The organism is Actinomadura napierensis (assembly GCF_039529375.1).
In the GTDB taxonomy this organism is placed as follows: domain Bacteria; phylum Actinomycetota; class Actinomycetes; order Streptosporangiales; family Streptosporangiaceae; genus Spirillospora; species Spirillospora napierensis.
Genome location: NZ_BAAAMR010000004.1, coordinates 1 through 57,671, shown reverse-complemented (window position 1 = coordinate 57,671; position 57,671 = coordinate 1). Strand labels below are relative to the sequence as shown.

The window sequence follows — 57,671 nt, the reverse complement described above, 5'->3', positions numbered from 1 at the left end:
AAACCCCGTCACACTGGCCGCCTCGTCATGTGAGCTACGCCCGATCCCCACGAACACGAGCACGCAGCAAACATCGAGCACACCCGCCACCACGTTCCACATAACCCCAGGTTATGTCCGCCTACCCGAAGCCCCGCGACGCCCCCGGCACATCGTTCTACGATAATTCCGCCGCCGACGAAAGGACCGGCTCATGACGATCGTCCTGGTGCACGGAGCCTGGCACAGCCCCTGGTACTGGCGGGAGGTGACGCCCCACCTGAACGCCCCGGCCGTCGCCGTCGACCTGCCCAGCTGCGGCCCCGCCCACGGCGACATGCACGACGACGCCCAGGCGGTCCGCGACGTCCTGGACGCCCACTCCGACCTCACCCTCGTGGCCCACTCCTACGGCGGCATGCCCGCGACCGAAGCCGCCTCCGACCACCCCGCCGTGCGCCACCTCGTCTACGTCGCCGCCTACAACGCCGACGAGAACGAGACGCTCATGACCTTCGCCGCCATGGCCGGCACCGAACCCAACATCAACCCCGAGATCGACTGCGACTTCGAGAACGGCCTCCTCGTCTTCAAACCCGACCGCGCCGAGCACGTCCTCTTCCACGACTGCCCCGACCCCCACGAAGCCGCGAGCCACCTACGCCCCATGGCCCCGCCCTTCGCCCAGCAGTCCCCCAACAACATCGCCTGGAAGACGATCCCCTCCACCTACGTCATCTGCACCCAAGACCGCGCGACCGCCGTAGGCGTCCAGAGAACCCTCAGCACCCGCGCCGCCCACGTCCACGAACTCCCCTCAAGCCACTCCGCCTACCTGTCCCACCCCACCCACCTGGCCGAAATCATCAACGCCGCCCTTTGATCATGGGAGGATGAAACGGTCGCGGCGGATCCCTCTAGGAAGAACCCCTCATGACCGACGCTCCTCCTCCCGTGGACCTGCGCACGGACGTGCCGCATCCCGCCCGGGTGTACGACTTCTACCTCGGCGGCAAGGACCATTTCGGTGCCGACCGCGAGTTCGGCCGGAAGATCCTGAGCCTCTGCCCGCAGTTGCGGCCGCTGGCCCTGGCCAACCGCAGGTTCCTGGCCCGCTCCGTCGGCGTGCTCGCGCGCGACTACGGGGTCCGCCAGTTCCTCGACCTCGGCACCGGCCTGCCGACCTCGCCCAACCTGCACGAGGTCGCCCAGGGCGCCGCTCCCGAGTCCCGGGTGGTGTACGTCGACAACGACCCGATCGTCCTCGTCCACGCCCGTGCGCTGCTGACCAGCCGCCCCGAGGGCTCCACCGACTACGTCGACTCCGACGTCGTCGACATCGACCGCATCATGCACCAGGCGGCCCGGACGCTGGACTTCAGCCAACCCGTCGCCGTCAGCGCGCTGGCCCTGTTCCACTTCCTGCCCGATCCGGCCCCCGCCGACCTGCTGGCGCGCCTCCGCGACCGCCTGGCGCCCGGCAGCTTCCTGACGATCAGCCACGTCCTCCCCGCGCTGCGCGAGGTCGCCGACGCGTACCAGGGCGCGATGGGCCTGGGCACCCTGCGCGGCAAAGACGAGATCACCGCCCTGTTCGGCGATTTCGAACTCCTGGACCCCGGCCTGGTGGACCCGTACCTCTGGAGGCCCGACCTGGCCCCCCAGGAAGTGGCCCCCACCGAAGAACTGGCCGGCCTGGGCGCAAGCGCCGTAGCCCGCAAACCAACCAACTGACCCACCAATAGGCCACCGCACGTCCGCAAATCAATGTCGCCGGGTGTACAGGGCGAGCCGGACGCCGCCGAACGCCCAGGAGCCGGTGGAGGCGAAGCGCCCGTCCTGCCGAAGCGCCGTGAGGTTGCGCAGGGGCACGGGGCTTCGGTACCGGTGGCCGGGCGGAGGGATCTCTACGGTCCAGACCCGGGAGCGGGACCCCAGCGCGCTCTTGAAGCGGTCGGTCGGCAGGTCCTTGCCGTGGTCGTGCAGCGCCGCCGCGTCCAGGCGGGCGAAGGCGTCGGCGTAGACGGTGGCGAAAACCCGCCGGTCCGCGGGGACGTACAGGACGGCATCGCCCGGCCGGGACCGTTGCCGCAACTCGGCCGCGAGCGAACGCAGGTCGTCCGGACGGTTCCCGGGCTCCCGCAGTTCGAGCTGGGCCGGTAGGACCGCCACCGCCAGGCACGTCAAGGCGAGAGCGGCCACCGGCAGGCTCTCGGTCACGGCCTCCAGTCCCATCCCGGCCAGGAGCGCCAGCGCGCAGACGCAGTACAGAACGTAGCGAGGGTGGTACACCGGGTGCGCCTGCGAGAGTCCCCACGCCGCCGCGAACGGCACGATCAACCACGGGACGGCCAGCGCAACACCGTTGCGGTGGTCGCGACCGGACAGCCGCACCACACCCGCCACGATGGCCGCCGCAAGGACCAACAGGACGATGCGGCCACCACCGGTGACCAGTAGCCCGTAGTCGTAAGGCGCTGCGAGACCGGGACGGCGCAACCAGGACACCTGCGCGCCCTCCTGCCCTCGCGCCACGACGACGAGCGGGGAAACCGCCGCCACCGCCGCGAGGGCCGCGACGCCCCACGCGGCCAAATGGTGGAGTCGCTGCCGGTCACGGCTCCACAGCAGCGCGGTGACGGCATGGGCCGGGAGGAGGAACAACGCGTACAGGTGAAGCCATCCCAGCAGTCCCATCGACACCGCGTAGGCGATGTACCACCCGGCCCGGAAACGCTGCTGGTCCAGGGAGCGCAGCAACAGGTACGAGGCCAGCACCGCACCGGCGCTGACCAGCGCGTACTGGCGGACCTCCTCCGCATACCGGCTGGTGATCGGCAGCACGCCGTAGACCAGGCCGCCGTACAGCCCCGCCCGCGCCGAGTACAGGCGCCTGCCCAGCACGGCTATCCCCGCCGCCGCCAGCGCCGCCGCGACCGCGGACGGCGCGCGCGTGACCACCTCGCTGGTGCCCACCTCCGTCACCAGGTGGACCAGCAGGTAATACAGCGCGTGGACGGCGTCGACGCGGCCCGTGAACTCACGGATGCCGCTGACGCCGGACCGCCCGACCACCACGCTCACCGACTCGTCGCGCCAGTAGGTGGGCGCGCCGATCCGCCACATGCAGATCCCCAGAGTGACAACGCCGGCGACCACCGGGTACACCCGCCCGAGGCCCTCTCGCCTGGCGACGTTCTCGGCGGTCGCGGGCCGACCGGCGGTCGACGTCATGCACCCCCCTTTCGACGCGGCCGAGCATGGGGCAAGAGGCGAAGCCCCAAACAGGGCGCAGAGCAACAACCCGCACCACAAAGGGGGCAAGAGGCGGAAGCCCCAAACAGGGCGCAGAGCAACAACCCGCACCACAAAGGGGGCAAGAGGCGGAAGCCCCAAACAGGGCGCAGAGCAACAACCCGCACCACAAAGGGGGCAAGGGGCGAAGCCCCAAAGGGGGCGTGGGGGCGGAGCCCCCACACCGGGGGGCTCGGGGGGTCGCCCCCCCCCCGAAAACGGCGAAGGGCCCTCCGGGGAGCAGGCGAAGCCTGCGACCAGGAGGACCCTAGGACCCGTAGCGGGGGCAGGATTTGAACCTGCGACCTCTGGGTTATGAGCCCAGCGAGCTACCGAACTGCTCCACCCCGCGGTGATGTCTTAACTCTATGGGGCGGGGGGTGCTTGCGCAAACCGGTTACGGCGGGGGCGTGGCGGTGGCGTGAACGGGGGCTTGGAGGGCGGCGGTGAGCATGGCGGTGAGGTCGGCGGTGAAGGTGTCGTGGTCGAGGAGGGTGGGGTCGGGGTGGCCGGGTTCGACGCGGCCGGTGCGGTCGGCGAGGGCGGCGGTGAGGAAGGCGATGGCGACGGCGATGCGTTCGAGGGCGAGGGGTTCGGGGAGGCGGGCGCGGCAGGCGGTCTGGAGGAGGTCGAGCTGGCGGGTGAGTGCGGTGCCGGCGAGGAGGGGCGGGACGCGGTGGCCGCGGATGCCGGCGCGGCCGGCGAGCTGGGCGGTGATGCGCAGGAAGTCGCGGCCTTCGGGGGTGCGGAGTTCGGCGGCGGTGGGTTCGACGATGGCGGCGACGACGGCGTGCAGGTCGGCGGGGTCGAGGGCGGGGAGGGACGCGGCGCGGGCGGGTTCCATGCGGTCGACGCCGGCGCGGAGGATGGCTTGGAGGAGGCCGGCGCGGGAGCCGAAGTGGTAGGTGATGGCGGAGTCGTTGCCCTGTCCGGCGAGGGCGACGATGTCGCGGGTGCGGGCGGCGTCGATGCCTTCGGCGGCGAAGAGGCGGGCGCCGGCGCGGATGAGGCGGTCTCGGGTGGCGCTTGCGTCTTTCGGCACGCGGTGATACTAACAGAGGGCGTTAATAACGGTTCTCGTTATAACCCCACCGAAGGGCCGCGCCATGGACGACGTCTACGACCCGTTCGATCCCGGTTTCCAGGCCGACCCGTACCCCGCGTACCGGCGGCTGCGCGAGGACGATCCCGTCCACCGGCACGACGATCCGCCGTTCTGGGCGCTGTCGCGGTTCGAGGACATCTGGGCGGCGACGCGCGACGCGGAGACGTTCTCGTCCGCGCAGGGCCTGACGTTCTATCCGGACGAGATCGGCACGCTGGGCCTGGCGCCGACGATCGTGATGCTGGATCCACCGCGCCACACCGTCCTGCGCCGGCTGGTGAGCCACGGCTTCACACCGCGCCGGATCGCGGCGCTGGAGGAGATGCTGCGCGTGTTCGTCCGGGAGAACATCGCGCGGATGGAGCGGAAGGCGGCCGACGGTGGGGTTCCTGACCTGCATGGCGACTTCTCCGCGCCGCTGCCGACGTTCGCCCTGGCGCACCTGCTCGGCGTCCCGGAGGCGGACCGTGCGCGGTTCACCCCGTGGGTCCGGGCGCTGACGACGCTCCAGGACGACGGGTTCGACCTGAAGGCGCTGAAGGACGACGCCGTCGCCGCCGTCGGCGAGATGTTCGAGTACTTCACCGGCGTGATCAAGGCGCGCCGCGCCGATCCGTCCGACGACCTGGTCAGCGCGTTGACGGTGGCCGAGGCGGACGGCGAGCGCCTCACCGACTGGGACATCCTCGGCTTCTGCTTCGTCATGGTCGCGGGCGGCAACGACACGACCGCCAACCTGATCTCGCACGGGGTCGCGCTGCTGGACACCGACCACGCGCAGCGCGAGCGGCTCGCGGCCGACTTCTCGCTGATCCCGAACGCGCTGCTGGAGTTCCTGCGGCTGGAGGCGTCCGTGCAGGCCCTCGGGCGGACGACGACGCGGCCGGTCACGGTCCGCGGCACCGAGATCCCCGAGGGGCAGAAGGTGATGATGCTGTTCGGGGCCGCGAACCGGGACGAGCGGGAGTTCGGCCCGACCGCCGGCGCGATGGACGTCACCCGGGAGATCCCGCGCCACCTGGGCTTCTCCAGCGGCGTCCATTTCTGCATCGGCTCGCACCTGGCGAAACTCCAGGCGCGCGTCGCCCTAGAGGAGCTGCTGAAGGCCCATCCCGACGTGGGCGTGGACCGGGAGAACGCCCGGCGCATCGCGTCCCCGTTCACGCGGGGTTGGATCTCCCTCCCGGCGACCGGGATCGGGTGAGCGAGGCGGGCGGCATGAGGCTCACCCTATGGACGCCGCGGGCTCACCCCATGGACGGGGCCGCCCCGTACCCGTTGCCGTAGAAGGATCCCTGGTGCATGCAGTTGACGCTGGCGAACTGCCCCTTGGCGGACCGCTCCTGGAGGACCTTGCCGTCCAGGGTGATGCTGCAGTGGATGGTTCCGGACTTGATCCCGGTGTTCCCGCCCACGCTCAGGAACGTGAACTGCGACGCCTTGAACGTCGCGGTCCACGGCGGCTTGACCGTCTGGTTGGTCATGCCGCCGTCCGGAGGCATGACCATGACCGAGAGCGGCGACACGCTGCCGGTCACCTTGTAGACGATCTTGTGGACGACCGCTTCGGTCGGTGACGCCGATACCGAGGACGCGGTCGCGGACGGGACGGCCGGGTCGGCGGGCTCGCGCTCGGCGCCCGTCCCGCCGCCCGACGGCAGGACGAGGACGGCGAGGGCGCCGGCGGCCACGAGGGCGGCGATCCCCGCGCCCGCCGCGATCAGCAGCCGCGGGGACTGCGGGCCTGCGGGGTGCGGTCCGGTCACGACGGCCGTGCCGGGGTTCGTCGACGCACCGTGCGGCGGGAGCCCCGGCGCCGGGAAGCCCGCCGGAGGCGGGCCGGGAGGCGGCGCGACCGGCTGCGGGGCCGACGTGCTCTGCCCCTCCATCCGGAGGAAGGACGCGACCGCGGCGGCGCTCGCCGGACGCTGGTCCACCGACTTCGCGAGCAGGTCGAGGACGAGCCGCTCCAGCTGCGGCGGCACGTCCGGGCGGACGGCGCCCACGCGCGGCGGGGGCTCGTTCAGGTGCGCGTACAGCAGGCCGGGAAGCCCGGAGCCCGAGCGGAAGGGCGGCGCACCGGTCAGGAGCTCGTACAGGACGCACCCGAAGGCGTAGAGGTCGGACCGGAAGTCGGCGGCCTCCCCGCGGAACTGCTCGGGCGCCATGTAGAGGGGGGTGCCGACGGACCCGCCGTCCTGGGTGAGCCGCGTCGCGGCGTCGGCGAGGCCGGCGATGCCGAAGTCGCACAGCTTGAGGCGCCCGTCGGTGAGGACGAACAGGTTCGCGGGCTTGATGTCGCGGTGCACGATCCCGCGCGAGTGGGCGGCGGCGAGGGCGTCGGCGAGCTGGACGGCGAGGGCGACGGCCTCGCCCACCGGCAGCCCGCCGGGGTGCCGGCGCATGATCGTCCGGAGGTCCTCGCCTTCGAGGAGCTCCATCACCAGGTAGGCGAGGCCGTCGCCGGTGCGCCCGACGTCGAACACGACCGTGATGCCGGGGTGCTGGAGCGCGGCGGCGGCCTCCGCCTCCCGCTCGAAGCGGTCCATCGCGCCCGGCACGTCCGCCAGTTCGGCGGGCAGCGCCTTGACGGCGACCGGACGGCGCAGCCGGGCGTCGACGGCGCGCCAGACCTCGCCCATGCCGCCGCGGCCGATCAGGCTCTCCAGGCGGTACCGGCCGTCGAGTTCCGTTCCGGCGGCGAGCCGGGGCCCGTCCGTCATGCCCGCCTCCCGGCGGCCTTCGCGCTCACGAGCCCGATTATGCGTTCAGGCGAACGTCGTTGTCCATTTGACTCGCGCGCCGTCCAGGCGGGACGCCGGACGCCGGCGGCCGGGAGCGGGATTCCGGCCGCGGGCGCCGCGCCACAGGCACAGGACGGCGTCAGCCCATGTGCGGGTACCGGTGGTCGGTCGGCGGCACGAACGTCTCCTTGATCGAGCGCGGGGACGTCCAGCGCAGCAGGTTGAACACCGAGCCGGCCTTGTCGTTGGTGCCGGACGCGCGGGCTCCGCCGAACGGCTGCTGCCCGACGACGGCGCCGGTCGGCTTGTCGTTGACGTAGAAGTTGCCGGCGGCGTACCGGAGCACCTCGGCGGCGTGCGCGATCGCAGCCCGGTCCGTCGCGACGACGGCGCCGGTCAGCGCGTAGTCGGCGACCGACTCCATCTGCGCGAGCATCTCCTCGTACCGGTCGTCGTCGTAGACGTGGACGCCGAGGATCGGCCCGAAGTACTCGGTCCGGAAGATCTCGTTCTCCGGGTCGTCGGACACCAGCATGGTCGGCCGCACGAAGTACCCGACCGAGTCGTCATAGGTGCCGCCCGCGACGACCTCGACCGACGGATCATCCTTGGCCCGGTCGATCGCGGCCTTGTTCTTGGCGAACGCCCGCTCGTCGATCACCGCGCCGATGAAGTTGGACAGGTCGGACACGTCACCCATGGTGAGGCCCTCGACCTCGTCCACGAGCCGCTCCCTGAACCCGTTCTCCCAGATGGAGCGCGGGACGTAGGCGCGGGACGCGGCGGAGCACTTCTGCCCCTGGTACTCGAACGCGCCGCGCACCAGCACGGTCTTCAGCACGTCCGGGTCGGCGGACGGGTGGGCGACGACGAAGTCCTTGCCGCCGGTCTCGCCGACGAGCCGCGGGTAGCTCCGGAACTTCTCGATGTTGTTCCCGACCGTCTTCCACAGGTGCTGGAACGTCGCGGTCGAACCGGTGAAGTGGATGCCGGCGAGCTCCGGGTGGGCCAGCGCCACCTCGGACACGGCCAGCCCGTCCCCGGTCACGAGGTTGATGACGCCCGGCGGGAGCCCGGCCTCCTCCAGCAGCCGCATGGTCAGCACGGCCGCGTAGGTCTGCGTCGGCGACGGCTTCCACACCACGACGTTGCCCATCAGCGCGGGCGCGGTCGGCAGGTTCGCGGCGATCGCGGTGAAGTTGAACGGAGTGATCGCGTAGACGAACCCCTCCAGCGGCCGCAGGTCCGACCGGTTCCATACGCCGGGGCTGCTGACCGGCTGCTCGGCGAGCAGCCGCCGCGCGTAGCTCACGTTGAAGCGCCAGAAGTCGACCAGCTCGCACGGGCTGTCGATCTCCGCCTGCTGGACGGTCTTGGACTGCCCGAGCATCGTCGCGGCGAGGATCGTCTCCCGCCACGGCCCGGCGAGCAGGTCGGCGGCGCGCAGGAAGACCGCGGCGCGCTCGTCGAACGGCAGCGCCCGCCACCCCGGCGCCGCCTTGAGCGCGGCACCGATCGCGTCGCGGGCGTCGTCCGCGGTGGCGGTCCCGAACGTCCCGAGCACCGACGCGTGCTCGTGCGGCTGCACCACGGCGACCTTCGCGCCCGCGCCCAGCCGCCGCTCGCCGCCGATCGTCATGGGCAGGTCGACGGGGGCCGCGGCGGTCAGCTCCGCCAGCTTCGCCTCCAGCCGGGCCCGCTCGGCGCTGCCGGGCGCGTACCCGCGCACCGGCTCGTTCGCGGGCGTCGGAACGGTGGTCACGGCGTCCATGAAAGGGGCCTCCTAGTCAGTGTTTTCGCGAGGGGGGACGGCCCCCGCGCCCCCCGGATCAATGGGAGACGAACGAACGAAGAAAGAAGACGAGGTTGGCGGGCCGTTCGGCCAGGCGGCGCATGAAGTAGCCGTACCAGTCGCTCCCGTACGGCACGTAGACGCGCATCCGGTGGTCCTGCGCGAGCCGCCGCTGCTCACCGGCACGGATGCCGTACAGCATCTGGAACTCGTACGAATCGGCCGACCGCTCGTTGACAACGGCGAGCGTCCGCGCGATGTCGATGATTCGCGGGTCATGGCTGCCGACCATCGGGTACCCGTCCCCCGCCATGAGCACCCGGAGGCCCCGCACATAAGCGCGGTCGATCTCGGCCTTGCTCTCGAACGCCACCGAAGCGGGCTCCGCGTAGGCGCCCTTGACGAGCCGGACCCGCGACCCCTCGTGCGCCAGGTCGCGCAGGTCGCCCTCCGTCCGGCGCAGCATCGCCTGGATCGCGACCCCGGCCCACGGGAAGTCGGCCCGCAGCTTGCCGAGGACCTCCAGCGTGGAATCGACGGTGGTGTGGTCCTCCATGTCCAGAGTGACCGTCATGCCCGCCCGGTCGGCCGCCGCGCAGATCTCCCGCGCGTGGTCCAGGGCGAGATCGCCGGGCAGCGCCTGCCCGAGCGCCGACAGCTTCACCGACGCGTCCGCGCCCTCGGCCAGGCCCCGCTCGGCGAACGCGTCGAACATCGCCAGGTAGGCGTCCCGCGTGGCCTCGGCCTGCGCCCGCTCACGCGTGTACTCGCCCAGGTGGTCCAGCGTGACCCGGAGCCCGCCGCCGGTCAGCTCCCGCACCGCCCGGACGGCGGCGTCCAGGTCCTCCCCGGCGACGAACCGGTCGACGACCCGCCGCGTCAGCGGCACGGAGGTCACCAGGCCGCGCGTCCGGTCGCTGCGCGCGGCGGCAAGCAGAAGGGGGCTGAGCATGAGGGCCTCCTACGAAGTCGGTCACTTCGCACGTTAGGAGCCGGAGCCCGTCATCCCGTATAGTCAAATGCCACTTTCAACCCACTACCTCTTCATACAGATGTCACATGGCCCCTGACCTGCAAGAGATCGTGGAACTCGCCGCCGACCTCCTCGGCGCCCCGGCGACCCTGGAGGACCGCGACTTCCACCTCGTCGCCTACGCCGCGCACGGCGACACGATCGACCCCGTCCGGATGGACTCGATCCTGCACCGCCGCGCGACCGGGGCCGTCCGCACCCGCTTCGAGTCCTACGGCATCGCCCGCGCCGCCGGGCCCGTCCGCATCCCCGCCGACCACGCGCTCGGCCAGCTCGGCCGGCTCTGCCTGCCCGTCCGCTGGAACAACGTCACCTACGGCTACCTCTGGCTGCTGGACGACCAGGAGCGCATCACCGACGCCGCCCGCGCCATGCCCCTCTGCGAGCGCGCCGGCCTCCTCATGGCCCGCCAGGCCCGCGAACGCGACGACCTCGGCTGGAAGGTCGCCGACCTCCTCTCCGCCCAGCCGGACGTCCGCGCCCAGGCCGCCAACGAGCTCGCCGAGGCCGGCGTCCCGGACCCGCCGCTGGCCGTCGCCGTCCTGCGCACCCCGAGCACCGACCCGCTCAACCCGTGGCTGCTCCCCCACTCCGTCCTCGCCACGGTCTGGCAGCGCGACCACGTCCTGGTGATCCCGGCGTCGGCGGCCCCGCGCACGATCGTCGACCGGGCCCGCCGCCTCCTGGAGGAGCGCACCGGCCCCGTCCACGCGGGCTTCTTCTCCCCCTGCCCCACCCTGGAGACCGTCCACGAGGGCTGGCTGCGCGCCCGCGTCGCCGCCCGAACCGCCGCCGCCGGCGAGACCCGCGACTGGACGTCCCTAGGCGTCCTGCGCCTCCTCAGAGCCGCCGGCGACGAAGCGCTCACCCAAACAACGCAAACCCCAGGAACCGAGCGCCTCCTCGCCCACCCCGACCTGGCCCTCACCGCCCGCACCTACCTGGACCAAGCGGGCAACGTCCAGAGAACAGCCCAGGCCCTCAACATCCACCGCCAGACCCTCTACCACCGCCTCCGCCGCATCGAGGAACTGACGGCCCTGACCCTGACCAACGGCCAGGACCGCCTGACCCTCCACCTGGCCCTCACCCTCGCCCCCTACATCGACCAGGAGCGCAACGCCGAGCCCTGATCAGGACTCGGCGAGAGGAGCGTGGAGGCTCCTCAGCTCCCGTTTGAGGATCTTGCCGCTCGGGTTCTTCGGCAGCGACTCCGCCAGGACCACGTACTTCGGCCGCTTGTACCCCGCGAGCCGGTCCCGCACGTGCGCATGCACGTCGTCGACGCTCAGGGCGACGCCGGGCTTGGGCACGACGACCGCCGTGACGGCCTCGATCCAGCGCGGGTGGCCGATGCCGAAAACGGCGACCTCCGCGACGCCGTCCAGCTCGTAGATCGCCTCCTCGACCTCCCGGCTGGCGACGTTCTCCCCGCCCGTCTTGATCATGTCCTTCTTGCGGTCGACCACGGACAGGTAGCCGTCCTCGGCCATGACCCCGAGGTCGCCCGAGTGGAACCACCCGCCCCGGAACGCCTCCTCGGTCTTGTCCTCGTCGTTGTAGTAGCCCAGGGCCGCGTGCGGGCTGCGATGCACGATCTCGCCGATCTCACCCGCCGGCACCGGATTCCCGTCGTCGTCAACGAGCATCGTCTCGACGTTGATGGCCGCCCGCCCCGCACTGCCGGCCCGCTCCAGTTGCTCGTCCGGACGCAGGATCGTCGCGAGCGGCGCCATCTCGGTCTGCCCGTAGAAGTTCCACAGCCGCACGTCCGGCAGGCGCCGCAGCAGCTCCCGCAGCACCTCCACCGGCATCGCGGACGCCCCGTAGTACCCCTTCCGCAGGCTGGACAGGTCCCGCCGCTCGAAGTCCGGATGCCGCAGCAGCGAGATCCACACCGTCGGCGGGCAGAACAGCTTCGTGACCTTCTCCCGCTCGATCGTCTCCAGCAGCACAGCCGGATCGGGCCCCGGCAAAATGACACTGGTCGCGCCCAGATAGACGTCCACCGAGAAGAAGCAGTCGAGCTGCGCGCAGTGGTACATCGGCAACGCGTGCACCTCGACGTCGTCGGCGGCCATCTCCCCGTCGACGATGCAGCTCACGTACTGGCTGATCAGCGACCGGCTGGTCAGCATCACGCCCTTGGGTCGCGACTCGGTCCCGGATGTGTACATCAGCCGCAGCGGGTCGTCGTCCCCCACCAGCACCTCCGGCGCCGCGGCAGAGCCCTCCCGGCACCACGCGTCGACGTCCTCCCACCCCTCAGGACCGTCCCCGATCCGCCCTCGAACGCCCCCGGCGACACCCGCCGTGGCCAGCGCCTTCTCCGCCACGGGCACCAGAGCGCCCTCGGCCACGATCCCGGACGCGCCCGAATGCCCGAGGATGTAGGCGATCTCATCGGCGCCCAGCATGAAGTTGACCGGCACCAGCACCGCGCCGAGCTTCGCCGTCGCGAACGCCAGCACCGCGTACTGCCAGCAGTTGTGCGACAGCAGGGCCAGCCGATCGCCCTTCCCCAGCCCCCGCCCCGCCAACGCGTTCGCCGTCCGGTTCACCGCCGCGTCGAACTCCGCGTACGTGAACCGCCGCTCCCCGTCGACCACCGCGAGCTTCCCCGGATACCGCCGAGCCGTCCGATGCAGCAGATCTCCATAGGAGTGCTGCCGGGCACGCGCGACCGACGAGGCCATGAGATACCACCATTTCCGGACGAATCACCTGCTCAGGTGATCTGGATCATAGTCGCCGGGTACGGGCCAGCAGCAGGGTCACGTCGTCCTCGGCCGCCTCGGTCACCATGGTGTCGATCACGCTCGTGCAGAGGCCGTCCAGCGGGGCGGTGCCGTCGTCCAGCGCGGCGCTCAGGCGCCGCATGCCCTCCTCGAGATCGGACTCGCGGCGCTCGATCAGCCCGTCGGTGTAGAGGGCCAGCAGGGTCCCCCCGTCGAGTTCGAACTCGACGGACCGGTGCGAGCCCAGCCCGAGCCCGATCGGCGTGCCGGTCGGAAGGTCGGGGAAGGCGGCCTCGCCGCCGGGCCGGACGATCGCGGGCGGCAGATGCCCGGCCGAGGCCATGACGCAGCGCCGCGTGGCCGGGTCGTAGACGACGTACAGGCAGGTGGCGGCGATCGGGGACAGTGCGCTGCGGTCTTCCTCCTCGTCCTGCCGGGCGTACAGCTCGTCAAGGCGGCTGAGCAGCTCGTCCGGCGGGAGGCCGAGGTAGGCGAGCGTGCGCATGGCGGTGCGCAGGCGCCCCATGCTCGCGGCGGCGTTGATGCCGTGCCCGGTCACATCGCCCACGACCAGCGCGATGCGGGAGTCCTGCAGCGGGATGGTGTCGTACCAGTCCCCGCCCACGCCCTGGTGGACGTCCGAGGGCAGGTAACGCGAGGCCAGGTCGATGGCGTCGCCGCCGCACAGCTTGCGCGGCAGCAGCTGCCGCTGCAGGGCGAGGGCCGCGTCGTGCTCGACGGTGTACTGGCGTGCGTTGTCCAGGCTCAGCGCGGCCCGGGCGGCGAGCTCCTCGGCGAGCATCAGGTCGTCCCGGGTGAAGGGCGTCTCGTCGACGGTGCGGATGAGGGTCGCGACCCCGAGGAGCCTGCCGCGCGCCTTGAGCGGAACCATCATCAGCGTGTGCATGCCCATCGTGCGCACGACGTGGGCGCGGTGCGGGTCGTCGTCGAGCCAGGTCCCGGGCGAGATGTGCACCACGGGCTCGAAGTACGAGGTGCCGGACTCCAGGACCGCGCTGAGCGGGGACGAGGGCGGCACGTACACCGGCTGGCCCTGCGGCCACAGCGCGTCGGGGACCCCGCCCTGGACCGAGGTGAGGGCGGCCCGGCGGAACACCGGGACGCCGGCCGCCATCGGTCCCAGACGCTCCAGGGGCTTGGGCCCCGGCATGACCGCTTCGGTGAGGTCGACGCTGACGTAGTCGGCCAGGCGAGGCACGGCCAGGTCGGCGAGCTCCTGGGCGGTCTGCTGGACGTCCAGGGTGGTGCCGATCTCGACGCTGGCCCGCCGCAGCAGCGCCAGGCGTTCGCGGGCCCTGCTGTAGGTGATGTCGATGGCCATCAGGCAGACGCCGAGATGGCGTGCGTCGAGGCCGTCCACCCGGAACAGGAAGGTGGAGAACGTGCGTTCCTCACCGTCCTGCGACCACCGCACCTCGCGGTCCAGCACGGGCTCGCCGCCGGCGAGCACCGTGCGGACCAGCTCCGGTGGGGCCACGGAGCCGTCCTCGGGCAGGGGCCGGCCGACCTGGAAGTAGGGGAACACGCCCTCCAGCCCCTGCGCTCGCTCGTTGCGCCAGGCCGACCGCAGGTCGGTGTCCCAGGCGACCATCACGACCGGGGCGGCGGCGAGCAGCGGCTCCAGCACCGAGGTGCCGATGGTGAAGGCGGACGCGGGGATCGCCGCGATCACCCAGGCGGGCGCGCCGCCCGGGGTGTCGATGCGGATCCGCTCGGAGCGCGTGACGATCTGCGTGCCGTCCCGGTGCCGGAGGTCCAGCATGCCGACCCGGTGGTCCTCGTCGCCCTGCCCGCCCCGCCACGTCCAGATCCGCTCCGCGCGGTCCCGCTCCATCCGCAGGTCGGTGCCCGGCCGGCCGAGGATCTCCTCGGACCGGTAGCCGAGGAGATCCTCGGCCATCTTCGACCAGCCGACCATGACGCCCTCGCCGCTGAGCACCCCGATCGCCGGAACAGGAGCGTCCGCCCCCCGCCCCCACATACTGCTCCGAACCATAATCGCCATACAACCACGCCCCCACAGAAGCCCTCCCCTCTGACCTGCATCAACACCACAAAGGCGAAGGGCGGAGCCCGAGCGGGGGCAAGGGGCGAAGCCCCAAAAAGCGCGCGCAGCGCGCGCGGGGGCGTGGGGGCGAAGCCCCCACACCGGGGGGCTCGGGGGGTCGCCCCCCGAAAACGGCGAAGGGCCCTCCGGGAAGCAGGCGAAACCTGCGACCAGGAGGACCCTAGGACCCGTAGCGGGGGCAGGATTTGAACCTGCGACCTCTGGGTTATGAGCCCAGCGAGCTACCGAACTGCTCCACCCCGCGGTGATGACTTAAGCTTATGGGGCGGGGGTTGCTTGCGCAAACCGGGCCCGGAGGGGTCACTTGGTGCAGGCGGGGACGGTGCCCTTGCCGGTGGTGATGGCGTTGATGGCCTGGACGGCGGAGTGCAGGGTGTCGGCGCGGACGAGGCGGAGGCCGTCGGGGCGGGCGCCGAGGGCTTCGGAGCAGTTCTTGCGGGGGGTGAGGAAGACGGTGGCGCCGGCGCGGCGGGCGGCGACCATCTTCTGCTGGATGCCGCCGATGGGGCTGACCTGGCCGTTCGGGTCGATCTCGCCGGTGCCGGCGATGAACTTGCCGGCGCTGAGGGGGCCGGGGGTGAGCTTGTCGTAGATGGCGAGGGCGAACATGAGGCCGGCGCTGGGGCCGCCGATGTCGCCGACGCTGATGTCGATCTTGAAGGGGAACTTGTACTGGTCGCCGAGGACGACGCCGACGACGGCGCGCTTGCCGGTGGGGTCGGCGACGGTGGTGAGGCTCTGGGTGCTCTCCTTGCCGCCGCGCTGGACGGTGAGGGCGACCTTGTCGCCGATCTTGCGCTTGGCCATGGCGCCGGTGACCTGGGCGGTGCTGGTGACCTTGGCGCCGTCGAGGGCGGTGACCTGGTCGCCGGGCTGGAGCCTGCCGTCGGCGGGCCGGCCCTTCTGGACGCCCTGGACGATCACCTGGGTCTGCAGCTGGACCCCGAGCTCGTGCAGGGCGGCGGCCTTGGCGCTCTGCTGGGAGTCCTGCATCTGCCGGGTGTTCTCCTGGTCGACCTGCTTCTGGCTCTCGTCCTTGGGGAAGTAGAGCTCCTCGGGGACGATCGCGGTGTCGTGGTCGAGCCAGCCGCGCAGGGCGGTGAACAGGTCGATGCGCCCGCCGGGGCCGCCGCGGTAGGTGACGGTGGTGAAGTTGAGGTGTCCCTCGTCGGGGTAGGTCTTGCGGCCGTCGATGACGATGACCGGCTGGCCCTTCTCGTTGGTGCCGAGGGTGTTGCTCGTCGGGCCGGGCATCAGCGCGATGTACGGCACCGGCATGAGGGAGCCGACGAGGGCCAGCGCGAGGACGAGGACGCTCGCGACGGTGAGCGTGGCGGCACGACGAGACATGGTCGGAACTCTATGCGCCCGCGGGGCTTCAGCAGGCCCCGACCCACTCGTCTCCGCCGTCGGCGAAGGTCTGGTGCTTCCAGATGGGGACCTGCGCCTTGAGGTCGTCGATGAGCCGGCGGCACGCCTCGAACGCCTCGGCGCGGTGGGGGCAGGACGCGGCGACGACGACGGCGAGGTCGCCGATCTCCAGGTCGCCGACGCGGTGGACGGCGGCGAGGGCGCGGACGGGCAGGTCGGCGGCGACCTTCTCCATGACGGCGAGGAGTTCGCGCCGCACGGTGGGGTGGGCGCTGTAGGACAGGGCGCTGACGTCGCGGGCGTGGTCGTGGTCGCGGACGGTCCCGACGAACAGCGCGACGCCGCCGGCGGAGGGGTCGCCGACGGCGCCGAACACCTCGTCGACCGACAGCGGGGTGTCGCGGATCTCGGCGAGCCGGATGACGTTCCCGGCGGCGGCGCTGTCTTGGCTCACGTCCCGCAGGCTACCTTCCCGGCGCGCCGCGGCCAGTGCGCAGGGGCCGGTGCGCAGGGGCGGGCTCGTCGCTAATGGGCAGGGACGGGCTCGTCCGGCTCGAAGGTGGCGGCGAGGGCCTCGGCGAGGGCGGGGACGAGGTCGGGCCCGGCGAGGACCTCGTCGTCGGCGTCGTGCCGGCGCAGCCGGAGCGCGGAGTGCCGGGCGCCGTCCCGCAGCACGCCGACGATCATGCGGACGTCCTCGCGCCCGGGATGGTTCGCGGCGTACTCGGCGGCCTGCGCCTCGTCGTCCTCGGGGATCTCCTCCTCGGCGTCGGGCGGCAGCACGACCCGTTCGATCACGAGGGCGCAGCCCTCGACGGCGTCGGGCCAGGCGATGGCGGCGAGGGCGTCCTCGACGCCCGCCTTCTCCGGCAGGGCGGGCTGCTCGAGGGCGGCGAGGGTCTCGGTGTCGGGGGGCAGGCCGAGCTGGTCGGCGAGTTCGGGCTCGGCGCGGCGCAGCTCGGTGCTGCGGACGAGGGCGTAGAGGCGGGGCGCGGTGTCCCAGCCCTCCTGCGCCGAGTGGCGTTCGAGGTCCAGCACGACTTCTTCCAGAAGACTCACGGGCCCCATCTTTCCCCGTCCGGGGGCCGGGAAATGCGGGAACCCCGGCGGTAGTCGGTAAGTTGCCTTACACAGCACCGGCCGGCGGCCGGTGGGGGGCGATCTCGATCGGAGGGGCAATTGGCCTTCCGTACTGCCGGTACCGGGCGCCGGTTCGGCGCCGGGCGTACCCGGCTGATGCTGCCGGCCCTGGTGGGGCTGGCGTTCCTGCTGGTCGCTTTCCTGGTCTTCACCGCGGTCTACACGAATCTGCTGTGGTACCGCTCGGTGGGCTTCTCGGAGGTCTACACGACGCAGTTGCGCGCCGAGGCCGTGCTGTTCTTCGGCTCGGGACTGCTGATGTCGCTGGTCGTGGGCGCGAACGTGGTGGTGGCGTACCGGCTGCGCCCGGCGTACCGGCCGCTGTCGGTGGAGCAGCAGGGGCTGGAGCGGTACCGGTCGGTGATCGATCCGCGCCGCCGGCTGGTCTCGGCCGGGCTGCTGACGCTGCTGGGCGTGCTGACCGGGTCGTCGGTGGCGGGCCGGTGGCAGGTGTGGCTGGCGTTCCTGAACCGGACGCCGTTCCATGTGAAGGACCCGCAGTTCCATAAGGACGTGTCGTTCTACGTCTTCACCTATCCGTTCCTGCGGCTGGTGCTGGGCGTGGTGTTCGCCACGGTGATCCTGTCGTTCCTCGCCGCCGTGATGGTGCATTACCTGTACGGCGGTCTGCGGCTCCAGGGGCCGGGCGACAAGGCGAGCCCGCCGGCCCGCGCCCATCTGTCGGTGCTGGTGGGGCTTTTCGTGCTGCTGAAGGCGATCGCGTACTGGCTGGACCGGTACGGGCTCGTCCATTCGGAGCGGGGCGTGACGACGGGCGCGTCCTATGCCGACGTGAACGCGCTGCTGCCGGCCAAGACGATTCTCGCGGTCATCGCGCTGCTGTGCGCGGTGATGTTCTTCAGCAACCTGCTGCGGCGCGGCATGATGCTGCCGGGCGTGGGGTTCACGCTGCTGGTGCTGTCGGCGATCCTGCTGGGCGGGGTGTATCCGCTGCTGATCCAGCAGTTCCAGGTGAAGCCGGACGAGCTGGCCAAGGAGCGCAGGTACATCGAGCGCAACATCGAGTTCACCCGGCGCGCCTACGGGGTGAAGGACGCGCAGGTCGCCCCGTACGGGTCGCAGCCGGAGAAGGACCCCGGGAAGCTGCAGGACGAGGCGGAGGGGCTCGGCGGCGTGCGCGTCCTCGACCCGAACGTGGTGGGTCCGACGTTCGAGCAGTTGCAGCGGGTCCGGCCGTTCTACAAGTTCCCCGACACCCTGGACGTCGACCGCTACCCGGTGGACGGCAGGACCACCGACACGGTCGTGGCGCTGCGGGAGCTGTCGGGCGCGCCGTCGGGGCAGCGCAGCTGGGTGAAGGACCGGATGGTCTACACGCACGGCTACGGGTTCGTGTCGGCGTACGGCGACCAGATGGCGCAGGGCGGGAACCCGGACTTCATCACCCGCGACATGCCGGCCTCGTCCGCGCGGCAGATCCAGGTGACCAAGCCGGAGATCTACTTCGGGGAGCGGTCGCCGCGCTACTCGGTGGTCGGGGGGAAGGGCCAGCAGGAGCTGGACTACCCCGACAACAGCCCCGACGGGCAGCAGAGCAACACCTACGAGGGGGACGGCGGCGTCCCGATCGACTCGTTCTTCCACAAGCTGCTGTACTCGGCGAAGTTCCAGGACAAGAACCTGCTGCTGTCCGGCGCGATCAAGAAGAACGCGAAGATCCTCTACGACCGGTCGCCGCGGGAGCGGGTGCAGAAGGCGGCGCCGTGGCTGACGCTGGACGGCGACCCGTACCCGGCGGTGGTGCAGGGCCGCATCGTGTGGATCGTGGACGGCTACACCACGTCCGGCGGCTACCCGTACTCGGAGGAGACGAGCCTCGGGCAGGCGACCCGCGACACCATCACCGACACCCGCTCGTCGGTGGCGCGGCAGGCCGACGACCACATCAACTACCTGCGGAACTCGGTGAAGGCCACGGTGGACGCCTACAGCGGCGCCGTCCACCTGTACCAGTGGGACACCGAGGACCCCATCCTCAAGACGTGGATGAAGGTGTTCCCCGGCACCGTCGACAAGCGGGCGTCCATCCCCCAGGAGCTGGAGGCGCACTTCCGCTACCCGCAGGACCTGTTCAAGGTGCAGCGGAAGATCCTCACCAAGTACCACGTGACGGACCCGTCCGCGTTCTACAACGGCGAGGGGTTCTGGGAGGTGCCGCAGGACCCGACGACCAAGGGCAAGCTGCAGCCGCCGTACTACCAGAGCGTGAAGATGCCCTCGCCGTTCGACGGCTCGACGGCCTTCTCGCTCACGACGGTGTTCAACCCGCGCGACAACCCGCAGCTCGCCGCGTTCATGGCCGTCGACTCCGACCCGTCGAGCAAGTACTACGGGCAGATCCGGATCCTGCAGATGCCGCGGAACGCGCAGCCGCCCGGTCCGGGGCAGGTGCAGAACTCGTTCGAGACGGATTCGCAGGTGAAGAACGACCTGTTCGCGCTGAGACAGGGCGGCACGAAGACCGTCGCGGGCAACCTGCTGACCATCCCGTTCGGCGGGAGCCTGCTGTACGTGGAGCCGATGTACACCAAGGCGTCCGGAGGCAAGGAGCAGCAGCCGTACCCGCTGCTCGGCAAGGTGCTGGTGCGGTACGGCAACCAGGTCGCGGCGGCCGCCACGTTCGAGGACGCGCTGAAACAGGTGCTCGGCGGGTCCGGGACGCCGGCGGTGACGGGCTCGGAGCCGGGGCAGGGCGGGCGGCTGACGCCGCAGGAGCAGCAGGCGATCAACGAGCTGCAGAAGGCCGTGACCGACTACGAGGCGGCGCAGAAGAAGGGCGACTACCCCGGCATGGGCGACGCCTGGCAGCGGATCAAGGAGGCGCAGGAGCAGCTGACGGCCGCCCAGCGGGCCGCCGGCAGCCAGGCGAAGCCGAAGACCGCCGCGACGTCCTCGCCGTCCGGTCCGTCCCCCACCGCCTCGCGGGCCAGCCCCGCCGAGGCGTCGGCCGGCTGACCGCGCCGCCGGGCCCGTGCACGGCCCGGCGGCGCTCTCGCCGGCGGTTCAGCGGCGGCGGTTCAGCGGCGGCGCTTGCGGGCGCGGCCGGTGCGGACGGCGGCGCCGATCGCGGCGACGGTGCGTCCGGCCGCGGTCGCCATCGTGGCCTCCTTGCCGCCGACGCGGCGGCCGACGACGGCGTGCCGCCCGGCCGTCTCCTCCAGCACCGCGCGCAGCGCGGCGGCGTTGTCGTAGGCGGGCTTCCACCCCGCGGCGCGCAGCCGGGCGCAGTCGACCACCCACGGGTAGGCGACGTAGTGCAGGTCGGTGGCGGGCGCCGGGGTCATGCCGAGGCGGTGCAGCCGCTGCGCCATCCCGAAGGTCAGCGCGGCGGGCAGCTCGAAGCTGCGCTTGCCGGTGATCTCGGCGACCTCCTCGGGGCCGAGCCAGCCCTCGCAGCCGACCGCGACCGGCCCGGCGAGGTCCTCGGCGACCACGACCTCCAGCGCGGACGCGAGGTCCTCGATGTGGCAGAACTGCCAGCCGGGCGTGCTGCCCTTCACCGACAGCAGCCGGGGCGCCTCGAAGTGCCGGGTGACCACGGTGTCCACGCCGGGCCCGGCGAGGGCGGCGGGCCGGACGACGGTGATCTCCAGCCCGGGGTGGGTGAGCGGCGCGGTGGCGGCCAGCTCCTCGATCTCCAGGTGGTCGCCCGCGATGCTGACGTCGGCCTCGGCGAGCAGCGGCGCGTCCTCGGGCAGCGGCACCTCGTTCCCGGGCCCGGCGCCGTAGACCATGGCGCTGGTGACCAGCACCACCCGGCGGACGCGGGCCGCCGCGGCGGCGGTGACGACCGTCTGGGCGCCGCGCACGTTGTGGGTGCGGCGCTCCTTCCCGTCGGCGTCCGGGGAGTGGTCGACGTCCAGGTTGACGATCACGTCCACGTCGGAGAGCCGGTTGGACAGCAGCGGGTCCCGGATGTCGACGACACGCCACGTGGCGCCGCTCACGTCGCCGCGGTGCCCGTCGATGGCGACGACCTTGCGGATGTCTTCCCGTTCGGCGAGCCGGGCGGCCAGCAGCCGACCCGCTCCGGAGGCCGCGCCGGTGACGGCGACGACCGGAGCCTTGCTACGCCGAGGGCGAACCTTGCCCGTTGCCACGGAGGTGCCCCCTTCCTTGAGTACGCGACCTTGCCGGGACCGGCTAACGTTGCGGATATGAGCCCATCATGCATCCCAGGGGCGAACCGATGAGTGACACTCCCTTCGGCTTCAACCGTCCCGGCGACGGAGACGACGACCGTCCCCAGGATCCATTCAAGGGCATGGGCGGCGACATGGCGCAGTTCGCCGACATGCTGCACCGGTTCGCGGACATGATCGGCGCGCAGGGGCAGGGCGGCGCGTCCGGCGGGCCGCTGAACTGGGACCTGGCCAAGAACATCGCCCGCCACCAGGTGGTCGAGCAGGGCGACCCGTCGATCGTGGACACCGAGCGGCGCCAGGTCGAGGAGGCGCTGCGGCTCGCCGACCTGTGGCTGGACGAGGGCACGACGCTGCCCGCCGGCATCCGGGCGCCGAAGGCGTGGAGCCGGTCGGAGTGGATCGAGCAGACGCTGCCGGTGTGGGCGAAGGTCTGCGACCCGATCGCGTCCCGCATGGTCGAGTCGATGGGCGGCGCGCTCGGCGGCGGCGAGATGCCCGCCGAGATGCAGGCGATGGCCGGTCCGCTGATCGGGATGGTCAAGCAGATGGCCGGCGCGATGGTCGGCGGCCAGGCCGGGCAGGCGCTCGGCGCGCTGGCCCGCGAGGTGACCGGCTCGGCCGACGTGGGCCTGCCGCTGGCGCCCGACGGCGTCGGCGCGCTGCTGCCCGCAGGGGTCGAGGCGTTCGGCTCCGGCCTGGAGGTCTCCGACGACGAGGTGCGGCTGTACCTGGCGCTGCGGGAGGCCGCGCACCAGCGGCTGTTCGCGCACGTGCCGTGGCTGCGCGCGCACCTGCTCGGCGCCGTCGAGGAGTACGCGCGGGGCATCACCGTGGACCTGTCGGGCATCGAGCAGGCCGTGCAGGGGCTCGACCTGAGCAACCCGGAGGCGCTCCAGGAGGCGCTGGGCGGCGAGATCCAGCTGCAGCCGGAGGAGACGCCCCGGCAGAAGGCGGCGCTGGCCCGGCTGGAGACCACGCTCGCGCTGGTCGAGGGCTGGGTCGACACCGTCGTCAACGAGGTCGCCCACGACCGGCTGCCCAACTCGGTGAAGCTGGCCGAGGCGGTCCGGCGGCGGCGCGCGACCGGCGGCCCGGCCGAGCGGACGTTCGCGACGCTGGTCGGCCTGGAGCTGCGGCCGCGCCGGCTGCGCGAGGCGGCGGCGATGTGGCGCAGGCTGACCGAGGTGCGCGGCACGCAGGGCCGCGACGCGGTCTGGGAGCACCCCGACCTGCTGCCGACGGCCGACGACCTCGACGACCCGGACGGCTTCGTGCAGGGCCGGGAGATCGAGGGGCTGTCCGACCTCGACCTGACCAACCTGACCACGGCCGCCGAGGAGGACGCCCCCGAGGGCTCCGAGGACTCCGCCGCGGCCGCCGAGGCCGACCAGAAGCCGGACGACAAGCCGGACGACGAGCCCGAAGACCCCGGCGAGGGCGGTGCCCTGCCGGGCGACGCGGGGCCGCGGTCGTGAGCGGGACGCGCGTCCCACACGCGTCGCGGGTGAACGGCTGCCGGTACGAGCCGGGCTCGTCCACGAACGTGATCCGGCGGCGGGTCGCGCGGGAGAGCCTGTGCTGGCAGCGGCCCGTCGACCAGGAGCGGCGGCGCCGGCATCCGGCCAGCTCGCCCTACGCCCGCGCCAACCGCACGTGACCGCTCCGTCCGCGACGGCCCCGCTGTACGCCGACGCCTTCGAGGTCCTGTCGACGTGGCGGGCGCCCGACGCGGATCAGGAGCGGCTGCGGCTGGAGTTCCTGGCGCATCTGGCGGAGCACCCGGCGGACGGGATGTGGCGCGAGTGCGCCGAGGCGCACATCACGGCCAGCACGGCGGTGCTCGACGCGTCCCGGTCCAAGGTGCTGCTGACGCTGCACTCCAAGATCAAGGCGTGGCTGCAGCTCGGCGGGCACTGCGAGCCCGGGGACGCGACGCTGGCCGGCGCGGCGCTGCGGGAGGCGACGGAGGAGTCCGGCATCCCGGACCTGCGGCCGCAGCCCGGGCCCGTCCAGCTGGACCGGCACCGGGTGCGCTGCCATCCGCAGGGCACCTGGCATCTGGACGTCCAGTACGTCGTGATCGCTCCCGACGGGGCCCGGCCCGTGGTGTCGGACGAGTCGGACGATCTGGCCTGGTTCCCCGTGGACGATCTCCCGGCGGACACCGACGACGCGCTCCGCCGCCTCGTCGCCCGCGCGATCGGCGGCTAGTGGAGCGGGGAGCCTTCGAGGAGCGCCCGGGTGTTCTCCCAGCCTTCCAGGCCGGGGTCGAGAAGGCGCAGGTCGCCGGGGGTGCGGATGCGGTGCCAGGCGGGCCCCTGCGGGACGAGGCCGGGGCGCGGCGCGGCGGCGCGCAGCCGGGCCAGGGCGTCCGGGACGTCGAGGGCGGCGGCATCGCGACCGGAAGAATCGCGACCGGAAGAGCCGGCGGAATCGGGCGCGGTGGAAAGGTCGTCGAGCGCGGTGGCGAGCCAGCCGGGCAGGGGCAGCCGGGCGGCGAGCGCGACGAGGCCGTGGCCGCCGGTGTCCTGGCAGGCGGCGGCGGGGGCGCTGCCGAGGGCGCGGAACAGCTTGCCGATCAGCAGCGGCGGCAGGTCGGGGGCGTCCGGCGCGATCAGCGCGGCCTCCTCGGCGCCGAGCGCGTGCAGGGCGGCGAATGCGGCGGCGGGAGCGGGTTCGCGGACGATCGGGGTGCCGGGCCAGGTGATCGTCTCGGCGTCGGGCGGGCCGTCCGGGTCGACGACGAGCGCGGCCGTCACGAACTCCAGGCCGGCGGCGACCTCGTAGACGTCCTCGAGCATCGCCAGCCGGAAGCCGGCGTCGTCCACCCCGGGGGGAGCGGCGGACGGGCCGGACGGGTCGAACGGCAGGACCGCGGCGCAGCGGCCCGTGATCTCGGGGGCGGGCGGGTTCCCGGGCAGGGTCACCCGGCGACCTCGTGCGGGAACTCCTCGCCGTGCAGTCCGTCGCCGTGGTGCATGCCGTCGTCGTGGAGGGGCTCCTCGTCGGGCGCGTCCGCCTCCATCGGCAGGTGCGCGGCGGCGGCGACGCCCTCCAGGTACCCGCGGGCCCGGTCGGCCTTGGGGTAGTTGCCGACGAGCTGCCAGAAGTCGGCGCCGTGCCCGGGGATCAGCAGGTGCGCCAGCTCGTGCACCAGCACGTAGTCGACGACCCAGGACGGCATGCCCCGCAGCCGGGTCGACAGCCGGATGGTGCCGTCGTCGGGGGTGCAGGATCCCCAGCGGGTGCGCTGGTTGGCGACCCAGCGGACGCTGACCGGGTCGGCGCGGCCCGCCAGGTAGCGGCGGGACAGCTCGTGAGCGCGCGACTGGAGGGCGGCGTCGGAAGGGCGGCGGCGGCGTTCGCGCTCCTCCAGCCGTTCCAGGATGGTGGCGATCCACTGTTCCTCTTCGGCCTTGCTGAGCCTGGAGGGCACCATCACCACCACCTTGTCCCCGTCGCGGTAGGCGGACACGGTCCGACGGCGCCTGGTGCTGCGGCGGACCTCAACGTTAGGGGGCACGGCGCAACCGTACCCAAAATTTTGCGTCCTCCACAGGGGGTGTTTGACGTCAGCCCAGGTCAGAGCCCATCTTTTGCTCGACTCTCAGGTACTTTCCACAAGCTGTTCAAGCGCCGGTGAAGCGCGGGGCACGCTTCTCCCTCTGGGCGGTCAGTCCCTCGGTCATGTCCTGCGACGCCATGGTGACGGGTTGTGCGAGCGATTCCCAGCGCAGCGCGGCGTCCATGTCGGCGTGCCCGCCCTCCGCCAAGGCGACCTTGGTGAGGCGGGTCGCTATGGGCGCGTTCGCGGCGATCCTTTCGGCGATCTTCAACGTCTCCCCCAGTACGTCCTCGCGCGGGAAGGCCCGGTTGACCAGGCCGTGCCGCTCGGCCTCGGCGCCGGTGAGGACGCGTCCGGCGAGCAGCATCTCGCGGGCCAGCGGCAGCCCGGCGACCTCGGGGAACAGCCAGGTGGCGGCCATGCCGGGGTGCAGGCCGAGCGCGGTGAACGGGGCGAGCAGCTTGGCGTCCTCGGCGGCGTAGCGCAGGTCGCAGGCGAGGGCGAGGCACAGCCCGGCGCCGACGGCGTGCCCGTTGACGGCGGCGATCGTCGGGACTTCGAGGCTCCGGACCGTCAGCCACGTCCGGTAGAACTCCAGCATCCGGTCGCGCAGCGGGGGGACGGCGACGGAGTTGGTGTCGGCGAGCCAGGAGAGGTCGCCGCCGGAGCTGAACGCGGTGCCGGCCCCGGTGAGCACCACGCAGCGCAGCCCGGTGTCGCCGCGCAGGTCCGCGACGGCCGCCTTGTAGGCGGCGGTCATCTCGTCGGACATCGCGTTGCGCCGGCCGGGGTCGTTCAGCGTCAGGACGGCGACGCCGTCGGGGCGGCGCTCGACCCGCAGCGGAGCGGACTGTTCTCCGGACATGGCTCCGCACCGTACCGTGCGGCGCCCGCGCCGCGCTCACGCGCCCCCCGCAAGCGTGCCGACCGGGCCGTGTCCGGCCGCGCGACATGCGTGAGAAAGCGCACACTTACCAAAGGTCCGCAGGTCACGGTGTTTCGCCTCGCCGGGCTCCCGGATTTGCGGGCCGGTCGTTGTGGCGCGAACGACAGCCGATCACCGACAATGGTCCGCGTGAGCGATCTTCCCCGCCGCGCGGTGACGCGGTCAGCAAAGCTGGCGTCCCTCCCCCTCGGCTTCGCGGGGCGCACCGCGCTCGGCATCGGGAAGCGGACCATCGGCCGGCCCGCCGAGGCCGTCGCCATGGAGATCCAGACGCGCACCGCCGAGCAGCTGTTCAAGGTGCTCGGCGAGCTCAAGGGCGGCGCGATGAAGCTCGGCCAGATGCTGTCGATCTTCGAGGCGGCGCTGCCGCCGGAGATCGCCGGGCCGTACCGCGCCACCCTCACCCGGCTGCAGGAGGCCGCTCCCCCGCTGCCCGCGTCGACCGTGCACAAGGTCCTCGCCGAGGCGCTCGGCGCGGACTGGCGCGACAACTTCGAGTCGTTCGACGACAGGCCGGCCGCCGCCGCGTCCATCGGGCAGGTGCACCGCGGGGTGTGGGCCGACGGCCGCCCGGTCGCGGTGAAGGTGCAGTACCCGGGCGCCGGCAAGGCGCTGATCAGCGACTTCAACCAGCTCGCCCGGCTCGGCCGGCTGTTCGGCGTCCTGATGCCGGGCCTGGACGTCAAGTCGATGCTGGCCGAGCTGAAGGAGCGGGTGGTCGAGGAGCTCGACTACACCATCGAGGCCGAGTCCCAGACGATCATCCGGGACGCCTACCTCGACGACCCCGACTTCTCCGTCCCCGAGGTGATCGCCCAGTCCGGCGACGTGCTCGTCACCGAGTGGATGGACGGCACCCCGCTGTCGAAGATCATCAGCGACGGCGACCAGGAGACCCGGAACCACGCGGCGCTGCTGTACTGCCGGTTCCTGCTGTCCGGGCCGAAGCGGTCCGGGATGCTGCACGGCGACCCGCACCCCGGCAACTTCCGGCTGCTGGACGACGGCCGGCTCGGCGTCCTGGACTTCGGCGCCGTCGACCGCATCCCCGGCGGCTTCCAGCGGCGGCTCGGGCTGCTGCTGCGGATCGGCACGATGGCCGACATCGACGAGATCGAGGACGCCCTGCGCGACGAGGACTTCATCCGCGAGGGCGTGGAGGTCGACGCGGAGGAGCTGCAGGCGTTCCTCGCCCCGATCACCGAGCCGTTCGTCACCGAGACCTTCAAGTTCAACCGCGAGTGGCTGCGCGACATGGCCGCCCGCGTCACCGACCTGCGGCCGACCAACATCGTCCGGCAGCTCAACCTGCCGCCCGAGTACGTGATCATCCACCGGGTGCTGTCCGCCGGCACCGGCGTGCTGTGCCAGCTGGAGTGCGAGATCCCCGCCCGCGCCGAGTCGCTGAAGTGGGTGCCCGGCTTCGCCGACGACGAGGACGGCGAGCTCGTCACCGGCTAGCACCACCGCAAGGACGACGAAACGGGCCCCGCCCGCGCTGATGAGGCGCGGACGGGGCCCGTTGCGGTGCGTCCGGCGAGTGGGTCGCCGGACGCACCGGTGTCCGCCGGGAGGCGCGCCCCGGTTTTCAGGTGGCGCCCGCCGAAACCATCCAAGAAGCGGCGGGCGGACGGCCTGCGACCGGCGGACCGGGAGTGGCTCATCGGTGGGTCATCGGTGGTTCCTCGACACGTGCACGTCGGCGTCGCGGGACGCGGTCGGCGCGAGCAGCACGCGCCGCACCCGCGACGCCCTCGTCTGCGCCTCCCGGCGCGCGCGCCGCAGGGCGCGCACGCGGGCGGCCAGCTCGTCGGGCACCGCCACGGGTATTCGCTCCCGCGACAGGTCCTGGCTGAGCAACGTCATCTCGTTCTCCCTCGCCGCCCGCGGGCGCGGTCCCCGCGCGGGGACCGCGCCTGCGGGTTCGATCCGGCTGATCGTCGGTGCGGTCGGCATCAGGGCCTCACACCGCCGCCTCGTCCGGGAGCGGGTGCTTGCGCGGGCGGCCGCGGGGCCGCTTGCGCGCGACGATCACGCCGCGGACGAACAGCTCACCGCCCCAGACGCCCCACGGCTCCTTGCGCTCGAGGGCGCCGGCGAGGCACTCCTTGCGGAGCGGGCACTCCAGGCACAGCGCCTTGGCGAGCTCGACGTCGGCGGGCGCCTCGGCGAAGAACAGCTCGGGGTCGGTCCGGCACGGCAGAGTGAGGTCCTCCTCGCTGATCGCGAGAGCCCCCTGCATCACAGTCACCCTTGTTCCTCTCGTTGGATCTCAACGGGCGTGTCGGTTGGGTCGTCCGGGCAAAAGAGAAGGCCGCGGATCCGGTGTCGGATCCGCGGCCTGGGGGCTTGCCGGTGTCTTGCTAGACCGGTCGCCTCCAGGGATACGGACCCGACACGCCACCCTGCGGGGTGGCGCCCATGTGGGCCGTGGCCGGAGCCTGGGAGGTCATGCCTTCGGATGCGAAGACACTCCGCCCCTGCTCGTCCTGGATTCGCTGCTCGATGCGCAGATCACGTAGATCGCGCAGACGGGTGCCGTCGACGCGGAGCCTCCGGCCGGCCGCATTGGCCGACGGGGCGACGCCGAGACGCGCCGGGCCGCCGGGCTTCACGCCGAGCGGGGTCCGGAAGCACGAGACGGAATACGCGTTCGAGGCGCCGGGGCAGGCCACGGTCCAGGACGACAGTGATTTCATCGACGTGTTGATCACCGGACTGCACACCACCTCTCTGGCTCCTCGGGCCGGGCCGGCGGATTCAAGATCCACACCGGTCGGCCGGTTGATTGCTCGCGACGAGCGTACGGTGCTTCCGCCGAAGCAGGCAAGATATTTTTGACCTGCGGTTTTGTGGGTGACTTCACCCTCGCTCCCCGGAACCGGCGCCGCCGCCGCGGCGTCGAAACTCCCGGGAGCGCCTTACAAGACGATCATCGCATACGGGACGCGGCGCGTCCCGTCACCGCTCCCGGCCGGAGTCGGACACGCGGACGAGCCCCTCCTGCATCACCGACACCACCAGCTCCCCGGAGCGGGTGAACACCTGCCCGCGGGCCAGCCCGCGGGCGCCGCCCGCGAACGGGGTGTCCTGGTAGTACAGCAGCCAGTCGTCGGCGCGGAACGGCCGGTGGAACCACATCGCGTGGTCCAGGCTGGCGCCCATCGTCCGCTTGTCGCCCCAGGCCAGCCCGTGGTTGAGCAGCACGGTGTCGAGCAGCGTCATGTCCGAGGCGTAGGTCATCAGGCACACGTGCAGCAGCGGGTCGTCGGGCAGCTCGCCGATCACCTTCAGCCACACCACCGACTCCGGCGAGGCCAGCGCCGGGTCCTTGGCCGCCTCCCAGGTCAGCGGCGTCGCGTGCCGCACGTCGAACGGCCGCCGCTCGACGAAGGCGCGGGCGCCGGCCTCACCGAACAGCGGTGTGAACCGGGCCAGCGAGTCCGGCAGCGTCTCGGGGTCGGGCGCGTCGGGCATCGGCGCGTGGTGCTCCGGGCCGTCCTCGACGACCTGGAACGACGCCGACAGCGTGAAGATCACCTTGCCGTGCTGGACGGCGCTGACGCGGCGGGTGGTGAAGGACCGGCCGTCGCGGACCCGGTCGACGGTGTAGACGATCGGGACGAGGGGGTCGCCGGGCCGGATGAAGTAGGCGTGCAGCGAGTGCACCGGCCGGTTCACCGGAACGGTGCGCCCGGCGGCGACCAGCGCCTGCCCGGCCACCTGGCCGCCGAAGACACGCTGCCGGCGCTCCTCGGGGCTGCGGCCGCGGAAGATGTCGTTCTCGATCTGCTCGAGATCCAGCAGGTCCAGCAGTGCCTTCAGGGATTCGCTCACGACCGCCAGTCTTCCGTATCGTCCCTTGTGACGGGGCTCTCACCCCCGCGCCACACCCCCCGCCGAGGCCCCCTCAGACCCCGCACAGCTTCAGCACGGCCTCGCCGTAGCGGTCGAGCTTGACCCGGCCCACGCCGGGGATGCGGGCGAGCTCCTCCACCGACTCGGGGCAGTGCTCGGCGATCGCCTGCAGCGTCGCGTCCGTGAACACCACGTAGGCCGGGATCCGCTGCTCCGCCGCCATCTCGGCGCGCCAGTCCTTCAGCGCGATGAACAGCTCCTCGTTCAGCTCGGACGGGCAGTCCTCGCAGCGGCCGAGCTTGCGTTCGACGGCGGCGGTGAGCGGCCGCCCGCACACCCGGCACGGCTGCGGGCCCTTGGCGACGCGGCGCTTGGCGCGGTCGACGCGCGCGGGCATGTGCGTGGTGGTCTTGTCGGTCAGGCCGTCGAGGAACCGGGACGGGCGGCGCAGCTGCGACCCGCCCGGCGAGCGTGCCAGCGCCCACGACAGCGCCAGGTGGACGCGCGCGCGCGTGATGCCGACATAGAGAAGCCGACGTTCCTCTTCGACCTGCTCGGGCGTCTTGGCGTAGATGATCGGCAACGTGCCCTCGGCCAGGCCCACGAGGAACACCGCGTCCCATTCCAGGCCCTTGGCGGCGTGCAGCGAGGCGAGCGTGACGCCCTCCAGCGGCGGCGCGTGCTGCGCCGCGGCCCGCTCCTCCAGCTCGGCGACGAACTCGGGCAGGCCCGCCTTCGGGTCGTCGGCCGCCATGTCCTCGGCGAGCTGCGCCAGCGCCGCGAGGGACTCCCAGCGCGCGCGGGCCGCACCCGCGCCCTCCGGCGGCTGGTCGGAGAACCCCGCGCCGGACAGCACGTGCCGGACCGTCATGATCAGGCCGGTCCCGTCGGTCTCGGCGTCCGCGCCGGCCCGTGCCGCGCCGCGCAGCCGGACGACCGCCTCGCGCACCTCGGGCCGCTCGAAGAACCGCTCGGCGCCGCGCAGCACGTAGGGGACGCCGGCCGCCGCGAGCGCCGACTCGTACGTCTCGGACTGGGCGTTGATCCGGAACAGGATCGCGATCTCGCGGGCCGGGACGCCCTCGTCGATCAGCTTGCGGGCCCGCCGCGCCGTGTCGTCGGCCTCGGCGACCTCGTCGTCGTACTCGTTGAACACCGGATCGGGGCCGCTCTCGCGCTGCGCGACCAGCTCCAGCTCGTGCCGGTCGCCCCTCGCCTGGCCGATCACCCCGTTCGCCAGCCGGACGACCTGCGGCGTCGACCGGTAGTCGCGGACGAGCTTCACGACCTTCGCGTCCGGGTGCTCGCGGGTGAAGCCGAGCAGGTAGGACGGGCTGGCGCCGGTGAAGGAGTAGATCGTCTGGTTCGGGTCGCCGACGACGCACAGGTCGTGCCGGCCGCCGAGCCAGGCGTCCAGCAGCATCTTCTGCAGCGGGTTGACGTCCTGGAACTCGTCCACGACGAAGTACCGGTACTGCTCGCGGACCTGGCCCGCGACCTCGCGGTGCTCGGTGAGCACGGCGGCGGTCAGCTCCAGCATCCCCTCGAAGTCGAGCAGGTTGCGCTCGCGGCGCAGCTGCTCGTACATCGCGTAGACGCGCGCCACGTCCACCACCTCGGTGGACGGCTTGCGGGCCGCCCGCACGACGGCGGCGGGGTAGTCCTCGGGGCGGTTCTGGGTGACCTTCGCCCACTCGATCTCGCCGGCGACGTCGCGCAACTCGGTGCGGCCGAGCGACAGCCCGCACATCCGCGCCGCGTCCGCGACCAGCTTGATCTTCGAGTCGATGATCTTCGGCGGGTCGCCGCCGACGACCCGCGGCCAGAAGTAGCTGAGCTGGCGCAGCGCCGCCGCGTGGAACGTGCGGGCCTGCACGCCGGGCGCGCCGAGCTGGCGCAGCCGGCCGCGCAGCTCCCCCGCCGCGCGGGTGGTGAACGTCACCGCGAGCACGCGCTGGGGGGTCACGACGCCGGTGTGCACGGCGTAGGCGATGCGGTGCGTGATGGCGCGCGTCTTGCCCGTCCCGGCGCCCGCCAGGACGCACACCGGCCCCTGCACCGCCTCCGCGACCGCCCGCTGTTCGGGGTCCAGTCCCTCCAGCACCGACTCAGCCACCATGCCTCCATACTCCCAGCAAGTCCCGACCGTATCGGCCCGCCTCACCAGTTGTGGACGGACCGGTGCGGCCCTGCCGGACACGCCCCCGCTCGCGGAATGCGGGAGGGGTATCTAGTGTTCTTCGGGAGGCGAGTTCCACAGATCGTCCGAACGAACGAGGGAGACGACGTACCGATGGCGACGCCGACGACCGACCGGGTCGAGGGCCCGACCGGCCAGCTCACCATGTACACGACGACCTGGTGCGGGTTCTGCCGGCGGCTGAAGAGCCAGCTGGCCCGCGACGGCATCGAGATGGTCGAGGTCGACATCGAGCGCGACCCGAAGGCCGCCGAGTTCGTCATGAGTGTCAACGGCGGCAACCAGACGGTTCCGACGATCCTGTTCCCGGACGGCTCGGCCGCGACGAACCCCAGCGCGAAGGAAGTCAAGCGCCGCTTGGCCGAACTCGCCAGGTAGGACGAAGCGAAGGCCCGCCGACCACGCGGTCGGCGGGCCTTTCGCGTCCCCGCGTGCGAGGGCCGGCCTGTCAGAACGCCGGCATGCCGGGGAGTTCGCCGCCGTACCAGCGCATGATGAGCTGGGCGGCGATCGACAGGACGCCCGGGGCGACGATCTCCCCGGCCTCGATCGCGGCGCGCAGCTCGTCGCGGGTGTACCAGGCGGCGTCGAGGATCTCCTCGGGGTCGGGGCGCAGGGGGACGGTGCCGTCGGCGGTGGCGGTGAAGCCGAGCATCAGGCTCTGCGGCAGCGGCCACGGCTGGCTGCCGAGGTAGCGGACGTCCCGGACGGCGAGGCCGACCTCCTCCTCCACCTCCCGCGCGACGGCCTGCTCCAGGGACTCGCCGGGCTCGACGAACCCGGCGAGGATCGAGCGGCGGTCGGCGGGCCACTGCGGGCCGCGGGCCAGCAGGATCCGGTCGTCGGCGTCGGTGACCAGCATGATCACGGCGGGGTCGACGCGGGGGAAGTGCTGCGAGCCGTCCTGCGGGCAGACCCGGACGTGCCCGGCCGCGGTGACGGCGGTCTCCGCGCCGCAGCGGGGGCAGAACCGGTTGGTGCGGTGCCAGTGCTCCAGCGCGACGGCGTGCGTGAGCAGGCCGGAGTCGCGGTCGGGGAGCACCGCGCCGACGCGGCGCAGCCCGGCGGGCGCGGCGCCCTCGATCACGGGCAGCTCACCGGGCACGCCGAAGTAGGCGGTGCCGTCGTCGTCGACGCCGAGCAGCCAGCGGTCGCCGTCCGGGGCCCGGTCCGGGGCGAGGAGCACCAGCGCAGGTTCCGGTTCGTGGGTGACGAGCGACCGCCCGTCCTGGACGACCAGGACCCGCGTCCCCGGGTCGGCCCATGCCGCGGCGAGCCACGCGTCGTCGCGCCGCTTGAGCGCGACCCGGTCGAGGGTGCCGCGCGCGAGCGCCAGCCATTCGAGCGGTCCTTCGGTCACCGTCATCGGGCTCCTCTCTTCCGGCGATCCTGCACGGCAGGTTCAGCGGAGTGCGGTGGCGAGTTCTTCCCACAGGTAGGCGGCGGCCTCGGCGCCCTTGAGCAGCAGCGGGATCTCGACCTTCTCGTTGGGGGCGTGGATCCGGTCGTCGTCCAGGCCGACCGCGACGAAGATCAGCGGCGCTTCGAGGACGTCGGCGAGGTCGGCCTCGGGGCCGCTGCCGCCCTCGCGGGTGAACAGCACCTCGCGGCCGAACGCGCGCTCCATGGCGCGGCGCGCGGCCTTCACGCCGGGCGAGTCGATCGGCGAGAAGCACGGCCGGACGCCGCCGCCCGGGATGTGCACCTCGGCCTCGACGCCGTACGGGGTGTTCGCGGCGACCCAGTCCCGGAAGGCCTGCTGCACCTTGGCGGGGTCCTGGCCGGCGACGAGCCGGAAGGAGATCTTGGCGTGCGCCTCGCGCGGCACGATCGTCTTGCCTCCGGGGCCGGTGTGCCCGCCCCACATGCCGTTGATCTCGGCGGTCGGCCGCGCCCAGACGCGCTCCAGGGTGGTGTAGCCCTTCTCGCCGTAGGCGGCGCGGCTCTCGCCTGCGGTGCGCAGCCATTCCGCCTCGTCGAACGGGAGCTTGGCGAACAGCGCGCGTTCCTCGTCGGTGAGGGGGACGACGTCGTCGTAGAAGCCGGGCAGGGTGACGCGGCCGTCGGCGTCGTGCAGCGCGGCCATCATCGTCGCCATGGCGTGCAGCGGGTTGGGGACGGCGCCGCCGAACGAGCCGGAGTGCAGGTCCGAGGACGGCCCGCGCAGCGTGACCTCGCCCTCGGTGAGGCCGCGCATGCCGGTGCACATCGACGGGACGTCCGCCGACCACATGGTGGTGTCGCTGATGACGACGGCGTCGCAGCCGAGCCGCTCGCGGCGTTCCCGGAGCAGGTCGGCGAAGTGCACCGAGCCGGACTCCTCCTCGCCCTCGACGAGCATCTTGATGGTGACGGGCGGGGCGGCGGCGCCGGACGCGGCGAGCCCGGCGCGGATGCCGAGGGTGTGGAAGAACACCTGGCCCTTGTCGTCGGACGAGCCGCGCCCGATGAGCCGCCCGTCCCGCTCGACCGGCTCGAACGGCGCGGTGTCCCACTCGTCCAGCGGTTCGACGGGCTGCACGTCGTGGTGCCCGTAGACCAGCACCGTCGGGGCGTCCGGGTCGGCGGCGCGCCATTCGGCGAACACCGCCGGCAGGCCGGGCGTCTCCCAGATCTCCACGGTGGGGAACCCCTGCCCCCGCAGGTACTCCGCGAGCCATCCGGCGGACCGCCGCACCTCGGTGGCGTAGGCGGGGTCCCCCGACACGGACGGGATCGCGAGCCACTCCTTGAGGTCGGCGACGAACCGGTCGCGGTCGGCCTCGATGTACTGGATTACGTCGTCCACCTGCATGCCCCTTCGCATGTCGTACTGTCAGGCACTGTATGGGATCCCGGTCCCCCGTCCCCCAGGAGGCGCTTTGATCCTCATTGATCCGCCGCTGTGGCCCGCGCGCGGGCGCGTGTGGTCGCACATGGTGAGCGACGTGTCGTACGAGGAACTGCACGCGTTCGCGGCGGGTCTCGGGATGCCGGTGCGGGCGTTCGACCGCGACCACTACGACGTGCCGTCCGAGCTGTACGAGGCCGCAGTCTCGCAGGGGGCGGAGGCGGTCGGCTGCCAAGAACTGCTTTTGCGTCTGACTCGTGCAGGGTTGCGGCGCCGGAAAGCGGTGCGGCGGCGGGCCGCCGGGGGTCTCGGCGTGGGTTAGGCGTTGAGGAGCATCAGCTCCGTCTCGATGTTGCGGCGCGCCCGCTCCTCGTAGCGTTCGCGCGCGGTGGCGGTGTGGAAGAGGCGGGGAAGGGCGAGGAGGCCGTTGAGCACTTCGGCGCGTCCTGCGCGGAAGAGGTCCTCGGGGACGAACGCGTACTCCTCGCGGACGGCGGCGGCGTAGGCGGCGTACCGGTCGGGATCGGCGCCGAGGACCGCGAGGTCGGCGTCGCAGAGCACCTGGCCGCCGCGGTCGCCGGGCTCGGGCGCGTGGGTGACGGTCAGCTCCACGAGCCGGACGACCTCGTCGACCGTCGCCGCGGAGAGGTCGGTGTCGGCGAGCATGCGGGCGGCGAGGCGGGCGCTGCGCTCCTCGTTGTCGGCGCGCTCGGGGTCGTAGACGGCGTCGTGGAACCAGGCGGCGAGCCGGACGGTGTCCGGGTCGAACGCGCCGGGGGCCGCGGCGTCGCCGGCCAGCTCGTCCACGAGGTCGAGGACGGCGGCGAGGTGCTCGCGGGTGTGGTACTTGCGGTGCCGCTCGCCGTAGCGCCTGTCCAGTTCCACCCCGATGTGCCGGGTCTGCGGGCCGGCCAGCGCCACCCACCGCTCGACGAGGTCCATCCGTGCGTCCACGCGGACCATCCTCCCGGATCACCGGACGCGGCGGGACACGCGGTGCCATCGTTCTTGCCTGAGGCCCCGGGCGGCGCCACTATGGTGACGGTTGCGAGTTAGGCAAGGCTTACCTCACCAGACTCACTGGAAAGGCCGTCCGTGGCCGCCTCCCTCTACGTGGTCGCCGGCAAGGCGACCGACTCGGTGACGCACGGGTTCCTGCCCGCCGCCGCGCGCCTCGGGCTGGACGCGGTCCTGCTCACCGACCGTCCCGCCGCCCATGAGAACGCCGCCGGCCGGGTCGTGGAATGCGACGTCTCCGACTTCCGCCACATCATCGACCGGGTCGAGGGCGAGCCCGCCGGGATCTTCTCCAACAGCGACTTCCTGCAGGCCCCGGCCGCCTTGGCCGCCGCCTACTTCGGCCTGCCCGGCAAGGACTGGCGGGCCGCGACGCGCGCCAAGAACAAGGCGCTGATGCGCCGGCACCTCGCCGCGCTGGACCCGGTCTTCTCGTCGGACGCCTGGCATGTGCCGCCGGACGCGCCGTACCCGCTCGTCCTGAAGCCGCGTGAGGGCGTGGCCAGTGAGGACGTGTTCCTCGTCCATGACGCGCGCGAGCTGGAGATGCGGCGCGCGGATATAGCGGCACGCCGCAACGACCCGCTGGTGGCCGAGGAGTACCTGCCGGGGCAGTTGCACACGCTGGAGACGCTCGGGGACGGGCGGCGGCTGCACGTCCTGGGCTCGTACCGGACGACCCTGTCCCCGCCGCCGTTCTTCGTAGAGGAACGCCTCGAATGGGCGACCCCGCCGCCGGAGACGCCGCAGATCCTGGCGCAGCTGGACGCGCTGGGCGTCGGGTTCGGCGCGTGCCACACCGAGTTCGTCGTGCACGAGGGCCGCGCCCGCATCATCGAGGTGAACTACCGGCTCATCGGCGACCACTGCGACTTCCTCCTGGCGGACCTGTTGGGCATCCCCTTGTTCGAGCGGATCCTGGACGTCCATCTAGGGGAGCCGTTGTCGCTCGACGTCCCGTCCGTGCGGGGGCATGCCGTCGCGGAGGCCGTCATCGCGGATCGCGCCGGAGTCCTGCGGGCCGCGCCCGGTCCGATGGAGCTGCGCGACGGCACCGTACGGCTGGCCTACCGCCCGCAGCGCGCCGTAGGCGATTCCGTCGCCTTGACACGCACGAACCGCGACTACTTGGGGACCGTCCGCGCCATCGGTCCGGCGCAAGACGAGGTGGAGGCTGCGCTTACGCGCTTCCGCTCCGCGCATGACTGGACCATCGCGTGACCGATGTCGACATCGAGGGCCCGCTGGCGGCCCGGGTTCTGGACGCCCTGCTCCGGGAGGACTACGGCGGGCTGCGGCGCTTCGTCGACGACCGGACGCTCGCGCTGCCGGGCCGCTCGGTGCGGCTGGTCGACGCCGACCCGGTCTTCCTGTCCGAGCTGTGCGTCGACCCTTCGCAGAAGCTGGCGTTACACGACGTCTTCGCGGTGGTGCGGCATGTGGCCGATCCCCGGGACGACACCGAGGCGTTCGAGCGGGAGTGCCTGGACGCCCTGGCGACGGTGAAGCTCCACAACGACGCGCGTCCCGCCGTGCACCGGCGCCTGGCGCGGATACCGGACGAGCTCAGGACGGGCCCCGGGACCTTCTACGAGAGCCTCGCCGCCTACAACGACCATCCCGTCCACCCGACGAGCCGCTGCCGTTCCGGGCTCAGCATGGCCGACCTGAGCCGCTACGCCCCCGAATTCGCGCCGGCGTTCCCACTGCGGTGGGCCGCCGTCCGTGGCGCGACGCTGGTGGGCGAGACGCCGATCTGGTGGCCCGCCCCGGACGATGTGGGGCTGCGCTCGGCGGACGCGCTGTTCCCCGTTCACCCGCTGGCCGTCCGGCTGGTACGGGACGAGCCCGCCGCAACCATGGCACCGGAACCGTACCTGCAAGTGGCGCCGACGCTCTCGATGCGGACGGTTGCGGCGGCGCCGCTGGAGCACGTGAAGGTGCCGCTGCCGACGAGCACGCTCGGCCTGCGCAACCGCCGCACGATCGTCCCCGGCACCCTCCCGGACGGCGCGCTGGTGGAACGGCTCCTGCGGCGCGTCCTCGACCGGGAACCGCACCTGCCCGTACTGCTGGCCGACGAGCAGACCTACGGGCACGCCGACAACCCGCTTCTGGCCTACCTCGTGCGGCGTTTCCCACCGGAAACCGCGCGGGCGCACATCGTCCCTATCGCGGCCTTGCTGGCGCAGGCTCCGGACAAGGGCCATGTCATAGAGCGCTGGGACGTGGAGCCGCTCTTCGAGGCCTACCTGTCGGCGCTCTTCTCGTGGAACGTCACGCTGTTCCGCTACGGGATCGCCCTGGAAGCCCACCAGCAGAACGTCGCGCTCGTCCTGGACGACGGCCCGCCGCGGCTGTTCGTCAAGGACAACGACGGGGCGCTCATCGACCCCGCCCGGCTCCGCGAGCGCCTCGGCCCGTCCCCCGGCGCCGACCCCCGCGACCTCGGCGACCGGCGGATGGTCACCGCCGACCCCGGCGCGCTCGCCCGCGTGTTCGTCACGATCACCCTGCACCTGTGCGCCGCGGCGCCCGCGCTCGGGCTCGCCGAGCACGGCCTGCTGCCCTGGCGCACCGGCCGCGCCATGATCCGCGACCGGCTCGACGCGGCGCTCGGCCCGCCGGACGCGTTCCTGCGCTCGCGCACGCTCGACGCCGGCGCGCTGCCGGGCAAGGCCATGGTCACCGCCGGGACCCTCGTCGACAAGGCCAGGACCGGCGCCGCCGACATCAACAAGCACTACGGCCCGCCCGGGCCGAACTACCTACGGGATGCGACGTGCTTCTGACCGAACGGGCCCTGACGGCCGACGACGCCACCTCCACCGCGCTGCTCAACTGCCTGATCCGGGAGGTGTGCGGGCCCGAGCAGCAGGTGTGGCCGGACGGCGGGCACCTCGTCGCCCGGCTGCCGCGCGCCGGCGTCGTGCTGCGCACCGGCCTCGCCCGCCCGCCGGCCGGCCCCACCTACCGCCTGGCGCCGCCGTACGAGGAGCGGCGCGACGACGCGTGGATCCCCGCCTCCTGGGACCGCCTCGCCGACCTCGTCGCCGGAGAGCTCGAACTGGCCACGGGACAGCCGAACCCGGAGTTCCTGGCGCAGGTCGACGACAGCCACAGCGCGCTGGCCGCCATCCTCGCCGCGCGCGACGAACCTCAGGGCGACCGGTATCTGGAATCCGAGCAGTCGCTTGTGGCGGGCCACCGCTTTCATCCTTCGCCGAAGTCCCGGCAGGGGTCGCCCGCCGATTGGCTCCGGTACGCGCCCGAGACGAGGGCCCGCTTCCGCCCGCATTGGCTGGCCGTGCGGGACGACATCGTCGCGGAGGAAGGCGATCCGGAGGCGTTCGCGGCGTTGGGCGGGCCGTCCGTGCCCGGTTGCCGGACGCTTCCCGTCCACCCGTGGCAGTTCTCGCTACTGGCGGGCAATCCGCTGCTCAATGACGCGCTGGCGCGGGGGCTCGTCCGCGACCTGGGGCCGTCGGATGTCGAGGCCGTGCCCACGTCGTCCGTCCGCACGGTGTACCTGCCGGACGCCGACCTGTTCTGCAAGTTCAGCCTGGACGTGCGCATCACCAACTGCGTCCGCAGGAACGCCTGGTACGAGCTGTCCGGTGCCGTCGCGTTGAACGAACTACTGCCCGGTGTGTTCACGTCCCTGGGCGCGACGCTCCTCGCGGAGCCCGCCTACCGCAGCGTCGCCCTCGCCGACCGCCGCCTCTACGAGGGCCTTGGTGTCATCGTTCGGGAGGGCGTGAAACACCTCCCCGGCACGCCGCTGCTAGCGGGCGCACTGGCCGACCCGTACAACACCCTCCTGGACGACCTACCGGCCCTGGCGACTCCCGACGGCGCCCTTGCGTGGTGGAACGCCTACGTCGCCCACGTGGCTCCCCCTGTGCTGCGGGCTTATCTCGAACACGGCGTCGTCCTGGAGCCGCACCTCCAGAACGTCCTCGTCTGCGTCGACCCGGACGGCATGCCCGTCCACGCCGCGTTCCGCGACCTCGAAGGCACCAAGCTCACCGCCGGCCGCTGGGACCTGTCGCACCTGCCCGCCCGCGTCGCCGAAAGCCTCACCTACGCCCCCGCGCACGGCTGGAACCGCGTCGTCTACTGCCTGCTCGTCAACCACCTCACCGAGACGGCGGCGGCCGTCGCCGACCTGCATCCCGCGCTCGAACCGGACCTCTGGGCGGCGGCCCGGACCCATCTCGCGTCCCTCGACCACCACCCGCAGGTCAGGGCCCTGCTCGCGGGCGTGCCGCTCCCCGCGAAGGCCAACCTGCGCACCCGCTGGTCCCGGTCGGCCGACCGCGGCGCCGCCTACGTCCCCGCCCCCAACCCGCTCTCCGCACCGCTTCCGCTGTGAACCTCGACGACCTCCCCGGCCTCGACCGCCACCCCGCCTACGTCTACGACCTGCCCGGCCTGAAAACCCACGTGCAATCCATCCGCGCCGCTCTCGGCGGCACCGAACTGTTCTATGCCGCCAAGGCCAATCCCGACGCCGAAATCCTCCGCACCCTCGCACCGCATGTGGACGGAATCGAGGTCTCGTCGGGCGGTGAACTGACCCACGTCCGCGAAACCCTTCCGGAGGCCCGCATCGCCTTCGGCGGTCCCGGGAAAACCGGCGAGGAACTGGCTCTCGCCGCCGGAATCGACCGCGTCCACGTGGAAAGCCCAAGGGAACTCGACCGGCTGCAAGGGCCCGCGAACGTCCTCCTCCGACCCAATCTCCCTTTCCGAGTTCCGGGCGCAGCCCTCACCATGAGCGGTCCCTTCGGCATGGACGAGGACGCCCTCGACGCCTGCGCCGCACGAATCGCCGAGAACCCGCACATCACCCTCCGCGGCGTCCACGCCCACCTCGCCTCCGGCCTGGACGCCCCCACCATGCTCGACCTCGCCCACCAGGTAGCCGAATGGGCGATCCCCTGGCTGAAAACCCATGGTGTGGACGATCCCGAATTGAACATCGGCGGCGGAATGGCCGTCGACTACACGTCACCCGCCACCCGATTCGACTGGCCCGTATACGGCGCCGGACTGGCCGATATCCCCGCCCGCCTCCGCATCGAACCCGGCCGCGCCGTGACTGCCTACCACGGCTGGTATGTCACCGATGTCCTGGACGTGAAAACGACGCGAGGCGAGACCTACGTCATTCTCCGAGGCGGCACCCACCACCTCAGAACCCCGGTGACGAAAGGCCACGACCAGCCTTTCCACGTCCTCACCGCGAAGGGGCCTGAATCACCCGCGACCCTGGTCGGCCAACTCTGCACCCCGAAGGACGTCTTCGCCCGCGGCGTCTCCGTCCCGCCGCTGCGTCCCGGCGACCTGATCGCCTTCGCCATGGCCGGCGCCTACGCCTGGAACATCTCGCACCACGACTTCCTCATGCATCCCAAACCCGCGTTCCACTACCTCCGCTAGGGTCACGGTCCGTGGCCGACATTTACGACTTCTTCCTGGCGATCAACCTGCGCGGGCTGCCGGACGCCGAGGTCGCCGAACTCCGCTGGCACCTCGGCCTCGGCCCGCAGCCCGAGGACCTGACGATCCCGATCGACTTCTCCGAGGTCGTCGTGGACGACGACGGCGAGCCCGCGGTCGTCCTGACCCCCGAACCCCAGCTCGCCCAGCGCGGCCCGGGCTGGAAGATCGGCGGCGCCCTCTTCGCCGCCCTGGAACCCCGCGAGAACGGCGGCTGGGCCCTGACCGCCCGCCAGGAGCTGCACCCCGACTACTACGACCATGTGGACCCGCTCCTCGAATGGCTCGGCGCCCGCGCCGACCACGACCACGTCGACCCCGACGGCACCACGAGGAGCGGAGGCGACGGGGACTTCGTCGGCTACGAGCGCTGGTACGAGGACGCCACGATCGAGCGGCTCCTCGTCATCGAGGACTTCAAGATCCTCCGCCGCTGACGCGGGGCGTGCCGTCCCAGCGCCATTTCGTGAGGCGGGTTTGGCCGGGCAGGTCGCCGCGTCCGGTCGACCAGAGGAGCGTCGACCAGGGGTCGGCGGCGTCCGGGGCGTCCGGGAACAGGCGCTTCAGCACCTTGGCGCACAGGCCGGCGGGCGGGTTCCAGGGGAGGCCGAGCCCCTGTGCGACATCGTGGATGTGGACGAGCGTCTCCACGATTCCCATGGCCGCGAAGCCTTCGGGGTCGGATGTCCCGAAGACGTGGTGGGCGCGGGCGTCGGGCGGCGTCGTCCGCACCAGTGCGACCAGCATCGCGCCGCACGCGTCCAGCACCTGCAACAGGCCGTCGGGGCCCGCGTCGCGGTCGGCGTACGTGACGTTCGCGGGGCCGCCGGGGCGGCGGCTCTCCCACAGGAACGGCACCTCCCGGCCGGCCGGCCGTGCTCCGAGCTGGGCCGCATAGGCGAACAGGTCGTCGCTCAGATGCTCGACGGTCTCCCAGCACGTCCATTCCAACGTGCCCGCCTTGCCGTCCCACGCGTCGGGCGGCGCCTTCCGCAGCACTTCGATCGCCGACCGAACAGCCCGCTCCAGGTCGTCCGCTGTCACCATGTCACGCATTCCACGACGGTACTGGGCGGCAGGCGCCCGGCCGGTGGCCGGGCATGAGCGGGCGCGGCGGATTAGGAATCATTGGCGCGGCAACGTATGTCGCTGGGCGATGCGAGGAGGATCCGGTGATGGAGCGGATGCGGTCGGTCGTGAAGGCGGGAGCGCGGGCGACGCGGGCCGTGCGGGACACCGGGATCATGCATCCGGTGCGGCCCGATCGGGCGGCGCGGCTGCTGTTCCCCTACGTGCGGTTCGGGCCGGTGCCGGCGACGGTGGGCGCGATGGCGGCGCTGCGGTTCCCCGGCCGGACGGCGCTGGTGGACGAGCGGGGCGCGCTGACGTACGCCGAGCTCGAAGAGCGGGCGGCGTCGCTGGCGACCGCCCTGCGCGACCGGGTCGGCGACGGCAGGATCGGCGTGCTGTGCCGCAACCACCGCGGGTTCGTCGAGGCGGTGCTCGCGGCGTCCCGGCTGGGCAACGACGTCGTGCTGCTGAACACCGACTTCTCCGCGACGCAGCTGGGACAGGTCGCCGAGCGGGAGGGCGTCGAACTGCTCGTCCACGACGAGGAGTTCGGCCCGGCCGTGGACGAGTCGGGATTCGCGGGCGCCCGGGTGCTCGCGTGGACGGACGCCGGCGCCGGAGAGTCGATCGACGCGCTGGTCGCCGCCACGGAGGCCGAGCCGCTGAGCCCGGACCGCACCAGCAACGTGATCGTGATGACGTCCGGGACCACGGGCACGCCGAAGGGCGCGCGGCACGACCTGTCGATGGCGTCGCTGCTGCCCGCCGCGCTGAGCCATCTGATGCGCGTCCCGGTGCGGTCGGGGGCGCCCCTCGTCATCGCACCGCCGCTTTTCCACATTCTCGGTTTCGCGTACACGGCGGTGGGGCTCGGGATGGGCATGCCGCTCGTCCTGTTCCGGCGGTTCGAGCCGAAGGACGTGCTGACGGCCATCGTGGACTGCCAGGCGGAGACGCTGGTCGCGGTACCGGTCATGCTGCAGCGGATCCTGGACGCCGCGAAGACCAACCGGCAATGGACGCCGTCGCTGCGCGTCGTCGTGTGCGGCGGGTCGGCGCTGCACCCGCACCTGTCCGAGGCGTTCATGGACGAGTTCGGCGACGTGCTCATCAACGTCTACGGGGCGACGGAGACGGGCTGGGCGACCATCGCGACGCCCGAGGATCTGCGGGCGGCACCCGGGACGGTCGGCCGGCCGTCCTTCCGGCTCACCGTCAAGATCCTCGACGAGGACGGCAACGAGGTCCCGGCCGGGGAGACCGGCGAGATCTACACCGGCGGCGGCCTGCGGTTCGCCGGGTACACCGGGGGCGGCGGCAAGAAGGTCCGCGACGGCCTGACCGGCACCGGCGACCTCGGGCATTTCGACGCCGAAGGGCGGCTGTTCATCGACGGCCGCGCCGACGACATGATCGTCTCGGGCGGGGAGAACGTGTTCCCCGGCGAGGTCGAGAGCCTGCTCGGCGAGCATCCGGACGTCGCCGAGGTGACGGTGAAGGGCGTCGAGGACGAGAAGTTCGGCCAGCGGCTCGCCGCCTACGTGGTGCGCGCGGAAGGCTCGCAGGTCACCGAGGACGACCTGAAGGCCCACGTGAAGAAGCACCTGGCCCGCTACAAGGTGCCGCGGGACGTCCATTTCGTCGGCGAACTCCCCCGAACCAGCACCGGCAAGGTCCGCTCGAAGGCGTTGGACGGCTGAGGAGCGGGCGGGAGCGGCGTCCGGCACCAAGGCCGCGGGCCCCGGACGCCGCGCTCTCGGTGCTAGGCGGCGCCGGCGCGGTTCTTGGCGGCCATGCAGATGCGGGCGAGGTCGTTCAGGGCGTCGGCGCGGCGCTCGTCGAGGGTGCGCCGGTCGCCCGGGCCCGCCTCGGCGAGGGTGTCGATGACCAGGGAGAACACCGGCCACTCCGCGGGGCCGATCGCGCCCTGGAAGTCGATGCCGTCCTCCAGGTCGTCGAGGTCGAGGTTGCGGGCGAAGGTGGCCAGCGCGGCCTCGGCGGCCACCACGCCGATGCGCATCGCCAGCGCGGCCGGCTCGCGATCGAGGGGGCGCACGGTGCTAGAACCCATGTTCGACAAGATAGAACACATGAGCGACGCACGTCGAACATTCACTCGAAAACATTCGAGCAAAACGCGCGAATCAGCCGGCTACGGCGTGCTGGAACAGGTACGAGTGCGTGAAGTGCAGCTCGCCGTTCTCGCGGCTCGGCCGCATTCCGGTGGCGGGGCCGCCGGCCAGTTCCTCTTCGAGTTCGCCGCGGATCCGCGCGGCGGCGTCGGCGGGCGTCCGCGACAGCTCCAGCCACGGCTCCAGCGGGCGGGTGAAGTCGATGCGCCGAGACCGCTTCACTTCCGCGCCCGCCTCGGTGACGAGGCCCGCGATCTGCGCCTCGGTGAGCATGGTGCCGTGCGAGGGGTCGCGGAGCCGCTCGATCCGGTCGGGGTCGCCCTCCAGGCCGTCCGGCCGGACGAGGTCGGCGATGATCAGCGCGGCGCCCGGCCGGCTGACCCGGGCCATCTCCCGCACGACGGCCTCCGGGGCGGCGACCTGGTGCAGCGAGAAGCGCGTCACGACGAGGGTGAAGGAACGGTCGAGGTAGGGCAGCGCGGTCGCGTCGCCCTCGGTGAAGGTGACGTTGGTGAGGCCGCGCCGGTCGGCTTCGCGCTTGCCCTCCGCGAGCATCGCGGGGGTGAGGTCGAGGGCGGTGACGTGCCGGACGCGGTGGGCGATCGCGAGGGAGACGATCGCGGTGCCGGCGGCGATCTCCAGGACGTTGTCGTCGAGGTCCAGTTCGGGATCCATGAAGCGGACGAGGTCGTCCAGGTGCCGGGTGAACGCGACGTTCAGCCGGGGGTCGGAGAACCCGGCCGCCTGCTTGGAGAACTCCCGTACGACCTTGTCGCCATGGGTCACCGTCACGTCGCCTCCCTCGTAGCGTTCCCCGGATCATCCCTGAAACGGGGTGCGGTGAACAGAGGCAGTGACACTCTTCACTGACGGACGGTAAGCACGCGTCACGCAGCCGGGACGGTTTCCAGGAGGGCGGCGAGGCCGGCGGCGTCGAGGAGGTCGGCGGGCCGGACGGTGGTGTTCGCGCCGACGTAGTGGAACGCCGCGCTGACCTCGGCGACGTCGACTCCCGCGAGTTCCGCCCACGCCAGCCGGTACGCGGCGAGCTGCACGGACGCGAACCGGGCGTCGTCGCCGGACGGGGGGCGGCCGGTCTTCCAGTCGACGACCTCGTAGCCGCCGCCGCGCCGCCGGAACACCGCGTCCATCCGGCCGCGGATCAGCCGGTCGCCGATGATGGTCTCGAACGGCACCTCGATGTCGAGGGGTTCGCGCGACGCCCACTCCGACTCCTCGAACCTCTCCTGGAGCCGGATGAGGTGGGAGTCGTCGGCGGCGCCCTCGTCGGCGGCGCCGGGCAGCTCGTCGGGGTCGATGAGGCGCTGCTGCCCCCAGCGGCCCTCCAGCCAGGCGTGGAACGCGGTGCCGCGCCGCGCGTACGGGGCGGGCGGGCGCGGCATCGGGCGGCGGATCTGCCGGGCGAGTACCGCCGGGTCGCGGGCGAGCGACACCAGCGACGACACCGACAGGTGCGCGGGGAGCTCGACGAGGAGGCCGTCGCCGCCGCGTCCCCGGTCGCGTTCGGCGAGCAGCAGCTCGACGTCGCGCGCCCACGCCGTCATGCGGCCCCGGTCGGCGTCGGACAGGCCCTCGTCGCCGGCCCACAGCCGGTTCCGCCCGGCCATCGCGTCCTCGACCATGCGGGCGGCCTCGACGACGGCCTCGTAGCGTTCGCGGGCGGACGCGTCGGACTTCCCGCGCTCCCCCGGCGCGGCGGGCCACTGCGCCTCTTCGGGGTCGGCGAGCAGCGGGTTCGTCTCGCCCTCCTCGGGCGGGTCGGCCCACACCGCGACCGTCCCGGCGCCGGCGAGGCAGACCGCGCGCACCTCCTCCAGGAACGGCGACGGCCCGAGCGGGCGCCCCGACGATCCCCACCAGTACCCGGTGGTGATGAGCAGGCTGGACGCGCGCGTCACCGCGACGTAGGCGAGGCGCCGCTCCTCGCGCAGGTCGCGTTCCGAGCAGGCCTGGTCGAACGCGGCGAGGTCGTCCTTCTCCAGGCCGTTCAGCGGCGGCAGGTCGGCGCGGTCGCCGCGGAGCATGAACGGCAGGACGCGCGGGTTCGCCGTCCAGCGGGTCGCGTTCTGCGGCGGCGACGGGAAGATCGAGCCCTTCGCGGGGCCGCCGTTCTTCTGCGGCACGTACGACAGGCCCGGGACGACGACGACCGGCCATTCCAGGCCCTTGGACGCGTGGACGGTCAGCAGCTTGACGCTGTTGGTCTCGCCGACGCGGCCCGCCTCCAGGCCGAACTCCTCGGTCTCGGCGGCCTTGAGGTAGGCGAGGAACGCGCCGAGCGTCGGGTCCTCGGCGTCGCCGGCGAAGGTGGCGGCGGCGTCGATGAACGCGTCGAGGTCGGCGCGCGCGGTGACCGGGTCGAGGCCGGACCGGGCGGCGACCTCGATGTCCAGGCCGAGCGCCCGCTCGACCTCGTTGACCAGGTCGGGCAGCGGCAGCCCGACCTGGCTCCGCAGCGTCCGCAGCTCGTCGCGCAGCCGCCGCAGCCGCCCGTATCCCTCCGGCGAGTAGGCCTCGGGGGCGCCGAGGTCGTCGAGCGCGTCGACGAGGCTGCCGGTCTCCTGGTTCAGCTCGCTGACCAGCTGCCGGAGCGGGTCGTCGCCCGTTTCCTGTGCCGGTTCGCCGCTCTCGGGCGGTTCCTCCGCGGCGGTTTCGGGCGGGGTGACGTCGCGCGCGGACTCCTGCGCCAGCGCCCGCGCGCGCCGTCCGAGCGCGACCAGGTCGCGGGGGCCGAGCCGCCAGCGCGGGCCGGTGAGGAGGCGGGCCAGCGACGCGCCGGACGTCGGGTCGTGCATGACCCGCATGGTCGCGACGACGTCCTGCACCTCGGGGACGGTCAGCAGCCCGCCGAGCCCGACGACCTCGACGGGGATACCTCGCGCCTCCAGCGCCCGCCGGATCAGCGGGAACTGCGACCGCTTGCGGGCGAGGACGGCGACGTCGGAGTACTGGAGCGGCTCGGGCTGCGGGCCGCCGTCCGGCGAGACCGCCGGGTCGCCGGCCATCAGCCCGGCGATGCGCCCGGCGATCCGGTCGGCCTCGTCCTCGACGGTGGGGAACAGCGCGCACTCGACGCGCCCGCGCCCCTCCCGTCCGGCGCCGGGGACGAGCCGCGGCACCGCCTTGGTATCCGCCCGCAGCTCCTCCTGGATCTTCGCGGCGGCTTCGAGGATCTGCTCCCCGTTGCGGAACGACCGGCTCAGCTGCACGACCGGCGCCGGCACCGGCCGCCCCGACCCCACAGCAGGCTGCAGCGGGAAGTCATAGGCGAACCGCAGCAGGTTCCCGGCGCTCGCGCCGCGCCACCCGTAGATCGACTGGCAGGGGTCGCCGACCGCCGTCACCGGATGCCCGCCCGCGAACAGCGACTTCAGCAGGACGAGCTGCGCCTGGCTGGTGTCCTGGTACTCGTCGAGCAGCACCACGGAGAACCGGGACCGCTCGATCATCCCGACCTCGGGATGCTTGTAGGCGATGCGCGCGGCGAGCGCCATCTGGTCGCCGTGGTCGATGACCTCGCGGTCGGCCTTCGCCCGCGCGTACTTCTCGATCAGCGGCATCATCTGCTCGCGGACGGCCTGCTTCGCGAGGATGTCGCGCTGCGCCTTCAACGGCTTCTTCACCACGGCGAACCGCTCGTCCAGCCACGTGCCGACCTTGCGGACGTCGTCGGCGGTCCGCAGGTGCTCGGACAGGTCGCCGGACAGCTCCATGACGGCCTTGGTGACGGTGTCGGGCTGCCATTCGATGCGGTCCATCGGCCCGTCGTAGGCGTCCACGACCCGCGAGCAGATCTGCCACGCGACCGCCGGGGAGATCAGCCGCATCGTCGGCTCCAGCGCCTCGCGCAGCGCGTGGTCGCCGAACAGCCGCGCCGCGTACGAGTGGTACGTCGACACCATCGGCTCGCCGTCGAACAGCGCCTCGCCGCCGAGCCGCTCCAGCTCGTCGCCGGGCAGCACCTCGCGCAGCTTGTCGAGCCGCTTGCGGACCCGCACGCCCAGCTCGGCGGCGGCCTTGCGGGTGAAGGTCAGGCCGAGGACGCGCTCGGGCCGCACGAACCCGTTCGCGACCAGCCACACCACCCGCGCGGCCATCGTCTCGCTCTTGCCCGACCCGGCGCCCGCGATCACCGCCATCGGCGCCATCGGCGCCTCGATCACCCGGGCCTGCTCCTCCGTCGGCTCCGGGATCTCCAGCAGCCGGGCCAGCTCCCCCGGCGAGATCACCTCGCTCCCGTCACCCGGGCCGTGATCGGATGCGAGCACGGCTCTGGGCGGCCGTCGCTTGCGCGGCGGCGGTCCCGGTCTTCCACGCCAGGCGTGGCGCCGGGTTCCTGCTTCGCAGGTGTCAGCCCGGCCGGGCCGGGTCTCATGTCACCTCCACAGGCGTTTACCCTCTCCGCCCCACTGGCGGCGAGCCCGAGCAGATTCCGCGCGGCGTTGACGTCCCGGCCCAGGACCAGGTCGCACGCATCACAGCGGAAGGTGCGCTCGGACAGCGGAAGGCTTGGCTTTCGCTCACCGCAACCCGAGCAGGTCTTCGACGACGGGTACCAGCGGCCCGCCGTGATCAGGCGGCCGGTGTTCCATCCCGTCTTGTACTCCAGCATCCGCCGGGCGGCCCCGAACGAGGCATCGGCCACACGCCGGGCCAGCCGCCGGTTCGCCAGCATCCCCAACACGTTGAGATCCTCCACCACGACGATCTCATAGCGGGCGGCCAGCATGCTGGTGGCCTTGTGCAACGCGTCGGCACGGACGTTGGTGATGCGGGCGTGGTGGCGGGCCAGCCGCGCGGCCGCCTTGGCCCGGTTGGCCGACCCGCGCTGCTTGCGGGAGCAGGCCTTGCCGAGGCGCTGCAGTTTCCGCAGCCCCGCCCGCAGCGACTTCGGACCGTCGAGCTCGATGATCGCGCCCCGGTCGTCCACGGCGGTCAGCAGGGTTCTGACCCCCAGGTCGATGCCGACGGCGCCGCCCGGCCGGGCATGCCGTTCAGGAACGTCACGGTCGACCTGCACGGTGAACGACACGTACCAGCGGTGTGCGATCCGCGACACCGTCGCCGACAGGATCCGCGCCGTTCCGTTCTCCAGGCGGCGGGCCAACTTGCGGGTGGACTCGTGCGTGGCGATCGCACCCATGCGCGGCAGCGTCACCGTCCGCCCTGAGCACCGCATCACTCCGGCTCCGAAGCGGAAGGAGTCGCGGCACCGGCCGCGCTTCTTGAACCGGGGGAACCCCAGGCGGCGTCCCCTGCGGACACCGTTGCGGGAGGCGACGAACTCGCGCAGCGCCCGGTCCAGGTCACGGAACGCCTCCTGGTAGACGCACTTGGAGTGCTCGCCCCACCACCCCAGCGCGGGGTCGCTCTTCTTCACCCGATTCCACAGTCGGTGCAGCTCGATGCCCGACCACCATTTGCCTTCGGCGTCGTAGCGGTCCCGGCAGGCGGTCAATCCCCAATTCCACGCGAACCGCGCCGCACCCGCGTGCGACCGCAACACCCGCTCCTGCCGAGGGGTGGGGTCCAACGCGAATCGGTACGCCTGCGTGACCTTCACACTCCGCACCGTAGCCGCGTCCTCTGACAGAACCTGGACGCCGCCTGCGGGGAGGTCCGCAGAGGTCCTCCGGTTCATGTACGTTCGCCCACCAGCCGCTCCCCCGAGCTCGTCACCGCGGGGTGAGACGGCCCCCGCGCCCGTCAGTGTCAGTCGCCTACCTGTCCGCCCTCGTCGTGGACGGGACAGCAGGAGCGTACGGGACACGTCCGACACTTGTCGTTCGCACGGGCCTGGAAGACGTCGCTGGCCATCCCGCTCGCGACGATCTCGACCAGCTTCTTGGGCCATTCGGGGTCGTCGTCCTCGGCGGGCGGCGGCTGCTCCTGCTCGCGGGCCTTCGCGGTGAAGGCGGCCTTGCCGACCTGGATCAGCTTCGCGCCGCCCGGCTCGATCAGCCCGTGCCGCTCGAACGCGCCGAGCATCACGGCGTACTGGTAGACGCCGAGCTGGGGGTGGCGGGCCAGGTCGTCCTTCGGGACGGCCGTGGACGAGGTCTTGATGTCGATGATGACGGCGCGGCCCTGCTCGTCGCGTTCGGCGCGGTCGATGCGGCCCTTGATGACGACGCGGCCGAGGTCGACCTTGAAGGACTCCTCCAGCGCGACGACCTCGTTGGGGTTGTCGCGGTGCCAGGTGAGGAACTTGTCGACCATCGCCGTGGCCTGCTCGCGCTGCTTCTCCGAGTACCAGGAGCTGCGGAAGTCCAGGTCGTTCCAGATCTCGTCGAGGCGCTCGGCGACGTGCACCTCGCTGACGCCGTCGTCGGCGCCCGCCATCTCGGCGACCGCGTGGATGACCTTGCCCATGGTGCTGAACTCGTTCGGGCCGCCCTCCTGCGCGCCGACCGCCGACGCCAGCAGCCAGCGCAGCCCGCAGGTGGTGAACGCCTCGACCTGGGACGGGGAGATGGTGATCTGCTCGTCCTCGGTGAACGCCGGGCCCGGGTCGGACAGGGCGGTGATCGCGTACCAGTTCTCCGGCCGCGCGCCCCGGACGCCCGCGCGCGCGAGGCGGGCGAGGTGCCCGGCGGCGGCGCGGCGCAGCGGCTCGGGGCGGGTCGGGTCGGACACGACCGACCGCAGGTCCGCGACCAGCGCGGACAGCGACAGCCAGCGGGTCTTCTCGTCGAGCTGTGATTGCTCGATCGCGCCGGGCAGCAGTTCGTTGAGGAACCGGGACGGCCGTTCCTCGGTGTCGTCGCCGCCGACCGCCGTCACCACGAGCCGCTTGCGCGCGCGCGTGACCGCGACGTAGAAGAGGCGGCGTTCCTCGTCCAGCATCTTCGCCGCCATGGACGCACCGGCCGCCGCGTCGGAGTCGGGGGCGGCGCCGGCCGCGTGCTCGATCAGCTCCTCGACGCCCAGCAGTGAGCCGCGCAGCCGCACGTCCGGCCAGACGCCCTCCTGGACGCCGGCGACGATGACGACGTCCCACTCCAGGCCCTTCGACCGGTGCGCGGTGAGGATCCGGACGGCCTCGCCCTCCGGCGCCTGCTCGGCGAGGGTGTCCCCGGCGATCTCCTGCGCGGCGATGTTGTCGACGAACAGCTCCGGGCCCGCCTGCGGCAGCCGGTCGACGAACCGGGCCGCGTGGTCGAACAGCGCGACGACGGCGTCCAGGTCCCGGTCGGCGGACGCGCCGCGCGTGCCGCCCTTGACGCTCTGCTCCAGCAGGACGTCCGCCTGGCCGCTCTCCTCCCACACCGCCCACAGCACGTCCTCGGCGGACCCGCCGTCGTGGACGTTGCGCCGCGCCACGTCGATGAGGTGCGCGATCCGCTCGGCGGGGGCGCGCACCTTCTCGTGGACGGGCACCAGCTCGCGCGGGTCGTTCACCGCCGCGACCAGCAGCTCCCCGAGCGGGCGCTGCCCGCCCGACAGCTCCTCCAGGTCGCGCAGCGCGCGTTTGAGGCGGCGCATCGCCAGCGCGTCGGCGCCGCCGAGGGGGCCGGTGAGCAGGTCGTCGGCGACGACCTCGTCCAGGTAGCCCTTCTTCAGCGCCGCGCGCAGCAGTATCAGGAACGGGCGGACGGCCGGCTCCTGCATCAGCGGCACCTCGTCGCCCGCGACGACGACCGGGACGCCCGCCTGCGCCAGCGCCCGCCGCAGCACCGGCACCTGCCGGACGGCGCTGCGCACCAGCACCGCCATCCGCGACCACGGCACGCCGTCGAGCAGGTGCGCGCGCCGCAGCTCGTCCGCGACCAGTGCGGATTCCTGGCTCTCGGAGTCGGCGATGACCGCCCGGACCTCGCCCTCTTCGGCCTCGTCCGGCGTGAGCAGGGCGCGGTGCTCGGCGGCGTTCCCGGCGGAGCCGGCGGGCAGGCGGCGCGCGATGCGGCGCGACGCCGCCAGGATCTCCGGGCCCATGCGGCGGCAGGTGCGCAGCGCGACCACCGGCGCGGGGCGTCCGTCCAGCGTCAGGAAGCGGTTCGGGAACTCCTGGATGCCGCGCACGTCCGCGCCCCGGAACCCGTAGATCGACTGGTCGGGGTCGCCTACCACGACCAAGTCGCGGCCCTCCCCCGCCAGCAGGTGCAGCAGCGCCTCCTGCGCCGGGTCGGTGTCCTGGTACTCGTCGACGAACACCACGTCGTAGGAGTCGCGCTCGCGGATGCGGACCTCCTCGTCGGCGAGCATCCCGGCGGCCATGTAGATCAGCTCGCCGTAGTCGTAGGTGGGGACGGGGTCCAGCAGGAACCGCTCGACGTACCGCTCCATGAACGCGCCGATGGCGGGCCAGTCGTCGCGGCCGCGCATCCGCCCGAGCGCGACGAGCTCCTCGGCGGTGAGCTGCCGCTCGACGGCGCGCAGCGTGAAGTCGCGCAGCTCCTCGGCGAACCCGCGCGTCGCGAGCGCCGCCCGCAGCCGCTCCGGCCAGTCGCGCGCGCCGTCCGCCAGTTCCCCTTCGAGCAGCCGCCGCACTTCGAGGAGCTGCTCCGGACCGGACAGCAGCCGGGGCGCGGGCTCCTCGTTCAGCACCGCGTCCCGCCGGATCAGCGCGTAGGCGTAGCTGTGGAACGTCAGCGCCAGCGGCGTCCGGGTCGTGCGGTGCAGCCGCCCGGTGATCCGCTCCCGCAACTCGCCGGCCGCCTTGCGGCTGAACGTGAGCACCAGCACCCGCTCGGGGTCGACGCCCCGGTTCTCGATCCGGTCGACGACCGCCTCGACGATCGTGGTGGTCTTGCCGGTGCCGGGCCCGGCCAGCACCAGCATCGGCCCGCCGGCATGCTCGACGACCCGCCGCTGCTGCTCGTCGAGCAGGGGCGGGACGGCCCGCGCGGGGCCCGCGCGGCGCACGAGACGGTAGGAAGCAGGCGGCACAACAGTTCATTGGAACAGATCACCGGGGCTCCTCGGACCACAACGCACGCATGTCGCGAACGTGACGCGACGGGGAACGCGTGGGACGCGGGGCTCGGCAGCCTGCACAATCGCGGCCCGCCGCGATGTGCGGTCTTCCGTTGCGGCCCGCGCAACCGATCATGGAGAGTCGCCCCACCCCCGTGCACGGAACGCGGACGGCCGCGTCCCGGGGAGGTGGGAGGTCTTCACCCTTTGTCGCCTGCGCACTGGATCTATCTCCTGGGCCTCGCCGCCCTCATCGCCACCGTGGTGGCGCGCAAGAACGTCGTGGGTCTCGCGGTCTGCGGGACGTTCGTCACGGCACTCGTCTACAGCGGCAGCGTCACGACCGGGATCGCGGCCGTGTTCAACGCCGGGATCGTCGCGGCCCGCGAGCTGCTGCCGATCTTCCTCATCATCGCGATCGTGACCGCGATGCTCGGCGCCATGCGGGGGCTCGGCGCCGACCTGATGATGGTGCGGCCGCTGCAGCGGCTCGTCCGCAACGGGCACGTCGCCTACCTCGTGCTCGCCGTCGTCACCTACCTGCTGTCGATGTCGTTCTGGCCGACGCCGGTGCTGCCGCTGATCGCGGCGATCCTGCTGCCGGCGGCGGTCCGGGTCGGGCTGCCGCCGCTCGCCGCCGCCATCGCGATCGCGATCACCGGGCAGGGCATGGCGCTCAGCTCCGACTACATCATGGGCGTCGCGTCCGGGCTGTCCGCGCAGGGCGCGCACGTGCCCGCGGGCGCGATCGCCGACCGCGCCCTGATCATCTCGCTCATCGCGGGGGTGGTCGCGCTCGGCGTGTCCTATCTGCGCGACGTCCGCACCAAGCTGCTCGACCCGGTGGTGGCGGCGGCCGCGACGCTGGACCTCGCCGCCGCCGGTGACGGCGACGTCCGCGCGGAGGCGCACGGTGAGACGCGCCGGGCGGCCGGCGGCGAGGACGGCGGAGGCGCGACCGCGACCCTGACTGCGACGGGCCCCGCCGGCCCGGACGAAGAGCCCGCGAAGCCCGGCGTGCGCGCCCGGATCGTGGCGGTGGCCGTGCCGCTGGCGTTCGCCGTGCTGCTCGCCGTCATGCTCCTCGGCCGGTTCACCTCCCTCGTCCCCGACATCGACGACGGGCAGGGCGCGCCGCTCGTCGGCGGGACGGCGGCGCTGGCGCTGGTCGCCGTCGCGGTCGTCGCGGACCGCCGGAACTGGCTGCAGAGCTGCGCCGACCACTTCACCGACGGCGTCGGGTTCGCGTTCCGGACGATGGGCGTCGTCATCCCGATCGCCGGGTTCGTCTACGTGGGCCTGTCGGACTACTCCGCCGAGATCCTCGGGATGCCGGACGGCGCGAAGGGCCCGGCGCTGCTGCTGGACGCGATCGGGCACGTCCAGGACCACATCCCGCACGTGCCGGTGTTCGCCTCGTTCGCGATGCTGCTGGTCGGCATGGTGATCGGGCTGGACGGCAACGGCTGGCCCGGGCTGCCGTTCACCGGGTCGCTCGCCGGGGAGCTCGGGCACGCGGCGGGCGCCGACCCCGCCACGCTCGCCGCGATCGCGCAGAACGGCGCGAGCTGGACCGGCGGCGGCACGCTCGTCATCTGGTCGTCGCTGATCGTCGTGGCGGGCCTCACCGGCGTCCCGGTGATCGACCTGGCCAGGCGGTTGTTCGTGCCGGTGGTGTCGGGCCTGGTCGTGGCCACGGCGGTCGCGGCGGTGGCGCTGTGAGCGCGGCGCGGGACGCGGTGGAGACCGCGGATCTGGTCAGGTCGGGTGCGCTGGCGGCGCGCGAGGCGGTCCGCGCGGCGCTGGACCGGATCGCCCGGCTGGACGGGGATCTCGGCGCGTTCGTCCACGTGGACGCGGAGGGCGCGCTCGCCCGTGCTGCCGGGATCGACGCGATGGTGGCGCGCGGCGAGGATCCCGGGCCGCTCGCCGGCGTCCCGCTCGCGGTAAAGGAACTGCACGCCGTCGCCGGATGGCCGTACGCGATGGGCAGCGTCCTGCACGCGGACCGCGTCGCCGACCACACCTCGACGATCGTCGCGCGGGCGGTCGCGGCCGGGGCCGTCCCGGTGGGGCTCACCGCGTCGCCGGAGTTCGGGCGGGCGTCGTTCACCGCGTCCGTCCTGCACGGCGTGACCCGCAACCCGCACGCGCCGGATCTGACGCCGGGCGGGTCCAGCGGCGGGTCGGCCGCGGCGGTCGCGTCCGGCATGGTGCCGGTCGGGACCGGCACGGACGGCGCGGGCTCGCTGCGCATTCCGGCGTCCTACTGCGGGCTCGTCGGGTTCAAGGGGACGTACGGGCGCGTCCCGCGCGGGCCCCGGCACCGCGGCACCGCGGAGAACGACCACTACGGCGTCCTCACCCGCACGGTGCGCGACACCGTCCGCTTCCTCGACTGCGTCTGCGGGACGGACGAGTACGACCGCGCGTCGCTGCCCGCCCCGCCCGTCCCGTTCGAGACGGCGATCCGGGACGAGGACCTGCGGGGGCTGCGGGTCGCGTGGTCGCCCGACCTGGGCGGCGCGCCCTGCGATCCGGAGGTGGCGGCGGTCGTCGAGGACGCGGCGAAGGCGTTCGTCGCCGGCACCGGCGCGCGGGAGGTGCCCGCCGGGGTCCGGCTGGAGTCCTGCGGGGCCGCGTTCCGGACGCTGTCGGTGCCGGACGTCCACGCCGAGCTGCGGAACGCGCCGGGCGACCGGCTCGGGTCCGTCCACCCGACCGTCCGCCGCTACGGCGACGCGGCGCAGGCGTTGGACGCGGACGCGCTGGTCGACGCGCACGAGGCCCGCGCGCGGCTGGTGGAGACGCTCGCCGAGGCGTTCGGCCGGTTCGACCTGCTGCTGACCCCGGCGACGCAGGCCCCGGCGTTCCCGGCGGAGGGGCCGATGCCCACCGAGATCGCCGGGCGCCCCGTGGACCACTGGGGCGCGCTGGCCGTCACGTTCCCGTTCAACCTGTCGGGGCATCCGGCGGTGTCGGTGCCCGCCGGGCGGGCGGGCGGCGCCCCGACCGGCCTGCAGATCGTCGGGCGGCGCCACGAGGACGCCCGCGTCCTCGCCGCGGCCGCGGCCTTCGAGCGCCTGCGCCCCTGGCCGGCGCCCTGACCGTGCCGGGCCGGACGGCGGCGCGCGTCGCCGCCCGGCCCGGCCGGATCACGCGGTCGCGATCTTCTCCTGGAAGGCGCGGAGGGCGGCGGCGCCGACGGCCTTGTCCTGGTCGCCGTTGCCGCCGCTGACGCCGACCGCGCCGACGACCTCGCCCTCGTGCACGATCGGGAAGCCCCCGACGAAGATCGCGAACTTGCCGGGCAGCATCTGGTTGATGCCGAACGCCTCGTTGCCGGGCAGCGCGGGCCCGTTCGGCGGCTCGTTGAACTTGTGGGTGTCGCGCTGGTGGCCGGCCGCGGTGAACGCCTTCGCGATCGCGATCTCGACGCCGGTGAGGCGGGCTCCGGTCATCCGGTGCAGCGCGATCGGGTGGGCGCCGTCGTCGGCGATGCAGATCGTCTGCTTCACCCCGATCCGCCGCGCCTCCTCCTCGGCAGCGGTCAGCATGACCAGGGCGTCTTCCAGGGTGAGCCGGTGAACGGTGTGCACGGGACCTCCGGTCGTCTCGGGCGGGAAAAGCCGTCCCGGAAATGCCCTCGCCGCCGATTCCACGGCGGCGGACATTGGGTATTGCCGGAATCGGAATTGTCGCGCAGGATGTGGCTGACGGATAAAGCGCCGGCTCCCACCGTCCGCCACGATCTCCTTCATGTCCCGTCAGTCTCGGAGGACCGCCGTCTTCGGGGCTATGTACACTCTGCCGAACGATCCGGACGGGATGTGGGCACATGGCACAATCTCCAGCATCCGCGACGACCCCCTCCGCCACCGGCGCGGGCGACCAGGTACCGGTGCGGACCCTGCTCGCCGAGCCGCTGCTGCGGGGCACCCTCATCGCCGGCGCGTCCGGGCTCGACCGCGGCGTCGGCTGGTGCCTGCCGCTGTCGGAGACCCGCACCGAGACCGACCTCGCCGGCGTCGCCGTCCACCTGCCGGTGACCGCGCTGGCGCCGCCGGACGAGGCGGCGGCCCTGGTCGCCGGCCTCGTCCGCCGGGACGCCGCCGCGCTGCTCGCCTGGCGGCCCCGGGGCGACGGCACCGACCTCGCC

The 57,671-nt window shown here is 72.7% G+C and carries 50 protein-coding genes and 2 tRNA genes (1 of these 52 running past the window's edge); 20 read left to right on the top strand and 32 right to left on the bottom strand.

Features of this window, described 5'->3' with window-relative positions:
• Positions 1–102: the 5' portion of a DUF3054 domain-containing protein gene (locus ABD296_RS03965; RefSeq protein ID WP_344261508.1), read on the bottom strand. 273 nt of this gene lie to the left of the window's left edge; only the first 102 of its 375 coding nucleotides appear in the window; the start codon lies at positions 100–102; its stop codon lies off the left edge, out of view.
• 91 nt (positions 103–193) lie between these two features.
• Here ABD296_RS03965 and ABD296_RS03960 point away from each other — a divergent pair, with 91 nt between their 5' ends.
• Both ABD296_RS03960 and ABD296_RS03955 read left to right on the top strand, forming a co-directional pair.
• A complete protein-coding gene (locus ABD296_RS03960; RefSeq protein ID WP_344261506.1) occupies positions 194–862 on the top strand; it encodes an alpha/beta fold hydrolase in 669 nt (222 codons plus the stop codon).
• Positions 863–912: 50 nt separating this feature from the next.
• Entirely contained in the window at positions 913–1,713 is an 801-nt protein-coding gene (locus ABD296_RS03955) for an SAM-dependent methyltransferase (RefSeq protein ID WP_344261504.1), read from the top strand.
• Between the two features lie 30 nt (positions 1,714–1,743).
• On the opposite strand, the gene ABD296_RS03950 is transcribed toward ABD296_RS03955, so the two are convergent.
• The 3 genes from ABD296_RS03950 to ABD296_RS03940 all read right to left on the bottom strand — a co-directional run bounded on the left by ABD296_RS03950 (position 1,744) and on the right by ABD296_RS03940 (position 4,315).
• Positions 1,744–3,213, bottom strand: a complete 1,470-nt coding sequence (locus tag ABD296_RS03950; protein ID WP_344261502.1) for a glycosyltransferase family 39 protein — start codon at positions 3,211–3,213, stop codon at positions 1,744–1,746.
• A gap of 338 nt (positions 3,214–3,551) precedes the next feature.
• A tRNA-Met gene (locus ABD296_RS03945) sits at positions 3,552–3,625 on the bottom strand.
• Positions 3,626–3,670: 45 nt separating this feature from the next.
• Positions 3,671–4,315, bottom strand: a complete 645-nt coding sequence (locus ABD296_RS03940) for a TetR/AcrR family transcriptional regulator (RefSeq protein ID WP_344261500.1) — start codon at positions 4,313–4,315, stop codon at positions 3,671–3,673.
• Positions 4,316–4,379: 64 nt separating this feature from the next.
• Between ABD296_RS03940 and ABD296_RS03935 the strand changes: the two genes are divergently transcribed.
• Positions 4,380–5,582 carry a cytochrome P450 gene (locus ABD296_RS03935; RefSeq protein WP_344261498.1) on the top strand — a complete coding sequence of 401 codons (1,203 nt, stop codon included), beginning with the start codon at positions 4,380–4,382 and terminating at the stop codon, positions 5,580–5,582.
• A gap of 43 nt (positions 5,583–5,625) precedes the next feature.
• On the opposite strand, the gene ABD296_RS03930 is transcribed toward ABD296_RS03935, so the two are convergent.
• From ABD296_RS03930 to ABD296_RS03920, 3 genes are all read right to left on the bottom strand, one after another.
• Entirely contained in the window at positions 5,626–7,101 is a 1,476-nt protein-coding gene (locus ABD296_RS03930) for a serine/threonine-protein kinase (RefSeq protein ID WP_344261496.1), read from the bottom strand.
• A gap of 160 nt (positions 7,102–7,261) precedes the next feature.
• The gene (gene pruA, locus ABD296_RS03925) at positions 7,262–8,893 is read right to left on the bottom strand and encodes an L-glutamate gamma-semialdehyde dehydrogenase (protein ID WP_344261494.1); all 1,632 of its coding nucleotides are present in this window, start codon (positions 8,891–8,893) and stop codon (positions 7,262–7,264) included.
• Positions 8,894–8,951: 58 nt separating this feature from the next.
• A complete protein-coding gene (locus tag ABD296_RS03920) occupies positions 8,952–9,866 on the bottom strand; it encodes a proline dehydrogenase family protein (protein ID WP_344261492.1) in 915 nt (304 codons plus the stop codon).
• A 107-nt stretch (positions 9,867–9,973) separates the two neighbouring features.
• Between ABD296_RS03920 and ABD296_RS03915 the strand changes: the two genes are divergently transcribed.
• Positions 9,974–11,080 carry a PucR family transcriptional regulator gene (locus ABD296_RS03915; protein ID WP_344261490.1) on the top strand — a complete coding sequence of 369 codons (1,107 nt, stop codon included), beginning with the start codon at positions 9,974–9,976 and terminating at the stop codon, positions 11,078–11,080.
• Here ABD296_RS03915 and ABD296_RS03910 read toward each other — a convergent pair whose 3' ends face one another.
• From ABD296_RS03910 to ABD296_RS03885, 6 genes are all read right to left on the bottom strand, one after another.
• Complete coding sequence (locus tag ABD296_RS03910; RefSeq protein ID WP_344261488.1) at positions 11,081–12,643, bottom strand: acyl-CoA synthetase; 1,563 nt, start codon at positions 12,641–12,643, stop codon at positions 11,081–11,083.
• 46 nt (positions 12,644–12,689) lie between these two features.
• Complete coding sequence (locus ABD296_RS03905; RefSeq protein WP_344261485.1) at positions 12,690–14,702, bottom strand: SpoIIE family protein phosphatase; 2,013 nt, start codon at positions 14,700–14,702, stop codon at positions 12,690–12,692.
• Positions 14,703–14,944: 242 nt separating this feature from the next.
• Positions 14,945–15,018, bottom strand: a tRNA-Met gene (locus ABD296_RS03900).
• A gap of 56 nt (positions 15,019–15,074) precedes the next feature.
• A complete protein-coding gene (locus ABD296_RS03895; RefSeq protein ID WP_344261483.1) occupies positions 15,075–16,124 on the bottom strand; it encodes a YlbL family protein in 1,050 nt (349 codons plus the stop codon).
• A gap of 28 nt (positions 16,125–16,152) precedes the next feature.
• Entirely contained in the window at positions 16,153–16,599 is a 447-nt protein-coding gene (locus tag ABD296_RS03890; RefSeq protein WP_344261481.1) for a molybdenum cofactor biosynthesis protein MoaE, read from the bottom strand.
• Positions 16,600–16,670: 71 nt separating this feature from the next.
• Positions 16,671–17,213, bottom strand: a complete 543-nt coding sequence (locus tag ABD296_RS03885; RefSeq protein WP_344261479.1) for a PPA1309 family protein — start codon at positions 17,211–17,213, stop codon at positions 16,671–16,673.
• Positions 17,214–17,324: 111 nt separating this feature from the next.
• On the opposite strand from ABD296_RS03885, the gene ABD296_RS03880 reads away from it, so the two are divergent.
• Positions 17,325–20,261: a UPF0182 family membrane protein gene (locus tag ABD296_RS03880; RefSeq protein ID WP_344261477.1), complete on the top strand. Its 2,937-nt coding sequence runs from the start codon at positions 17,325–17,327 to the stop codon at positions 20,259–20,261.
• A gap of 62 nt (positions 20,262–20,323) precedes the next feature.
• Here the strand turns inward: ABD296_RS03880 and ABD296_RS03875 are convergent, their stop codons facing one another.
• On the bottom strand, positions 20,324–21,406 hold the full coding sequence (locus ABD296_RS03875; RefSeq protein ID WP_344261475.1) for an NAD-dependent epimerase/dehydratase family protein: 1,083 nt from the start codon (positions 21,404–21,406) through the stop codon (positions 20,324–20,326).
• An 89-nt stretch (positions 21,407–21,495) separates the two neighbouring features.
• On the opposite strand from ABD296_RS03875, the gene ABD296_RS03870 reads away from it, so the two are divergent.
• The 3 genes from ABD296_RS03870 to ABD296_RS03860 are packed head-to-tail and all read left to right on the top strand — an operon-like array spanning position 21,496 to position 23,662.
• Entirely contained in the window at positions 21,496–22,926 is a 1,431-nt protein-coding gene (locus tag ABD296_RS03870) for a zinc-dependent metalloprotease (protein ID WP_344261472.1), read from the top strand.
• On the top strand, positions 22,923–23,108 hold the full coding sequence (locus ABD296_RS03865) for a hypothetical protein (RefSeq protein WP_190852697.1): 186 nt from the start codon (positions 22,923–22,925) through the stop codon (positions 23,106–23,108). The genes ABD296_RS03870 and ABD296_RS03865 overlap by 4 nt, the downstream gene beginning before the upstream one ends.
• The gene (locus ABD296_RS03860) at positions 23,105–23,662 is read left to right on the top strand and encodes an NUDIX hydrolase (RefSeq protein ID WP_344261466.1); all 558 of its coding nucleotides are present in this window, start codon (positions 23,105–23,107) and stop codon (positions 23,660–23,662) included. The genes ABD296_RS03865 and ABD296_RS03860 overlap by 4 nt, the downstream gene beginning before the upstream one ends.
• Here the strand turns inward: ABD296_RS03860 and ABD296_RS03855 are convergent.
• The 3 genes from ABD296_RS03855 to ABD296_RS03845 all read right to left on the bottom strand — a co-directional run bounded on the left by ABD296_RS03855 (position 23,659) and on the right by ABD296_RS03845 (position 25,881).
• On the bottom strand, positions 23,659–24,378 hold the full coding sequence (locus tag ABD296_RS03855; protein ID WP_344261464.1) for a hypothetical protein: 720 nt from the start codon (positions 24,376–24,378) through the stop codon (positions 23,659–23,661). The genes ABD296_RS03860 and ABD296_RS03855 overlap by 4 nt on opposite strands.
• On the bottom strand, positions 24,375–24,926 hold the full coding sequence (locus tag ABD296_RS03850; RefSeq protein WP_344261726.1) for a M48 metallopeptidase family protein: 552 nt from the start codon (positions 24,924–24,926) through the stop codon (positions 24,375–24,377). The genes ABD296_RS03855 and ABD296_RS03850 overlap by 4 nt, the downstream gene beginning before the upstream one ends.
• A gap of 154 nt (positions 24,927–25,080) precedes the next feature.
• Positions 25,081–25,881 carry an enoyl-CoA hydratase/isomerase family protein gene (locus tag ABD296_RS03845; protein ID WP_344261462.1) on the bottom strand — a complete coding sequence of 267 codons (801 nt, stop codon included), beginning with the start codon at positions 25,879–25,881 and terminating at the stop codon, positions 25,081–25,083.
• 210 nt (positions 25,882–26,091) lie between these two features.
• On the opposite strand from ABD296_RS03845, the gene ABD296_RS03840 reads away from it, so the two are divergent.
• Positions 26,092–27,423, top strand: a complete 1,332-nt coding sequence (locus ABD296_RS03840) for an ABC1 kinase family protein (RefSeq protein ID WP_344261460.1) — start codon at positions 26,092–26,094, stop codon at positions 27,421–27,423.
• Positions 27,424–27,633: 210 nt separating this feature from the next.
• Here the strand turns inward: ABD296_RS03840 and ABD296_RS03835 are convergent, their stop codons facing one another.
• The 5 genes from ABD296_RS03835 to ABD296_RS03815 all read right to left on the bottom strand — a co-directional run bounded on the left by ABD296_RS03835 (position 27,634) and on the right by ABD296_RS03815 (position 31,939).
• Entirely contained in the window at positions 27,634–27,828 is a 195-nt protein-coding gene (locus tag ABD296_RS03835) for a hypothetical protein (protein WP_344261458.1), read from the bottom strand.
• 97 nt (positions 27,829–27,925) lie between these two features.
• Positions 27,926–28,204 carry a WhiB family transcriptional regulator gene (locus ABD296_RS03830; protein ID WP_173099222.1) on the bottom strand — a complete coding sequence of 93 codons (279 nt, stop codon included), beginning with the start codon at positions 28,202–28,204 and terminating at the stop codon, positions 27,926–27,928.
• 121 nt (positions 28,205–28,325) lie between these two features.
• A complete protein-coding gene (locus tag ABD296_RS03825) occupies positions 28,326–28,676 on the bottom strand; it encodes a hypothetical protein (RefSeq protein WP_344261454.1) in 351 nt (116 codons plus the stop codon).
• Between the two features lie 247 nt (positions 28,677–28,923).
• On the bottom strand, positions 28,924–29,799 hold the full coding sequence (tesB, locus tag ABD296_RS03820) for an acyl-CoA thioesterase II (RefSeq protein WP_344261452.1): 876 nt from the start codon (positions 29,797–29,799) through the stop codon (positions 28,924–28,926).
• Between the two features lie 73 nt (positions 29,800–29,872).
• Positions 29,873–31,939, bottom strand: a complete 2,067-nt coding sequence (locus ABD296_RS03815) for an ATP-dependent DNA helicase UvrD2 (protein WP_344261450.1) — start codon at positions 31,937–31,939, stop codon at positions 29,873–29,875.
• Positions 31,940–32,113: 174 nt separating this feature from the next.
• Between ABD296_RS03815 and ABD296_RS03810 the strand changes: the two genes are divergently transcribed.
• Positions 32,114–32,398 carry a mycoredoxin gene (locus tag ABD296_RS03810; protein ID WP_344261448.1) on the top strand — a complete coding sequence of 95 codons (285 nt, stop codon included), beginning with the start codon at positions 32,114–32,116 and terminating at the stop codon, positions 32,396–32,398.
• 70 nt (positions 32,399–32,468) lie between these two features.
• On the opposite strand, the gene nudC is transcribed toward ABD296_RS03810, so the two are convergent.
• Together nudC and ABD296_RS03800 are read right to left on the bottom strand one after the other, a co-directional pair.
• Positions 32,469–33,386, bottom strand: a complete 918-nt coding sequence (gene nudC, locus ABD296_RS03805; RefSeq protein ID WP_344261446.1) for an NAD(+) diphosphatase — start codon at positions 33,384–33,386, stop codon at positions 32,469–32,471.
• Positions 33,387–33,422: 36 nt separating this feature from the next.
• The gene (locus ABD296_RS03800) at positions 33,423–34,814 is read right to left on the bottom strand and encodes a dipeptidase (RefSeq protein ID WP_407061438.1); all 1,392 of its coding nucleotides are present in this window, start codon (positions 34,812–34,814) and stop codon (positions 33,423–33,425) included.
• A gap of 67 nt (positions 34,815–34,881) precedes the next feature.
• Here ABD296_RS03800 and ABD296_RS03795 point away from each other — a divergent pair, with 67 nt between their 5' ends.
• Positions 34,882–35,172 carry a DUF4031 domain-containing protein gene (locus tag ABD296_RS03795; RefSeq protein WP_344261442.1) on the top strand — a complete coding sequence of 97 codons (291 nt, stop codon included), beginning with the start codon at positions 34,882–34,884 and terminating at the stop codon, positions 35,170–35,172.
• Here ABD296_RS03795 and ABD296_RS03790 read toward each other — a convergent pair.
• Positions 35,169–35,804 carry an HD domain-containing protein gene (locus ABD296_RS03790; protein ID WP_407061437.1) on the bottom strand — a complete coding sequence of 212 codons (636 nt, stop codon included), beginning with the start codon at positions 35,802–35,804 and terminating at the stop codon, positions 35,169–35,171. The genes ABD296_RS03795 and ABD296_RS03790 overlap by 4 nt on opposite strands.
• Positions 35,805–35,945: 141 nt before the next feature.
• Here ABD296_RS03790 and ABD296_RS03785 point away from each other — a divergent pair, with 141 nt between their 5' ends.
• From ABD296_RS03785 to ABD296_RS03765, 5 genes are read left to right on the top strand one after another with little or no spacing between them, the layout of a single operon-like run.
• Positions 35,946–37,088: a siderophore biosynthesis protein gene (locus ABD296_RS03785; RefSeq protein ID WP_344261440.1), complete on the top strand. Its 1,143-nt coding sequence runs from the start codon at positions 35,946–35,948 to the stop codon at positions 37,086–37,088.
• Entirely contained in the window at positions 37,085–38,659 is a 1,575-nt protein-coding gene (locus ABD296_RS03780; protein WP_344261438.1) for an IucA/IucC family protein, read from the top strand. Before ABD296_RS03785 ends, ABD296_RS03780 begins: the two co-directional genes overlap by 4 nt.
• Positions 38,650–40,242 (top strand): IucA/IucC family protein, encoded by a 1,593-nt coding sequence (locus ABD296_RS03775; protein ID WP_344261436.1) that lies wholly within the window; start codon positions 38,650–38,652, stop codon positions 40,240–40,242. The genes ABD296_RS03780 and ABD296_RS03775 overlap by 10 nt, the downstream gene beginning before the upstream one ends.
• Entirely contained in the window at positions 40,239–41,312 is a 1,074-nt protein-coding gene (locus tag ABD296_RS03770) for an alanine racemase (protein WP_344261434.1), read from the top strand. The genes ABD296_RS03775 and ABD296_RS03770 overlap by 4 nt, the downstream gene beginning before the upstream one ends.
• Positions 41,313–41,323: 11 nt before the next feature.
• On the top strand, positions 41,324–41,809 hold the full coding sequence (locus ABD296_RS03765) for a hypothetical protein (RefSeq protein WP_344261432.1): 486 nt from the start codon (positions 41,324–41,326) through the stop codon (positions 41,807–41,809).
• Here the strand turns inward: ABD296_RS03765 and ABD296_RS03760 are convergent.
• Positions 41,790–42,428 (bottom strand): DinB family protein, encoded by a 639-nt coding sequence (locus ABD296_RS03760; RefSeq protein WP_344261430.1) that lies wholly within the window; start codon positions 42,426–42,428, stop codon positions 41,790–41,792. The two genes, ABD296_RS03765 and ABD296_RS03760, sit on opposite strands and share 20 nt — an antisense overlap.
• A 119-nt stretch (positions 42,429–42,547) precedes the next feature.
• Between ABD296_RS03760 and ABD296_RS03755 the strand changes: the two genes are divergently transcribed.
• Positions 42,548–44,143, top strand: coding sequence for an AMP-binding protein (locus ABD296_RS03755; RefSeq protein ID WP_344261722.1), 1,596 nt, complete (start codon positions 42,548–42,550; stop codon positions 44,141–44,143).
• A gap of 62 nt (positions 44,144–44,205) precedes the next feature.
• On the opposite strand, the gene ABD296_RS03750 is transcribed toward ABD296_RS03755, so the two are convergent.
• The 5 genes from ABD296_RS03750 to ABD296_RS03730 all read right to left on the bottom strand — a co-directional run bounded on the left by ABD296_RS03750 (position 44,206) and on the right by ABD296_RS03730 (position 53,485).
• A complete protein-coding gene (locus ABD296_RS03750; RefSeq protein ID WP_344261428.1) occupies positions 44,206–44,514 on the bottom strand; it encodes a hypothetical protein in 309 nt (102 codons plus the stop codon).
• Positions 44,515–44,587: 73 nt separating this feature from the next.
• Positions 44,588–45,367, bottom strand: coding sequence for a class I SAM-dependent methyltransferase (locus tag ABD296_RS03745; protein ID WP_344261426.1), 780 nt, complete (start codon positions 45,365–45,367; stop codon positions 44,588–44,590).
• Between the two features lie 95 nt (positions 45,368–45,462).
• A complete protein-coding gene (locus tag ABD296_RS03740; RefSeq protein ID WP_344261424.1) occupies positions 45,463–48,825 on the bottom strand; it encodes an ATP-dependent helicase in 3,363 nt (1,120 codons plus the stop codon).
• Positions 48,822–50,237: an IS607 family element RNA-guided endonuclease TnpB gene (gene tnpB, locus ABD296_RS03735; protein ID WP_344261422.1), complete on the bottom strand. Its 1,416-nt coding sequence runs from the start codon at positions 50,235–50,237 to the stop codon at positions 48,822–48,824. Before tnpB ends, ABD296_RS03740 begins: the two co-directional genes overlap by 4 nt.
• A 71-nt stretch (positions 50,238–50,308) precedes the next feature.
• Positions 50,309–53,485 carry an ATP-dependent helicase gene (locus ABD296_RS03730; RefSeq protein WP_344261420.1) on the bottom strand — a complete coding sequence of 1,059 codons (3,177 nt, stop codon included), beginning with the start codon at positions 53,483–53,485 and terminating at the stop codon, positions 50,309–50,311.
• Between the two features lie 234 nt (positions 53,486–53,719).
• Between ABD296_RS03730 and ABD296_RS03725 the strand changes: the two genes are divergently transcribed.
• Positions 53,720–55,234 (top strand): hypothetical protein, encoded by a 1,515-nt coding sequence (locus ABD296_RS03725; RefSeq protein WP_344261418.1) that lies wholly within the window; start codon positions 53,720–53,722, stop codon positions 55,232–55,234.
• Positions 55,231–56,619 (top strand): amidase, encoded by a 1,389-nt coding sequence (locus ABD296_RS03720; protein ID WP_344261416.1) that lies wholly within the window; start codon positions 55,231–55,233, stop codon positions 56,617–56,619. Before ABD296_RS03725 ends, ABD296_RS03720 begins: the two co-directional genes overlap by 4 nt.
• 48 nt (positions 56,620–56,667) lie before the next feature.
• On the opposite strand, the gene ABD296_RS03715 is transcribed toward ABD296_RS03720, so the two are convergent.
• Positions 56,668–57,111, bottom strand: a complete 444-nt coding sequence (locus ABD296_RS03715; RefSeq protein ID WP_344261414.1) for a GlcG/HbpS family heme-binding protein — start codon at positions 57,109–57,111, stop codon at positions 56,668–56,670.
• 239 nt (positions 57,112–57,350) lie between these two features.
• Here ABD296_RS03715 and ABD296_RS03710 point away from each other — a divergent pair.
• Positions 57,351–57,671: hypothetical protein (locus ABD296_RS03710; RefSeq protein WP_455363851.1), on the top strand; the 321-nt coding region annotated here is incomplete at its 3' end.

Bases quoted from the DNA above. Each gene is read 5' to 3' on its own strand.
- ABD296_RS03930 (WP_344261496.1), bottom strand. From the start codon at position 7,101: ATGACGGACGGGCCCCGGCTCGCCGCCGGAACGGAACTCGACGGCCGG.
- ABD296_RS03830 (WP_173099222.1), bottom strand. From the start codon at position 28,204: ATGCAGGGGGCTCTCGCGATCAGCGAGGAGGACCTCACTCTGCCGTGC.
- ABD296_RS03755 (WP_344261722.1), top strand. From the start codon at position 42,548: ATGGAGCGGATGCGGTCGGTCGTGAAGGCGGGAGCGCGGGCGACGCGG.
- ABD296_RS03750 (WP_344261428.1), bottom strand. From the start codon at position 44,514: ATGGGTTCTAGCACCGTGCGCCCCCTCGATCGCGAGCCGGCCGCGCTG.
- ABD296_RS03870 (WP_344261472.1), top strand. From the start codon at position 21,496: ATGAGTGACACTCCCTTCGGCTTCAACCGTCCCGGCGACGGAGACGAC.
- nudC (WP_344261446.1), bottom strand. From the start codon at position 33,386: ATGACGGTGACCGAAGGACCGCTCGAATGGCTGGCGCTCGCGCGCGGC.
- ABD296_RS03915 (WP_344261490.1), top strand. From the start codon at position 9,974: ATGGCCCCTGACCTGCAAGAGATCGTGGAACTCGCCGCCGACCTCCTC.
- ABD296_RS03895 (WP_344261483.1), bottom strand. From the start codon at position 16,124: ATGTCTCGTCGTGCCGCCACGCTCACCGTCGCGAGCGTCCTCGTCCTC.
- ABD296_RS03960 (WP_344261506.1), top strand. From the start codon at position 194: ATGACGATCGTCCTGGTGCACGGAGCCTGGCACAGCCCCTGGTACTGG.
- ABD296_RS03905 (WP_344261485.1), bottom strand. From the start codon at position 14,702: ATGGTTCGGAGCAGTATGTGGGGGCGGGGGGCGGACGCTCCTGTTCCG.
- ABD296_RS03845 (WP_344261462.1), bottom strand. From the start codon at position 25,881: ATGTCCGGAGAACAGTCCGCTCCGCTGCGGGTCGAGCGCCGCCCCGAC.
- ABD296_RS03760 (WP_344261430.1), bottom strand. From the start codon at position 42,428: ATGCGTGACATGGTGACAGCGGACGACCTGGAGCGGGCTGTTCGGTCG.
- ABD296_RS03920 (WP_344261492.1), bottom strand. From the start codon at position 9,866: ATGCTCAGCCCCCTTCTGCTTGCCGCCGCGCGCAGCGACCGGACGCGC.
- ABD296_RS03810 (WP_344261448.1), top strand. From the start codon at position 32,114: ATGGCGACGCCGACGACCGACCGGGTCGAGGGCCCGACCGGCCAGCTC.
- ABD296_RS03885 (WP_344261479.1), bottom strand. From the start codon at position 17,213: ATGGGGCCCGTGAGTCTTCTGGAAGAAGTCGTGCTGGACCTCGAACGC.
- ABD296_RS03800 (WP_407061438.1), bottom strand. From the start codon at position 34,814: ATGCAGGTGGACGACGTAATCCAGTACATCGAGGCCGACCGCGACCGG.
- pruA (WP_344261494.1), bottom strand. From the start codon at position 8,893: ATGGACGCCGTGACCACCGTTCCGACGCCCGCGAACGAGCCGGTGCGC.
- tnpB (WP_344261422.1), bottom strand. From the start codon at position 50,237: ATGAACCGGAGGACCTCTGCGGACCTCCCCGCAGGCGGCGTCCAGGTT.
- ABD296_RS03950 (WP_344261502.1), bottom strand. From the start codon at position 3,213: ATGACGTCGACCGCCGGTCGGCCCGCGACCGCCGAGAACGTCGCCAGG.
- ABD296_RS03835 (WP_344261458.1), bottom strand. From the start codon at position 27,828: ATGACGTTGCTCAGCCAGGACCTGTCGCGGGAGCGAATACCCGTGGCG.
- ABD296_RS03910 (WP_344261488.1), bottom strand. From the start codon at position 12,643: ATGGCCTCGTCGGTCGCGCGTGCCCGGCAGCACTCCTATGGAGATCTG.
- ABD296_RS03815 (WP_344261450.1), bottom strand. From the start codon at position 31,939: ATGGTGGCTGAGTCGGTGCTGGAGGGACTGGACCCCGAACAGCGGGCG.
- ABD296_RS03935 (WP_344261498.1), top strand. From the start codon at position 4,380: ATGGACGACGTCTACGACCCGTTCGATCCCGGTTTCCAGGCCGACCCG.
- ABD296_RS03955 (WP_344261504.1), top strand. From the start codon at position 913: ATGACCGACGCTCCTCCTCCCGTGGACCTGCGCACGGACGTGCCGCAT.